The sequence below is a fragment of the Acaricomes phytoseiuli DSM 14247 genome, assembly GCF_000376245.1.
GTDB lineage: Bacteria > Actinomycetota > Actinomycetes > Actinomycetales > Micrococcaceae > Renibacterium > Renibacterium phytoseiuli.
In genome coordinates this window covers 1-56,016 of the sequence record NZ_AQXM01000051.1, presented here as the reverse complement: position 1 = coordinate 56,016, position 56,016 = coordinate 1, and the positions used below count along the sequence as shown (strand labels likewise).

The window sequence follows — 56,016 nt, the reverse complement described above, 5'->3', positions numbered from 1 at the left end:
CGATGAGCGCCCTGGCGATCGACATCCGATGCGAAATCGCCACGTCGCCGCTGCGCACCGTGTCCTGGAGCTCCTCGCGGCTAAACCATCGGGCAGCAGCCATCTCCGCTCCGTCCGGGCGCAGCTCGGTGTCCTTGGTGGTGGCAGTGAAGCCGAGCATGAGCGAGGCCGGGAACGGCCAGGGCTGCGAGCCCAGGTACTGAACCTCCTCGATCCGGACCCCGACTTCTTCGAAGACTTCGCGGGCCACGGCCTGTTCCAGCGACTCCCCCGGTTCGACGAAGCCGGCCAGCGTGGAGAATCGGTGCGGTTCCCAGGAGGCTCCGTTGCCGAGCAGCAGCCGGCCATCCGCTCCGGTGACGGTGACAATGATCGCGGGGTCCATCCGCGGGAAGTGCTCGGTCCCGTCCTGCGGGCAGCGCCGCGTCCAGCCCGCGGACTCCGGGATGGTCGCCGCCCCGCACCTCGGGCAATGCGTATAGACGCTGTGCCAGTTGAGGATGCCGAGCGCTTCGATCATCAACTGGGTATCCGTAGCGTTGAGTTGCCCGGCGAGCTGGCGGAAAGTCTGCCAGCCTGCTGGAGCGTAGCTGGTGCTGTCTGCTGAGACTGTTTCTGAGGGGTGCTCGCTCACGAGCACCGCGCCGAGGGCTGCGGCCTGCGTCTCACAGAGAGATACTGCGACCACTTCCGATTCCGCCGGGATCACCCCCGCGGAGTGCGCTGCCACCGGAAGCTGGTGGCCCAGATAGACCGCGGGGGCAGGTTGCCCCGGCTCTACTGCCTCCAAGAGCGCCTGCGCATCGATCCCGGCTGCGCTGAGCGCATCGGCCCGGATGTAGCGCAAGGCGCCGTCCGCAAACCAAGCCTGGCCTTTCCATAACGGCAGGAAGAGCAGCTGCGGATGCCCGGCTAGCTGACCGAGGAACTCCGGTGCGGACCGGCGCTCGCTGCCCCGGTCTGTCAGGGCACGCTGCCAGGGCAGCGCAGCGGAATGGATCATGCCTTCTACGGTACTGCGTAGGGAGGACAACAGACGATCCGGTATCGCTGGAAGTGGACGCCCGCCATTTTTCCAGCCCGGCTTCCCGCATACCTGGTATATCTCGTATATCCCGGTATATCCCGCATATCCGTCACCGTCTACGCAGGTATCCACAATATTTACCAAACCATTGCTTTTCTTTCTCAAAAAACGTAAGTTGAGATCAGACATTTAATCCATAAGAGGCATAAATGAGCAACCTTCGTATTCAAACCGCAGACTTCACCTCGGCCGGTGGCGCGTTCCAGAGCGCTCGGACGCAGGTCCTGATGACGCCCGCTGTGATCGAAGGCGATCAGGGCGGGCAGGCCATGAATAACGCAGCCACCAACCTGAGCATCGCCTGGCGAGATTTCATGGAGCGCTATGCGACTTCCCTCGACTCGCTCATCAACGCCACTGGGCAAGCCCTCGATAGCTTCGAAGCCGCCGATAAAGCGCTTGCCGATCGCCTCAGCGGGGGCTCGTCATGAATCGACCCCGTGATTGGTCCCCGCTCGGCAGCTCGGACCCCTGCCCCGGAGATCCGGAGCGGGTCTGGGTCGCCCGGGGCAGATGGCAGGAGACCGCCAGCATCTTCTACGGAGCTCGCGGAGCCATCGAGTCCGTGCAGCTCAACGGCAGCGGCGAGACCATCCAGGGCTTACGCGATACCCTCAGCCGCTGCTCCCTGGTGCTGGGAAGGCTTCAGGAGCAGGCCATGCAGTTCTGCGAGGTCCAGCTACGCTGACGCAGTGAGCTGGATGAGTTCCAGGAGCGCGCCGATCAGCTGCTGCGACGAGGCCGGGAGATTCAGGACGAGATGCATGCGGCGGGGCAGGTGCTCGTGGTGATCCCGGCACCGGCGGTATTTCCTGGCGTAGAGCTCAGCCCGGGAGTGCTGGAAGATCAGAACTCGCGCCGCAAAGCGGAGCTGCAGCTGGAGATGCTCCGGGATGAATTGATCACTCTGAGGGCCAAGTTCCAGGACTTGGCCGAGGAGTTCCGAGCGGCGGATACCGCAGCAGCAGCACAGTACGTGCTGCAGGACCCGCAGGCCCTCTGGCGGGATGCCGGGCCGATCGGGGAATCATCCGTCCACGCCGTGATGTCGATGTTCCTCGGCGGCTCCCGGGCCAAGGAACTGCAGGACCTTCGCGCTAAAGCCGATGATGCCAATAATCCGAACCGGGCCGCGGATCAGCTAGCGTACCTGCAGGCACTGGGGGCGATGAGCCCAGCGGCCATAGCGCTCTACGCCTCGATTCAGGGCAGCAAGCTGCGAACACCCTTCGACACTGTGAACCCCGCAGCGGTCAAGCAGTGGTGGGCAGGCCTGGGCCAGCCGGCGCAGACCGCACTGGTCGCAATGGTTCCGGGTGTGATCGGCAACCTCAACGGAGTGCCGTACAGCGTCCGGGGCCGGGCGAATAAGAATCTGCTGGACCAAGTGTTCCGGGACCCGGCGACGTCGCAGAAGACGAAGGATGCGCTGCAGAAAGTGTATGAGGCGCTGAAAAAGCCCGACCAACGCGCAAACACACCTCAACGCAGCCTGATCCTGCTGGATCTGAGCTCCCCAGAGAAGCCCCTGGCCGCGGTGGCCCTCGGCGATATGGATACCGCGGGCAATGTCACCTGGAATGTCCCCGGCATGAATACCAACGTGGTTGATGGACTAGGGCCATGGACGCAGTCCACCCAAGATGTTTATGACCTTCAAAAGAACGCTTTAGACATGTTCGGCAGCGAACCTGCTTCGTCTAGGGCTGTCGTTTCCTGGGTGGGTTACGAGACTCCGCAACTGGAGAAGGGCGATGTGCTCTCAGTGTCCAAAGCTAGTATGGGCGGCAGTCAGCTTGCCACGGCTTTGGACGGTTTCCGGGCAACCCGGGGCGAATCAGACCCCGTGCGTGTCAATGTCATCGCACACTCCTATGGCACCACGACGGCGGGATATGGACTCACTAGGACCGCGTACCCCGTGGACTCCGTGACCTTCCTGGGCTCGGCCGGAATCGACCGGATCAGCGTGCCCAACGCCGAAGCGATGAATGTCGTCAAAGACTCCGCAGGCAAGCCAGAGGTCTATGTGACTACTGCCAGCATGGACAGTATCGCCGGTATAGGGACCGCAGGTTCCTGGGGCGCTGCTCTCTTCAACGGTCCTGTTTCTCCGAATGGCGAGCTGACGATTCCCCGTTTCGACCCCGGAGGGTCTTGGTTCGGCGGGAAGAACTTCTCCTCCGAAGGGGGCTACGACCCGGAAACCGGCAAGGCCTACTGGCAGACTACAGGGCATAATACGAGCGGCTCACCGGGGCAGCAGATTCCCAACCTTCTCTCCGCCTCGGAAGGGCACGGATACCTTGATATCAAAACCGAATCAGCTTGGAACACCGCGCTGATCTCTACCGGCCATGGGGACCGAATCACGCCGCTGATTCCACTAGAACGTGAATACATTATTGCTGGGCGCACCGTCGTTGACCTCGGCCCCATTGAAACCGACCGCTCACCCGATGAGCTGCGCGGCAGAGAACCTAGGAGCGCACCATGATCACCCGCAACCGCATCATGCCCTCGACTCTTCTAGGTGTTTTGCTCCTGTTGCTGTCCGGCTGCGCATCAAATCCTGCTAATCCTGATGACCCGGAAGGAACACTCATGGGAACCCGACCCGCCACCGTCGTCTTCGAAGACTTCCTCAACACCCTCGACGACACCGTCACCACCTCAGGCATCACCTTCCCCGACTGGGACCGCAACGACACCGCCGGATACAACGCCCAAGCCTGCGCCCAAGGAACCAACGCCCGGGCCTACCAAACCCAGCTCGAAGGCGATCCCTCATCCAACCCCGCAGCCTCCGCGGACGCGATGCGCCGGGGCTTCGTTGGGCAGGGTTACACCATCGGTAACGTTTTCGATTACAGCACCACCTCACCCGGCCAAGGCGTCATCATCAACGCCGAAACCCCCACCGGCATGACAGTGCAATTCAGCACCACCAAAAACGGCAGCTCCATCAAAGTCATCTCCGACTGCACCGCAGACCCCGCCGCGAAAGAAACCACCACCTAACGGGTGGGAGGAAAACCTCGGAGTCATCATGAGACCACAGATCATCACGACCGGGCTACTGGGAACCTTCCTCCTGCTGCTGTCCGGCTGCGCATTAAATCCTGATGATCCGGAAGGAACACTCATGGGAACCCGACCCGCCACCGTCGTCTTCGAAGACTTCCTCAACACCCTCGACGACACCGTCACCACCTCAGGCATCACCTTCCCAAACTGGGACCGCAACGACACCACCGGATACGTTCCTGAATCTTGCGGTATCCAAAGCCGCGAAGACGGCGACCTCTACCAACGCCAAATCGAAGGCGGCCCCTCATCCAACCCAGCAGCCTCCGCCGACGCCATGCGCCAAGACTTCGAAGCCAAGGGCTACACCATCGGACCAACCCGCACCTACCCCGGAGACACCCAAGGCATCGGGGTGAACGCCGAAACACCAGACGGCCTATTCATCCAGTTCACGACCTCAACCGTCAAAAGCTTCATCAACGTCATCTCGGACTGCACCGCAGACCCTGCCGCGAAAGAAACCACCACCTGAAACCTGAACAAGGCCTGGGTGGTTGGGCGACTCGCCGCCGGGACTGCCCCTGTTTCCGGGAGGGCAGCATACGGTGGAAAGGTGAGAAGAACACCGATGGATCTGGCCGCGATGGCCAGCGCTGCTCTACCCACTCTGGCGCCGACCGCGGTAGGCCCGGAGCCCGATGACGCCGACTTCGATTCGGCGGTGCTCGTCGATGCGGATAAGCGGCGCTGGCGGGTCCGCGCACCCCGGCACCACGAGGCCAGCACCCGGCTGGAAACCGAGCGCCAAGTACTCCGCGCCTTCACCGCCGGAGTCCGCGCCGAGCTGCCCTTCCTGCTGCCCACGGTAGCCGGAACCGCCAGGATCGAGGATCTCACCGTCTTCGTGTACTCGCACCTCGCAGGGCAGAACCAGACCGTCGAAGAGCTCAGCAGCGGCGGCGCGGAAACCGCCCAGCAGATCGGCCAGGCGATGGCCGCGATCCACGACCTACCACCGCAGCTCGTCCAGGAAAGCGACCTCCCGGTGTACACCGCCGACGAATTCCGGCAGCGCAAACTCAACGAACTGGACCAGGCCGCCACTACCGGCAAGATCCCGGCCACCTTATTGCGCCGCTGGGAGCACGCCCTCGAAGACGTCACGCTATGGCGATTCAACCCTTCCGTGGTGCACGGCGACCTGCACGAAGACAATCTGCTGATGCAGGGCCGAAAGCTCATCGCCGTCACCGGGTGGACTGACCTGCGCGTGGGCGACCCCGCAGACGACTTCGCCTGGCTCACCGCGCTGGAAGACCGCGCGTTCGTCGACACCGTCATGGAAAGCTACGCCGCCTCCCGGCAGCACACCCCGGATCCGCATCTGCTGCGCCGGGCCGCGCTCTCCGCGGAGTTCGCCCTGGCCCAATGGCTGGTCCGCGGCATCTTCACCGGTAACGCGCAGATGATCGCCGAAGCCGAAGAGATGCTCGCCACCCTGGAACGGGATATCACCGAACACGGCGGCCAACCCATCAGCCTGGAAGAGCCCATCGTGGCGGCACCGGCTCCAGTCTCAACCACAACAACGGCATCGCCCGCTGATAACGATCAGAGCGATGAAAACAGCCGGGCCCTGGCTTCCACGGAAACCGAGACTGAAACAGCAGCCCCGGAACCGCCGGACGAGCCCGTCGAAGGCTCGGGGCCGGACACGCAGGACTCCGAAGATCAGCCGGAATCTGACGACCCCCAGCAACCTGAACCGCAGAAGCCTCAGGCCTGATAAGCGCGTTCCAAGATCTCGACCAAGCCGGATTCATCGCCAGCCCGGGCAAGATCCTCGGCCAGCTCCTCAAGCCAGACCGTCCGGTCCTGCTGCACGTAGTAGAACGCGGCTGACACATCGCTCACCGGTATACCGCGCAACCTGGCCCAAGCCAGCCGGTAGACCGCGAGCTGCACCGCACGGTGCCGGGCTTCTTCACCCGGATGCGGCACGCGCCCGGTCTTCCAATCCACAACGCACCAGCCACCGCCGTCACGGGGGAAAACCGCGTCGATCCGACCCCTGGCGACGATGCCCCCAATCCGAGTCTCCACGGGCACCTCGACGGTCTCAGGCAATTGCGCGGCCCAGACGGAGTTCCGGAAGGTCTCCTGCAGCCCCGGTAGGTCCAGGCCCGCATCGAGCTCGTCATCAGCCGCCGGGATCTCGTCGAGGTCCAGCTGCCCGGTTTTCGCATAGAACTGCTCGACCCAGCCATGGAACGCCGTACCCACCCGCGCCTGGACCCCCGGCTCGCGCGGCACGGGGCGGCGCAGCTGCGCAATCATCTTCTCCGGCTCAGCACTCAGATCGACCAGGGCGGAAGCCGAAAGGTGCCCCGGCAGCTGCACGTCCAGATGCTCCTCCGGGTTCCGGCGCTCCAGCAGCCGCTGCACCTCCGCACCCCAGCGCGGGCTCTGCGCAACGAGTTCTTCCAATGCCATACCGGCGTTCTGCTGCCCGACCCGGCCGACGCGCTGCGCCGCGGCTTCCAGCGCGCGGCGGCGACCGGGACCGGGCTGTTGCACCTGATCGCCTCGGCTCAGCCGAGGCCCGGCCAGCGGATCATAGGGCCACTCCGCGCGGATCGGCAGGCTGCGTGCGGGGTTCTCCTCCGGAATGTCCCCCTCGGCGCTCCAGTGCCGCACCCGGAATCTGGAAGGCGGCTGCTTCCGCTCTACCAACTCGGTCAGGAACGGCGAGGGTTCCCGCAGCGTCGCCGCGGTGCCGACCCAGGCAGCGCAGCTGAGCATCAGGTACTGCCTGGCCCGGGTAAAGGCGACATACGCCAGACGACGCTCCTCCGTCACCGCGTGCTCCGCCGCGGCTTCCTCGAACTCCGCCAAGGAGGCGAGCCAGGATTTCTGGTCGCTTTCAGGGAGCTGATCCGGCTGCCACTGCGGCAGATCCGCCCGGTCTCCGCGAAGCGGCCACGGCAGCGATGCGGCTCCGGAAGTCCAGCGGGGCACCCGGTCGCTGGGGAAGCTCTGCGCGGCGAGGCCTGGGACATAGACCTCATCCCATTCCAGGCCTTTTGCGGCATGCACGGTGAGCAGCTGCACGGCACCGGGCATCGGCTCGACGGCCAGCGGTTCGAGGCCACCCTCTTCGTCTTCAGCTATCGACAGCCAAGCCAGGAAAGCCGCCAGGTCGACATTCTCCGCGCTGTGCAGAAAAACCGCGGCTACCTCCTGGAAGGCATCGAGGTGCTGCCGGGCCTGGTGGAATTCCCGCCCGGGCCTGGCGGCCAGCTCGATATCCAGGCCGATGGCACGCTCCGCCTCGATGATCGTAGCCAGCAGATCGTCACCGAGGAAGCGGCGCAGTTCGCGCAATTCAGCAGCCAGCGTCAGCAAGCGTTCGCGGCCGGCATCGCTGAGCGGGCGCACCGCGTCGTGCCGCGGCCAGCTGCTTCCTTCCAGGGCATCAAGCGCCTCGACGAGGCTCACCGCATCGGACTGGTCGGCCAATTCCGACTCCGCCGACTCCCCCGGCGCAGTGCGCTGCCTGCGGGCCGAACCGAGGGACTGGGCGAAGTCCGCGAGCGCCATGAGGTCCCTCGGGCCGATCCGCCACCGAGCCCCGCTGAGCAGCCTCATGAGCGCATCGGAGCGGGACGGATCGGAGATCACGCGCAGAGTGGAGACCAGATCGATGACCTCGGGTGTCGCGAGCAGCCCGCCCAGACCAGCTACTTCATAGGGGATGCCTCGTTCCTCCAGGGCCTGCTGTATCGCCGGGATCTGGCTGCGGCGCCGGCACAGCACCGCAACGCTGGTCTGTGCCGAACTGGCCTGTGCCGAACTGGTCTGTGCCGGAGTCGTATCCGCCGGATCCCGGATCTGCTGAACCCGGCCTGCAGCCCGGGCGAGTATCCGCTCTGCGACAGCCTCGGCCTCCTCGGCCTCGGTAGCGTATCGGGCCAGCTCGACTTCGCCGGCCGCTGCCCACGGATTCGGTTGAAGCGGGGCTAGGGAATTCCGCCAGGTGCCGGCGTCGTCGCGCTGCTGGGCGGCTCGGGTGAGCGGCTCCGACATCGTATTCGCAGCCTCTAGAACGGCCAGGGAATTCCGCCAGGCCACGGTGAGCGCTAGCACCGGAGCTGGTTCCCCGGTGACAGTTCGGAAGGTCTGCGGAAACTGGAACAGCTGCCCAGCTGATGCCCCGCGGAAACCGTAGATGGACTGATGCGGGTCGCCTACGGCGGTCACCGGGTGGCCGTCGGAAAAAAGCGCGGCGAAAAGCGCCAGCTGCGCATAAGAGGTGTCCTGGAATTCGTCCAGCAACACCACCCGGTACTTCTCCCGTTCAGCACGGCCCACCGCGGGAATCTCCTGGGCCAAGCGTGCGGCGAGAGCCACGAGATCCCCGAAATCCAGGAGGTTCCGCTGGGTTTTGGCCCGCTGATAACGGGCGACCAGATCAGCCACCTGAGCCCTTTGCCGCAAGAGGGCATCCAGCTTGACCGCTTTCCCGGGTGCGTCCCTGCCGGGCCCGGTCCGGTGCGGTAAGGCGCCGAACTGATCCGCGAACCGCGTCAGCCAGGCAGAGACTTCCTCCGGGGCGCGCAGGTGCTCTGCGCTCTCCCCCGCCATTGCGATCACCGCACGCACCAGGGTGTCCAGCGAGCCGGAATATCCGCTCAGATCACCGTCGTAGGATTCCACGATGCGGCTGGCCAGCTGCCAGCTCTGAGCCTGCCCCATCACTACGGCATCGCGCTCCACTCCGAGCCGCAGCCCGTATTCGGAGACGAGGGAATTCGCGTAGGAGTGATACGTCGCCACGGTGGGTTCCAGGAGTTCCGCGGGGTCTCCGCCGCGGGCGGCGCTGAGCATGCTCTCCGAGGTTGCCGGTTCTGCCTTTCCTGACAGCCGCAGCTTCTGCCGGATCCGGGACGCCAGCTCTCCCGCGGCTTTGCGTGTGAAGGTGATGCCCAGGACCTCTTCGGCGCGCACCTGCCCGCTCGCTACCAGATGAGCCACCCGATCAGCCATCGTGGTGGTCTTGCCGGAGCCGGCACCGGCGATGACGAGCATCGGCTGCAGAGGCGCTTCGATGACCGCCTGCTGCTCCGGGGTGGGTTGAGGCTTCACTCGGTCACCTGCCGTCCACGGCACAGCGGGCAGACATCGGGCAGCGGGCAGCCTCGACGATCCATTGCGGCCGGATCGTGAACCGCCGCAAACTCGGCGGCGGACATGATCACGGCGGCTTGCGAGATCATCGGGGTCATCCAGTCCTGTGCAGGGTCGAGGACTGGCTGCTGCTGCTCGTCGACGCGTTTCGTCTCGCCGCCGAGTTGCACTAGTGCCGCACCGCCGCTGGCCGCCGGCTGCCCGGACTTCCCCGCATCGGATTCCTCCGCGGTGAGGCTGCTGAAGGCCCCCTGGTTCACCGCGACTTGGTACGCCCCGAGCTGTTCGTGCTGGGCTATTGCCGCCTTGGTGGGTTTGCTCTTACCGGTTTTCAGGTCGATCACTACGAGACGGCCCAGCTCATCGACCTCCAAACGGTCGACCCGGCCGCGCAACCGGGCCAATCGCTGCCCTTGGACTTCGACGTCGAAAGCCGGTTCGACCGCCAGCAGATGTCTTTTCTCCGAGCTCATCACCCGCAGGTACTCCGCGAGTTTACCGAGCATCCGGCGTGCTTTCGCGTAATCGGCCGCGCTGATCCAGGTCTCGGGAAGCCCCAGTTCAGGCCAGCGCCGGTCCAGCTCAGCGAGGTAGTCTTCGTGGCTCGCCTCGGGAAGATCCTGGGCGATGGCGTGGATCAGCGTGCCCATGCTACGGGCCAGGTCTCGGCTGACTTCGGCACCGGCTGCTTGCAGGAACCAGCTCAGCGGTGAGGCCAAGGCGGTCTCGATCCGGGAGGGTGACACCGGTACCGTGGCGTCTTCCGGCAGGATCGGATCGGCGGAGCTCAGCGCGGCCAGCCCCCACCAATGTTCCGGAGCGGCACCGGCGATGTTCCGGGACGCCAGCGCGCTGAGCAGCGCCGCAGCTTCGGAGGCTTCCGGCTCACCCGAGCGAACCGGTGATTGCGCAGCTAGCAGCCCAGTAGCGGGCAGCTCGAGGTAGCGGGATTCCAGCACCTGCCGCAGTTCGGCGACCAAGGAGCGCAGGTTCTTGGGTCTGGCGGTTTCGGTCACCGGCCGCTCCGCCGGCTGCCCCGGTTCTGGTTGGTAAGGGTCCACGATGTCCAGGAAAGATGATGGCTGCTCATCCGCGGCGGAGACACCGGTGCAGATCAGGACCTCACTGGCCCGGGAAAGAGCTGCGGAGAAGCTTCGCAACTCGTCGTAGCGGATTTCCCGCATTCGGTGCGCGGCCGTCATCTGCTGCGCCGCACCTACCCCGTGTTCCAGCACTTCTACGAGGTACTGACTGCCGAGGAGTTCCCCGCGCAGCCGGGTATCCGGCCATCGCCCCTCTTGCAGGCCCGCGATGAGCACCACGGGCCATTGCCTGCCGGCCGCGCTGGCCGGGGTGAGCACGGATACCGCATCCCCGCTCTGACCCCGAGGGGCCAGGGTATCCATGGGCAGTTCCTGGCCCAGCAGATCAGCCAGGAAGGCCGCGGGGCTCGCTGCCGGCGCCCGCTCTGTGAAGCGCTCGGCACTCTCGAAAAGCGCCATCATCGCGTCCAGATCCTGATCCGCCCGATGCCCCAGAGCATCAGCGCGAAGCGCCTCGCCGGCCCACACTGCGCTCAAGCCGGTGGCCTGCCAAAGCGCCCAGAGGACGCTCTGCGGATTGGCTCCAGGGGTTTCCACTGCGGCACGCCCCGCCTGCAGGACTTTCGCGATACGGCTTGCGGCACGACCTTCGGTGCTCAACAGGCTCAGCTGAGCCGGCCGCCAGATGGCCTCTGCTAAGAGCTCATCACTGCTGCGCCTGCCCCCGGAGCTCAGTTCTTCCAGCCGCAGCTGCTGCCGCAGACGCCGCACTTGCAAGGAGTTCATGCCCCCGATGCGCGAGGTCAGCAGTTCGGTGACCGCCTCGGCGTCGAGAGACCCGGTCTCCTCAGACGCCTCTGCCGAGGCGCCGCCGAGATTCAGCACTGCACGATAAGCGTTGAGCAGTGGCCGAACCGCGAGCTCATCGCGCACAGGGGTTTCCGCCACGGGTATCCGAACCGGAATCCCCTGAGAGTTCAAATATCGTTCCACTGCCGCGACCTGCGAGCCAGAGCGGACGATCACTGCCATCTCGGAGAAAGGCCGGCCCTGATCGATATGGAAATGCAGCAGTCGTTCCGCGAGGAACCGGCGTTCCTGGATCTGCGATCCGAGTACTACGGAGGAAGCCTTGCCCGGTGGAGGGTCCGCTTGTGCTGCCTGTACTGGTACTGGTTCCAGCCTGCGCGCCTTGTGCCCGCCGCGACGCTGCGCGATCCGTGCCGCCACTCGGCCCCAGGCTTCGGCGATAGCCGGCGGCATCCGGTGCGAAAGGCTCAACACCGCCTCGGCAGCGTTCAGCTCTTCCCGCAGATCTCCTACGAGATCCGGCCGAGCGCCGCGAAAGCCCTGCACTACGACATCCGGTGCCGCAGTGGCGATGAGGTCTTGGCCCGCACCGAGCAGTCTGAGCAGCGCATGGCCTGCCGGGCCGATCTCCTGCAGATCATCGACCAGAATCAGCCGGTAGCGCGAGCGCTCCTGCTCACGGAAGTCCGGCGCACCGGCGAGCAGATCAGCGGCTTCCCGGACTAGTCCGGCAGGGTCCACGAAGCCTTCGGCGCGCAGTTCTAGAAGGTCGCGGTATTCGGCGAAGAGCTCTGCCGCAGCAGCCCACTCCGGCCGCTCCGCACGAACCGCGAGTTCGCGCAGATCAGCCGGGAGCAATCCGTAATCCACGATCCGGTCGAAAAGCTGGCGGATCTCCTGGCGGAACCCCCGGCTGGCCAATGCCAGTTCGAACCCTTCCGGCCACTGCGGGCCGGGGGCCAGCCCCAAGCGATGCCCTTCAAGCAGCTCCCGGAGGAACAGATCCTGCTCCGGCCCGCTGATCAGCCGGGGAGCGCTGCGAACGGCAGCGAGGTCGCCGGGGGCCGAGCGCTCCGTGTGCTCACGACGCAAGGCATCGAAAGCATAGGCCGCCCAGGAGCGCACTGGTGAGGTACTGAGCGTGCGGTCCAGGCGGGAGGTCAGGGTCTGACGCAGCCGGGATGCAGCGGCCCGGCTCGGCGCCAGGAACAGTACTTCGGCGGGGTCCAGGCCATCGCGCGCCACCCGGTGCGCTGCTGTTTCCAGCAGCAGAGTGGATTTGCCCGTGCCAGGGGCTCCCCAGACCAGAATCGGCCCGTGCCCGGCGGGCGCTTCTGCGACCTCGAGCTGATCGGCATCGAGCTCCGGGGCTGGGGCTGCCGGCTGGGGCGGGATCAGGCGCAAAGCGGTGGCGCTACCGCGCTTCACCCCGCCCGGCTTCTGCCGCTTCTTGACCTTCTCGACCCCGTCCACGGTAACCATTCAATCAGCGAAGACCCACGAAATCAGAACGTCGCCGGCGGCCGGGCTGCCAGCCGCATCAATCACCGGCCGACTCTTCGGCCTCAGTCTTCAACAGCGTCAGTCGCCAGCAGTTCCGCCAGCTCATCGATCCGCGCCCAGTCCTGTTCCGAAGGCTGCCAGCGCGCCCGGGATATTGCCACACGCCATGAAGCATCGATATCGCTGGCCCGGCTGCCCCGCGTGTACCGCAGCGGCGTCTCCTCGATCCGGTACTGGACCAGGGCGCGTTCGTCATGACCTTCCGCAGGCCTGCCATCCGCCCGGGTAACTCGCCACCAAGGCAGGCCATCGCCGAAATGAGACATGACCCGGCCCACCTGCCGCGGACCCCCGAACCCCAGAAGCTCGGCGATATCGCCATACGCCAGCACTCGGCCGGCAGGGATCAGGCCGACGAGGGTCCGCACGGCATCCCGGTAGCGATTCCGGGCTTCACTGGAGTTCATCCTGCCCAGCCTAACCTCGGCGTGACCCCGCCTCGGGCACCGGCGCTGTCGGATGCACTGCGTATGGTGGTGCTATGGGTGGAAGTGACACGACGGGAACGTACGGTGCCGAACAAGGGGGCGCGCAGTCTGGCAACGCAAAGAATGCTGGCGCAGAAAAGGACAGCGCACCGAGTTGGCTGCTGGGGCCACGAGCAGCCTTCGATGTGGAGACCACGGGGAGGGATCCGCATCAGGCTCGTCTTGTGACGGCGTCTGTCGTGTTGCTGGACGCTTCTGGAGAGGTCACCCGCAGCCGGGATTGGCTGGTCGATCCGGGCGTCGAGATCCCGGAGCAGGCCTCGGAGATCCACGGCATCACCACCGAGCAGGCACGTGCCGAGGGGCAGCCCATCGAAGAAGCCGTGCGGCATATCGTCGAGTCCTTGAGCTGGCTCTTCGGCCGGGGGATTCCCGTCGTGGCTTTCAACGCGCCCTATGACTTCACCGTGATGGCAGCTGAATGCGCTCGATTTCAGGTTGCGCCAACGGCTCCGCTCCCGGTGATCGACCCTTTCGTGCTGGATAAGCAGGTGGATCGCTTCCGCCCGGGGAAACGAACACTGAGTGCCACCTGCGCTGAATACCACGTGTCGCTGGAACAAGCGCATACTTCTGCAGCCGATGCTCTCGCCGCTGTCCGACTCGCCGAGGCGCTGGTCGGAAGGTACCCGGAACTCGGGGTACCCGCTGCGGAACTTCACCGGGCGCAGATCGGCTGGGCACGAGAGCAGGCGGAGAGCTTCCAGGCTTATCTGCGCGGCAAAGGCCAGAGCGATGCTGTGATCGACGGCACATGGCCGGTTGCCTAGTGAAACATGGTGGTGACCCGGACGCCAGCGGGCGCTTTCAGGAAACGAAGAATCCTACACCAAGCATCTCGCCAAAATGAGCATTAAATTCGTAGCAACCATTGTTATGACGCAATAAGTTCATTTTTTATTGACTCTTTGGGGCTGTGGCACAATATTCTTCATCAGCCTGCCGGGCACTTCTCGTCGCCGGGCCGCAGGCACCACACGCTCAGGAAGAAGATGCCCCGATGAAGCACGCGCCCCTCGCCTGGATCAAGGCTGCTTCGGTAGCCGCTCTGCTCGCACTGACGCTCAGCGCCTGCGGTTCGGGCCAATCTGCCAGCGACAACTCCACGGCGGCTCTCGCCGGCTCGGACCAGAGCTCAACGGATAAGTACACCACCGCTGAGGTTACGCCCCTGGACCAAATCGATACCGCGGCCCTCGGCCTGGGCAGCGAAGGCGTCATCCGGGTGGGCACGCTTTCCGACGCTCCGCCGAATATCTTCATCAAGGACGGTGTCTTCACCGGCTTCGATAACGAACTGCTCAAGGCGATGGCTGAGAAGCTCGGGCTCCGGGCCGAATTCGTCTCCACCGACTTCGCGGCGCTGCTCTCCCAGGTGCAGAACAAGCAGTTCGATGTCGGTTCCTCCTCGATCTCCACCACGGATCAGCGCCGGCAGAATGTCGGCTTCACCAATGGCTACGACTTCGGTTACATGGCCGTCGTCGCGAAGACCGACTCGCCCATGAAAGGCTTCAGCGATCTCACGAACGATCAGCGGATCGGCGTCGTCCAGGGCACCGTACAAGACGAATGCGCGACCAACACCCTGGGTATTGAGCCGGTGCGGTTCCCCGATTACAACACAGTGTTCGCCAATGTGAAGAACGGCCAGGTGGATGCCTGGGTGGCTCCTTCGCAGCAGGCCAGCGGGCAGGTCAAGCCCGGGGACGGCACCGCGATCGCCGAGAGCATCGTCAATACCCAGAACTTCACCGCCTATGCCGTGAATTCGGAGAACCAGGCACTGATCGATGCCCTGAATTCGGCCCTGGACGCGGTGGTCGCCGATGGCACGTGGAGCAGGCTGGCTCAGGAATGGTACCCGGACCGGCAGACCCCGGAGAACTGGAAGCCGGGCAGCAAAGCCTCCGTCCTGGGCTGATGCCCGCAACGCTCTCGCTCTGCCCAGCAACCCCCTCGACCTAAGCGCCTTCACGACCATCGAAAGGATGCCGTGTGGATTCCTCCTGGGATCAATTCCTCAATCAGTTCTTCAACGGCCAAGCCATGGCCGAGGTGCTGCCGGCACTGCTGACCGTCGGGCTGCCGAACACTGTGATCTTCGCGATCTCCTCCGGGATCCTCGGCACTCTTCTGGGGCTCGTCCTCGCCGCCATGGGCATCTCCCGGTTCTGGCTACCGCGCTGGATCGCCCGGATCTACATCGACGTCTTCCGCGGCCTGCCCGCCATCCTGGTAATTGTCCTCATCGGCATCGGGTTGGGGCCCATCCTCAGCCCAATCCTCGGCCGTAGCCCCTACCCGCTCGGAATCCTGGCGCTCTCGCTCATGGCCGCGGCCTATATCGCCGAGATCTTCCGCTCCGGCATTCAAAGCGTGGAGAAAGGCCAGATGGAAGCCTCCCGGGCGCTGGGCTTCGGCTACGGGCCGGCGATGCGGCTCATCGTGATCCCGCAGGGCATCCGCCGAGTACTGCCGGCACTGATGAATCAGTTCATCATCCTGATCAAAGATTCCTCACTCGTGTTCTTCCTGGGCCTTTTCGCCAGCCAGCGGGAGATCTTCCGGATCGGCAATGACGCATCGGCGAATTCCGGCAACTACTCTCCCGTGGTCGCAGCCGGGTTGCTCTATCTGCTGCTCACCATTCCACTGACGCATCTGGTCAATTACCTGGACCGGCGGATGCGCGCTGGTCGGAAAGAGAAACAGACGTCCCTGCTGCAGGAGGCCAGCGCATGAGTTCACTATCAGCATCGAGCGCCGCACCGGCTTCTTTCACCGGCGGCAGTCTGGAAGGCCGAGGGCTGCATCTGTCCTTCGGTACGAACCATGTCCTCCGGGGCATCGACATTTCGGTGGCCCGCGGCAGTGTGACCTCGGTGATCGGGCCTTCCGGTTCCGGGAAGTCGACCCTGCTCCGGGTGCTCAACCGGCTCATCGAACCGGATTCCGGAGATATTCTGCTCGACGGCCACTCGGTCCTCACAGAGGATCCGGATCTGCTGCGCCGACGCATCGGCATGGTCTTCCAGCAGTTCAATCTCTTCCCGCATAAGACGGTGCTCGACAATGTCGCGCTGGCCCTGCGCAAGATCCGCAAACTGTCCAAGGAGCAAGCCCGGGAGCAGGCCCTGGAGCAGCTCGATCTCGTAGGGCTCAAGCATCGCGCCGGGGCCCGGCCGGGCAATCTCTCCGGAGGGCAGCAGCAACGGGTCGCCATCGCGCGAGCGCTGGCTATGCGCCCGGAGGTGATGTTCTTCGACGAAGCGACCTCCGCGCTGGATCCGGAACTCGTCAAAGGTATTCTGGCACTTATGGCCGAGCTGGCCTCAGGCGGGATGACCATGGTGGTGGTGACCCATGAGATGGGCTTCTGCCGCAGCGTCTCAGACCAGGTGCTGTTCATGGAGTCCGGCGCGGTCGTCGAAACCGGCGATCCGGGGCAGGTCTTCACCGAGCCGCGCACCGAGCGTCTGCGCGGTTTCCTCTCCGATGTGCTCTAACTGAGTGCTCTAGCTGACATCCGCGCCGCAGCGCTAGGCTATGGCCGTGGTCAACGACGCTGCTTTCACCCAGCCCTCCATCGAAATCCACTACTTCAGTCTGCCCACCTTGACCGCGCTGGCAGAAGGCGACCTCGCCGAAGCGGAGGAGCTGAGCGGGCTTACTCTCGGCGAGTACTTCGTCTCACCCACGATGCGCCAGGTCTGGAAGCGCCGCACGGTGCAGGTCACCGCTGACCCCTCTGTGCAGGAGTGGGTAACCGGAGCCGTGATCGCCGATGGAATTCCCGTGGGCCGAGCCGGGTATCACGGCCCGCCCGAAGATGGGCTACTGGAGGCGGGGTACGAGATCGACCCGGCCCACCGACGGCGCGGATACGCCCGGAGTGCGCTGAGCACACTGATCGACCGGGCCCGCCGAGAGCCCGACGTGAGCATCTTGCGGCTATGCATCCGGCCGGATAACGCTGCCTCGCTCGCCGTGATCAGGCCTTTCGATTTCCACCGCAACGGCGAACAGATCGACCCGGACGACGGTCTGGAGCATATCTACGAACTCGACGTCTCCCGTTGAGCTCCGCCCCTTTCCGCTGAGTGGTAGGGTGTGGCGGCTTAAAGCTCCGCTAAGCCGCCACACCCTACCACTCAGCGGAAAGGATCAGGGACGTGCCGCCGCAGCGGCCTTCGCTGCCGCCGGAAGAGCGTCGATGATCCGTTCCATCGCCGCATCATCGTGGGCGGCGGAGAGGAACCAGGCTTCGAAAACCGAGGGCGGCAGGTACACCCCGGATTCCAGCATGCTGTGGAAGAAGGGAGCATAGCGGTAGGCTTCCTGCGACTGCGCCTGCCCGTAGTCACGGACCTCAGCCGTACCGAAAGCCGCCGAGAAGAGATTCCCGGCGCGCTGGATGGAATGCGATACTCCTTCAGCGTTTAAAGCATCGGACAAAGCGGCGGAGAGCTCGGCCGACCGTGCGTCGACCTGCGCGTAGACCTCGTCCGTGACGGCTTCGAGCGTCGCCAGCCCTGCAGCCATCGCCACCGGGTTACCAGAGAGCGTCCCGGCCTGATACACCGGCCCGAGCGGTGCCAGCTGTTCCATCACCTCGGCACGTCCACCGAGAGCCGCGGTCGGCAAACCGCCGCCGATGACCTTGCCGAAAATGAACAGATCCGGCGCCCAGCCGTCGGCGCCATCCTGAGCGTCCGCTTCCAGCCCCCAGTACCCTGAGGGGCCGACTCGGAAGCCGGTCAGCACCTCATCGAAGATCAGCAGGGCCCCGTGTTCGCTCGTGATCTGCCGCAAGCCCGCATTGAATCCGGGATCCGGGGCGACCACGCCCATATTCGCGGGGGCAGCCTCGGTGATCACCGCGGCGATCCAGGAGCTATGCTCGGCGAAAGCCGCGCGAACCGCATCGAGGTCGTTATAGGGCAGCACCAGGGTCTCCGCAGCCGTCGCCTCCGTGACTCCGGCGGAGCCGGGCATCGCCAGAGTCGCCAGGCCCGAGCCCGCCGCAGCGAGCAGCGCATCGACATGGCCGTGATAGCAGCCGGCGAATTTGATCACCAAGGGGCGCCCGGTGACTCCTCGGGCGAGCCGGATCGCCGTCATCGTGGCTTCGGTTCCCGTGGACACCATCCGGATGCGCTCTACGGGCGGCACCCGGCGCTGCACCTCGGCGGCGAGCGCTGCTTCGTCCGGAGTGGACGCTCCGAAGGAGAGCCCGCGGTTCACCGCCCGATGCACCGCTTCCAGCACCTCAGGGTGGGCATGACCGAGCAAGGCGGGCCCCCAGGAGCAGACCAGGTCGACGTACTCCCGGCCGTCGGCATCGGTGAGGTACGGCCCGTGAGCGGAGGTCATGAACCGCGGCGTACCGCCTACCGACCCGAAAGCCCGCACCGGGGAGTTCACACCCCCGGGAAGCAGGTTCTGTGCGCGCTCGAAAAGTTCCTGATTGCTCATTCTTCCCCTCTGATACCCTCTGAATTTCCCCGCTACCAGCTTCTCAGTCCCGCAACCAGGTGGCCAGCTCCGCGGCCCAATAGGTCAGGATGCTCTCCGCTCCAGCCCGCTTGATGCTCAGCACCGACTCCTCGATCGCCGAGCGCCGGTCGATCCAGCCGTTGGCCGCCGCGGCTTCGATCATCGAATACTCTCCGGAGATCTGATAAGCGGCTACCGGGACCGGGGACATCGCGGCGATATCGGCCACGATGTCCAAATAGCCCAGGGCCGGTTTGACCATGACCATATCGGCGCCCTCCGCGAGGTCCAGCTCAACCTCCCGGATGGCTTCCCGCCGATTGGCGGCATCCATCTGATAGCTGCGCCGGTCGCCCGTGAGCTGCGAATCCACCGCCTCCCGGAACGGCCCGTAGAACGCGGAAGCGTATTTGGCCGCATACGCCAACACCCCAACCTCGTTGAACCCAGCGGCGTCGAGGGCCTGCCGGATCACCGCTACCTGGCCGTCCATCATGCCGGACGGGCCGAGTATCTGCGCCCCGGCCTGCGCCTGGGCCACGGCCATCTGGGCGTAGAGGTCGAGGGTGGCGTCATTGTCCACGTGCCCGGATTCGTCCAGAACCCCGCAATGTCCGTGATCGGTGAACTCATCCAGGCAGAGATCGCTCATCACCACGATCTGCTCACCGACCTCAGCCCGTACCTCGCGCAGTGAGCGGTTAAGGATTCCGTCTTCCGCAAGGCCCGCGCTGCCGGTGGCATCGCGCTGCTGCGGCACGCCGAAGAGCATGACACCGCCCAGCCCCAGTTCAGCGGCCTGCGCGACGGCGCGCAGCAGGCTCTCGGAACTGTGCTGAACCACCCCTGGCATGGAGCTGATGGGCTGCGGTTGGCTGAGCCCTTCTCTGACGAAAAGCGGCAGGATGAGGTCTGCCGGATGCACCCGGTGCTCCCTGGCCAGACGGCGCAGCGCCGGGGTGCGGCGTAGCCGGCGCGGGCGATGCATCGGGAACTGCTTCGGGAACTGCTTCGGGAACATATTAGAAGGGACAGCAGAAGGATCCGGGGAATGAGTCATGATCGTCCTTATCCGGGCGGGCAGAGTGCGGTTTGGGTGGCGGTGACGGCTTTTAGCGCAGCGACGATACCGGCCGGGGTGGGTTCCACGGCGACTGCGGCGACGTCCAGACCCCGTGCGGCTGCCGCACGGCTCGTCGGGCCGCCGATGGCGATGAAGCGAGTCGTCTGGGTACTGCCGTCCGGGCTAACAGCCTGAAGCGGGGCGAGCTGGTCCGCGATCCGTTCTGCGGCACTCGGCGAAGCCGCGATCACCGCGGACAGCGCCCCCTGGGCGATGAGCTCCCTGGCTTGTTCCGCGCTCAGCATCGCAGCGGGCGGCTCAGCGGCGGCCGTCGAGACCGCTAGCGGCTCCTCCAGCCGGTGCTGCGCCGGGTAATCCACGGTGCGGTAGACGATCGTCGTGGTGAGCTGGGCACCGGCTTCTTCCAGTTTCCGGGCCAGCAGGGAGCCGGCCAGGTCCGATTGTGGGAGCCAGACCCGCTGCTCATCGAGCCGTGGCAGCACCGAGGCGAGGCCCGCGGCCGACTGCTCGCCTTCCGGAGCCAGGGCCACCGGGACACCTTCGGCCTCAAGCGCAGCCCGTGATGACGGGCCGATCGTCGCCACTTTGGTCTGAGCGGGAATCGCTTCGGCCAGGCCAGGATGCCCCGCGGCCCGGGCTGCTGCCTTGAGCGCCCTGATCGTGGTGATCGAGGAGACCACGAGCCAGTCGTACAGACCCTCGGCCAGATCAGCGCAGGAGAAATCCACCGCTTCGAAATCGATCAGGGGCAGGAGCAACGGCTCCGCACCGGCCTCACGCAAGGCGTGCACCAGCGCACCGGCCCGGTCCGGGCTGCGCGTCACGATGACTTTCTGCCCGGTGAGCGGCGCTGCCGCTGCGACCACTGGTGGGCTGGGATTCACAGCAGCTCCGCGGCCCCATCGGCCAGCATCGCCTCGGCCAGCTCGATCCCCAGCAGGGTGGCACCGACCTCGGTCAGACCGTCCGTGGCCCGGGCCATCCGGATCGAGGTGCTGCCATCGACAGAGACCACGCAGGCTTCTAAACGGAGCGTGCTCCCCTGCCTGCACCCTAGGGCGCCTACCGGGGCGGAGCAGCCGGCTTCGAGCCGCGCCAGCAGAGCCCGTTCCGCGGTCACGGCGAGCCGGGTATCGGTGTCGTCAAGGGCCATCAGCGCCGACTGCAGATCGGCCGGAACACCGGGTTCCTGGCTGATTTCTACAGCGAGCGCGCCCTGCCCGGGGGCCGGGAGCATGGTGTCCGGTTCGAAGAACTCGGTGACCGCTTCGGTGCGGCCGATGCGCTCGAGCCCGGCGGCAGCGAGCACCACGGCGTCAAGTGGCTTTTCCGCCTCCGGGGAGAGCCGGCCCAGCCTGGTGTCGATGTTCCCGCGGATATCCACGATCTCGAGGTCCGGTCGGAGCGCGCCCAGCTGCGCGGCTCGCCGAGGCGAGCCGGTGCCCACGGTGGCCCCTTCCGGCAGCTCGGCCAGCCCGCTCGGAGTCGTTCCGTCCGGCCCGGGGGCGCAGCACAGTGCGTCACGGGAGTCCGCACGGGGCGGAATCGCCGCGATCTGCAGGCCGGGTGCGGCAGCCGTCGGCAGATCCTTGAGCGAGTGCACCGCAAGGTCTACCTCCCCGCTGCTGAGCGCATCGCGCAGCGCGGTCACGAAGACCCCGGTGCTGTGCTCTCTGGCCAGCTGGGACAGCGGGCCGGTCAGGATATCCCCGTCGGTGCGGATCGTCACCAGGCCCACCGGAAAGCCGCCGATGGCGCTGAGCTGTTCAGCGACCTGCCCAGACTGGGTCCGGGCCAGGGCAGAGCCTCGTGTGCCCAGCCGGTATCCGGGCTGCGCTGAATCTTCCACACTCACCTCAGCTTTCGCCACCTTCTGCGCCGGAGGCATCAGCAGAGACCGTGCCCACCGTCGTGTCCGCACCGGAAATCGTCGGCTTCTCGCCGCGGAAGTTGGTGCAGCAATCTGGCCGGCAGACGTCGTACCAAGGCCCTAGCCCGGTCACCGCCGGCCGGTCCAGGATGGTCTGCGGCTGCGGGCTGCCATCCGCTGCCGCCGCGAAGATGGTTCGCTCGCTGATCAGATCCACCAGGCCCTTCACAAAGAGGTGGTGAGTCCCCGGAGTCGGCACCCGGATGAACGCCAGCCCGAGATCTTCGGCAGTGTCCTTGGCCTCGGTATCGAGATCCCAGGCGACTTCCATATGATCGCTGACGAAACCGAGCGGAACCACGACGACACCGCGTACTCCGTTGCCGGCCAGTTCGGTCAGGGCGTCGTTGATATCCGGTTCCAACCACGGCACATGCGGAGCCCCGGAGCGGGACTGGTACACGAGCGACCAGTCGGCCTCCGGGTCCACCTGCTGCATGATCGCTTCTGCGGTCGCTAGGTGCTGGGCCACATAGGCTGAATCCTGCTCGAATTCCCGCGGTTCATCCGGTGAGTTTCCGGAGGCCTCGGAATCCCGGGTCGGGATGGAGTGCGTCGCGAAGACGACGTGGGTCTTGGCGGCTGCGGTGTCTTCAGTGCTGTCCGCCAGCTCGGCACGGATCTTCGCGAGACCCTCGGCGGCGCCTTCGATGAAAGGCTCGACGAAGCCCGGGTGGTCGAAATACTGGCGGACCTTGTCGACTTCCAGCTTGCCGTCCAGGCCGGTCTCGGTCAGGGCTATACCGAAATCTTCCCGGTACTGCCGGCAGGAGGAGTAGCAGGAGTACGCGCTGGTCGTCAGCACCAGGATGCGCCGGTGTCCAGCAGCGTAGGCTTCCTGCAGCACTTCCGGGATGTAAGGGGCCCAGTTGCGGTTTCCCCAGAGCACCGGCAAGTCGATGCCGCGGGTTGCCAGCTCGGCTTCGAGGGAGGCTTTGAGCGCACGATTCTGATCGTTGATAGGGCTGATTCCGCCGAATGCGCGGTAGTGATGGGAGACCTCTTCGAGCCGCTCATCCGGAATTCCCCGGCCACGGGTGACATTGCGGAGGAAGGGGATCACGTCCTCCTGCCCTTCCGGGCCGCCGAAGGACGCCAGCAAGACCGCGTCATAAGGCTTAGGGGCCATCCGCCCGCGTTCGGTCACCAGGTTCTTCGCGGTGCTGATCATGGCGCTCATACCGTGCGGAGCATTCATCGCAGTACCTCGGCGATCCCAGCGGCGTCGACGCGCCTGCCGGTGTAGAAGGGGACTTCTTCACGGACGTGCATCCGGGCATCGGTGGCGCGCAGGTGGCGCATAAGATCCACGAGGTCGGTGAGCTCATCGGCTTCCAGCCCGAGCAGCCACTCCCAGTCGCCGAGTGCGAAGGAGGAGACGGTATTGGCCATCACCGTGGGGAACTCCCTGCCGAGCATTCCGTGCTGGCGGAGCATCTGGCCGCGTTCTTCAGCAGGCAGGATGTACCACTCGTAGGAGCGCACGAAGGGGTAGACGCAGAGCCACTGCTTGGCGTCGAATCCGGGGCGCATGAAGGTGGGAATGTGGTCTTTGGCGAATTCCGCTTCCCGGTGCACGCCCATGGCGGACCAGGTGATCTCGGTGTTGCTGAAGAGCTCACTGCGGCGGATCTCGCGGATCGCCTGCTGCAGCCCCTCGGCGTCTGGGCCGACCAGCCAGAGCATGATGTCCGCGCCCTCCCGCATGGCCGAGACGTCGTAGGCGCCGCGCAGGGTGACGTCCCGGCTGGCGAGCTCTGCGGCTAAGTTTTCGAAGGACGCTACCTGATCGGCTCCCACCGGGGGTCTGCCGGTACGCCGGAATACTGTCCACAGCGTGTAAGGGGTCTGCGCCGGGTCTGCGCCGCGGGGGAAGTCAGCACCTTCTCCCGAGCTTCTGCTGACGGTTTCGTTCGACGTGTCATTCATGATGAACTGCCTGCCCTCACTTACAAGAAATCCGATAACATCTGCATTCTACAACTCGTAGAAATCTTCTGGATGCCGGCTCATACCAGCTTTCGCGCTTGCCCCTGAGCATCGGCGATCACCGCCGCCAGGCCGTTGCCGGCGAGCCAGGCGCCCGTAACCGCCAGGCGGCCCGGGTGCGAAGCCGATACCGCCGCTCGGAGCTCGGCGAGCTTCGCCCGCTGCCCGAGCAGCGCCGGCGAGACCGCAGAGGCCCAGGTCAGCTGATCCGCATCGACGACGTCCTGCTCCGTGATCTCGAGTCCGAGCACAGTGCTGGCGTCTGCGAGCGCTTGGGGCACGGATGCCGCATCGCGCTCGGGGTATGACAGCCTGAGCACATGGGTTCCCGGCCCCTCCTCCTCGGCCAACCAGGACCATTTCACGGTCGAATGAGTCAGCGCCTTCGCCCGGATCGTGGCTTCCTGCGCCGCGATGAGCACACCGGTGCCCCGCGGAGCGGCATCGAGCTCTGGCATATCGACCAGTAGCGTCACCAGGGTCAGTTCCCGGCGCTGCTCTGCGATATCGGCGAACTCTTCGGCTTCCGCGAGGTGCGGGGTGAGCAGCTGCACCGCGGAAACCGCATCCGCGGCGATGACCAGCCGTTCCGCGGGAAGCTGCGCCAGCGCAGTGCTAACCCTCCAGGTCTCTGCCGCGCCGCGACCCACTGGATTGTTTTTAGTGTCTTTACCGCCTGCGTGGCCTGCCTGCTGTTCCTGAGGTTCCAGGTGCACTCCTTCCACAGGGGTGTCCAGGAGAATCTCGACGCCCAGATCCTCCAGCTCGGTACGCAGCGCCCGGGCGATCTGGAAGACGCCTCCTCGTACACCGCCCACGGCGGAGCCAGGCCGCACACCAGGGCCGCGCATAGCCCTGATCGCCGCCGAAAGCGAACCGTGCTCCCGAATCGAGGCACGGATTCCGGGAATGACGGCCTCCGGGTCCAGCTCTTCGGGGCTCACGGAGTACACGCCTCCGGCGATCGGGGCCACAAGGCGGTCCAACACGGTCTGACCCATCCGGGCGCGGACCAGATCCGCCAGGGAAGCCGCTTTGGCGCCGACGCCCTTGGGCAGATTCATATCGAGCTTCGCACGGAGCAGCCCCGGGCCGCCGAGAACCTCCCGGAGCGAAGGCTCGTCCAGGTCTCCAGGGATGCCCAGCAGCGCCTGCTTCGGCAGGGGTACGGCATGGTCCGGGTTCTTGATCTCCGGGTGATACAACCATGCCCCGGCGGGGTTGGGCTCCGTGAGCTGCTCGCCCAGACCCAGGGCCTCTGCCAGCTCGGCGAAAACCGGGCTCCGGGTGGCGTAGCTCTCCGCTCCGGCGTCCAGCACCAGGCCGCCGACTTCATGCGCCGCAACCGCTCCGCCGACTTGGCCGCTCGCTTCGATCACGGTGACTGCCATTCCGGCATGCGCGAGCTCCCGGGCCGCTACCAGCCCGGCGATACCCGCACCGATCACCACGGCTCGAGTGCCGGGGACTGACGCTGAACGGGAGTCAGCGGGCAGAGGGTCTTCGAAACCAGACTCATTCGACATACTAGGCCTCCTGCTGTGGCGAGGAACCGGGGTCGATGCTGTGCACCAGCTCCACGATGCGGCTCAGCACTGCCGGGTCCGTTTCTGGGGGCACGCCGTGCCCCAAGTTGAGCACATGACCGGGCGCAACGGAACCCCGCCGCAGCACGTCGCGAACGTGAGCTTCCAGGACTGGCCAGGGAGCGAAGAGCAGCGCAGGATCGATATTGCCTTGAAGCGGCGTGGTTCCGCCCAGGCGACGAGAGGCTTCGTCGAGGGGCAAGCGATAGTCCACGCCCACCACATCGGCGCCGACATCGCGCATCACGGTAAGTAGTTCCGAGGTGCCCGTGCCGAAGTGCACGAGGGGCACCCCCAGTTCGCGCACATAGCCGAGGGTCCGCTGCGATGCCGGAGCCGCATGCGCGGTGTAATCGGCCAGCCCCAGCGAGCCGGCCCAGGAGTCGAAGAGCTGCCCGGCGCTCGCGCCCGCTTCGAGCTGAGCGCGCAGGAAGCTGCCCGAGACATCTGCAGCCCACTGCACGAGCTCCTGCCAAGTCTGCGGATCGGCGTGCATCATCGAACGCGGCCCGAGGTGATCCCGGGAGGGCCGGCCTTCCACCATATAAGCGGCCAGGGTGAAGGGGGCACCGGCGAAGCCGATGAGCGGAGTCTTGCCGAGTTCGGCGACCGTCAGCCCTACTGCCTCACGGATCGGGGCCAGAGCCTCTGACTCGAGCCGGGGAAGCGCCCGGACGTCTTCGAGGCTCCGGATCGGTTTCTCCAGCACCGGGCCGATACCGGGGACGATATCGACGCTGACCCCAGCCAGCTTGAGCGGGATGACAATATCGGAGAAGAAGATAGCAGCGTCGACATCGTGCCGGCGCACCGGCTGCAGGGTGATCTCGCTGGCCAGTTCCGGATGTAGGCAGGAGTCGAGCATCGAGGTGCCCTCCCGGGCAGCACGGTATTCAGGCAGGGAGCGGCCCGCCTGCCGCATGAACCACACCGGGCGGCGGCCAGGCTGCTGACCGGCATAAGCGGCGATCAGCGCAGAATCCGCGGTTCGCCCATCCCGCAGCGGGTGCTCAGCACTGAGCCCTTCCGAACGCTGCTGGTCGAGGTGCTGCGGGTCGCGATCTGAGCGTTGAAAAACTGCTGTCATACCTACGATTCTCCCCGTCAAAGCCGGTTTTGGATAACGACACTCTGTCAATTTTCAGGTGAGGCAAGCCTTGCTGTTCTACAAAGGATCGAAATCGTAGGATGAGATCGTTGTGGACCTCCATGCTCTCGTCGCCACTCATGCCGACCAAGATCTCGAGACCGTCGCCCGTCTGAGCGCCGGCTCCACTAGCGTTGCTGGAAATGGCATCGTCCTGGCCACCTGCAACCGTTTCGAAATCTACGCATTAGCAGACCAGCCGGAAACGCATCGGCACGAACTGATCACCAAGATTTCCCAGGCCTCTGGCCTCTCCGAGGATTTCATCAGCAGAAGTCTGCGCCCCCTGAACTCCAGTGAGGCCGGGGAGCACCTCTTCTCGGTAGCCGCCGGCCTGGACTCTGCGGTCGTCGGCGAGCGCGAGATCGCCGGCCAAGTACGGCGAGCCCTCAGTGAAGCCCAGGCCGCGTACGCCGCTGAAGGCTCCGCCGTGCCCGGCCCTCTGGTCCGGCTTTTCCAGACCGCTTCCAAAACAGCTAAGCGCGTCGGCTCAGAGACTGCGCTGGGCAGCCAGGGGCGCTCCATCGTCTCGGTCGCCCTCGACCTGGCAGCAGAATCCTTCCCCGGCGAGAACCAGGCAGCAAGAACCGCGCAGACGCAGACAGAAACAGAGTCAGCCTGGCAGCGGCTCAATGCGGTGATCTTCGGCACCGGGGCTTATGCGGGGGTCACGATGGCTCTGCTCCGGGAACGAGGCGTACAGAACATCGCCGTCTACTCTTCTTCCGGCCGGGCCTCGGAATTCGTCAGCCGTCGTGGCGGTACGGCCGTGGAATCCCTGGAAGAAGCCCTCGGCCATGCCGATCTGATTATCGGCTGCAGCGGTTCGGAGCGGCGCATCGCAGCATCGACGCTGGCAGCCATCCGCCAGGAATCAGGCCATAGCAATACTCCCCTCACCGTGATCGACCTGGCGCTGAGCCACGATTTTGACCCAGCGGTCACCGAACTGCCCGGAGTCGAGCTGCTCAGCCTTGAATCAGTGCGCCTGGCGGCTCCTGCCGAACAGGAAAGTGCCCTGCTCGAAGCCAGGGGCATCGTGGCCGCTGCCGCGCAGGATTTCCGGGCCGGAGACGTCGGCCGCAAGATGAACCCCGCCATCATCGCACTGCGCAATCACACGCTCAGTGCTCTGGACCATGAGATGGAGCGAGTACGGGCGCAGCACGGCTGCACGGCGGCAGCTGAAGAAGTCGAATTCGCACTGCGGAGGATGGTACGCCAATTGCTACATATCCCCACCATGCGAGCCAGAGAGCTGGCCGCCGAAGGCCGGCACGACGAATACCTGGCGGCGCTGGAGACTCTTTACGGAATCGCGCCCGAGCCCATGGCGAAGAGCGTTGAAGCAACGCACCACGCAGAGGCTGTTGAAGCGCCGCACTGCCCGGCCGATGCCACGGTCACGACCCAGCCCAGGATCTCCCGCACCGCCTGAGTGCCGCCGGCGAGAACTCAAGGGATTGTGCTTCAGCGGCTTTCTTCTCCGACAGATCTTTCGGCTACAGAGCTTTCATCTACAGCGAACTCACCTAAAGAGCTCAGTGCACGGATGCCTCCCGCGACGCTGAACGATTCCGGGAACCCCGCGGAACGCAATGCCAAAGCCGCAGCCGCAGACCTGAAACCGGTATCGCAGACAAGCACCAACCGAACATTTCGGGGCAGCTCAGCTGCTTCGTACTCCCCCACATCGATCAACTCTTTGGGCAACCGAATAGCTTCGGAAACCGGCTGAGCATCGGCATCCTGAGCGGGGCGGATGTCCACGAACCGATAACTGCCCCTGGGCAGTTCCCGCAGCTGCGCTGCGTCCATCATCACCGTCGATACCGTCGACCTCTTGGGCGCACCGGACGCCTCGCCCAGAGCTCGCACCGGCGAACGCTGCGGGTCCGGGTTCAGACGTATGGTCTGCCAGCTTCCATCAAGACCGTGATAAACCTGCACCCGCCCCAGAAGAGGCTCACCGGCTCCCGTGATCAGTTTGACCGACTCCGCGGCCATCACCGACCCGATCACTCCGCAGAGGGCCCCGAAAACCCCTGCTTCAGCGCACGAAGGCACCGTATCCGGATCCGGCGCTTCCGGGAAAAGATCTCGATAGGTCGGGCCATGTCCCGCCCAAAACACCGATACCTGGCCATCGAATCTGAGGAGCGAGCCCCAGACCAAGGGCTTCGCCAGAATCTCGCAGGCGTCAGAAACCAGGTACCTCGTGGCGAAATTATCGCTGCCATCGATCACCAGATCAGCGTCACCCGCTAATTCCAGAGCATTGTGCTCGCAGAACCGCTGCCGCAGCGCCACCACCTCGACCAGAGGGTTGAGGGCGGCTACCGCGGACGCGGCGGAACCGACCTTGCCCTGATCCAGCGAAGTTGTCGCGTGAATCACCTGACGCTGCAGGTTGCTCAGCTCCACCACATCGTCATCGATCACGGTGAGTCGGCCTACGCCCGAAGCCGCAAGATACGAGATCACCGGCGCGCCGAGACCACCTGCTCCGATGACAAGCACTTTCGCGCGCTTCAGACGGCGCTGACCTGCGACTCCGATCCCCGGAAGCAACAGGTGCCGCGCATAACGGCGCTGTTCCTCTGCCGTCAGCTCAGCGCCCGGCGGGACCAGTGGGCCCGGAAGTCCCGGCAACTGCTGGATCTGGTCGGGGGCGCTCTGCGCGACCGGTTCTGCTGGCATATCACCAACTTACGCCACACCCCCCCGGTTGAGACAGAGACCGTCAGTCACCGGGGATCTAAGATGTACACAGTCACGCTGTCTAAGGGAAGCGAAGTGAAGGTAAGCATGGTGCAGGAGACTCGCAGCCGCTCGGCGCGAATGCCGCGCGATGAGCGACGAGCCCAGCTCTTAGCAGCAGCCCGGCAGGTTTTTGTAGCCCACGGCTATTACGGTGCCTCGATGGATGAGATCGCCGAAAAAGCCCAGGTCTCCAAGCCTGTGCTCTATCAGCATTTCCCTTCGAAGCGGGATCTGTATCTGGCGCTGCTGGATCAGCAGGTCACCGAGCTGACGGAGCGGATGCTGAAGGCGCTCTCCTCCACCAATGACAATAAATACCGGGTCGAGGCCACGATCCGCGCCTATTTCGACTTCATCGCCCAAGACGACCAGGCGCATCGGTTGATCTTCGAGAACGATCTACTCAATGATCCCGAAGTCGCAGCGCGGATCGAAGAATTCAACGCGGAGTACGCCTCGGCCATCGCGGAGATCATCAAGCACGACACCGCCCTGAGCACTGCGGAAGCCACCCTGCTGGGACGGGCGCTAGCCGGAATGTCCCATGTCAGTGCGCGCTACTGGCTGGAAACCGATCAGGAGCTGGAACTGGGTGTCGCCTCCGATCTGATCTACCGTTTAGCTTGGCGCGGAATCAGTCACTTTCCTAAGGACACTCTCAAGCGGGAAGAATAGACTCGTGACCGAGCTGATGATCTAATCATCGCAACGCCAGCAAGCACAGCAGAAACAGCAGTGAAAAGCAGCAAAGGGAGCCCCATGGAGATCAAGATCGGGATTCAGAATATCGGCCGGGAAGTGGTCCTCGAATCAGATCAGGAGCCCGCAGAAGTGGAGAAGCTGGTCGCGGATGCGCTCAGCGAGGGCGGCCAGTTGAAGCTCGCCGATGCGAAGGGCCGCGCTGTGGTCGTTCCGGTGCAGGCTATCGGTTATGTGGAAATCGGTGCCGAGGAACCGCGCCGCGTAGGATTCGGAACCCTGTGATGACCGCGGGCATCGTCGAGATCGTCGTGATCGCGCTGATCTCCATCGGGATCGGCATGGTCGTCTGGGCGGCAGATCGCGAGCATATCCGTTACGGGGCGACCCTGCCCGCGGGCATCGCGGTGGTCACCGCGATGCTGACCTGGGTGGTCGCCCAGGCGATGGGCCTGGACTACCGACCCGGCTGGACCTGGGTGCCCTGGATCGCTCCCTTAGTGCTCGCACTGGCCGCGTCGATGACCTTCTCGCTTCTGTTGAGCCGCAAGCGCAGTGAGGCCGACGCCGCCCAGCTCACGACCGTGCTGAAGCAGTTCTGACTGCCAGCAGTCTGACTCACAGGTCAGCCCGGCCGGCGAAGGGCGAGGAGGCCTGAGCGTGACGCCGCGCCGGGATGCGCCCGGCCCGGGCAGCCAGACTCCCTGCCATGACCGCATGCCGGAATGCTTCAGCCATGCGCACAGGGTGCTGGGCCCGGGTCACTCCGGTGGCCAGGAGCACCGCATCGCAGCCAAGTTCCATCGCAAGAGCTGCATCCGATGCGGTGCCGATCCCGGCGTCCAGCACCACGGGCACGGAGGCCCGGGAGACGATGAGCTCGATATTGTGCGGGTTGAGGATGCCCAGCCCAGTGCCGATCGGAGCGCCCAGCGGCATCACCGCAGCAGCGCCCAAGTGCTCCAGGCGTAAGGCCAGGGCTGGGTCGTCATTGGTGTAGGCGAAAACCGTGAACCCCCGGCCCACGAGAGCCTCCGTGGCCTCCAGCAGTCCCGCCGCATCCGGGAGGAGCGTATCCTCATCCGTGATCACTTCCAGTTTGATCCAATGTGTCTCCAGGGCTTCGCGGGCCAGTTCCGCGGTGCGCACGGCTTCGCGGGCGGTGAAGCACCCCGCGGTATTGGGCAGGATCCGTAGAGAGAGCTCAGCGAACAGATCGAAAAGAGTCTCTCCTGGAGCCGTTCCCGGTTGCGGGGCGTAGCGGCGCATGGCGACTGTGGCCAGCTCAGTACCGGAAGCCACCAGGGCCTTCCCCAGGCCGCTCAGGCTCGGTGCCCCACCGGTGCCCATGATGAGGCGGGAACCAAGGGCGGCGCCATCGATCATGAGCGGATCCGAATGTTCAGTCATCTGCCTAACCTCCCTGTACTGCGGTGACGATATCCAGGCGGTCGCCATCGGCCAACCGGGTGCTCGCCCAGCTGGCACGCGGCACGACCTCGCCGTTCCGGGCGACGGCGAGGCCCAGTCGGCTGCCGTCCGCGGCACTACCATCCGGCCTCAGCTCACGGCCCGTATGCTGTGCGACCAGACGATGCACCGTCACCTCATCCGGCGTCTGGCACTGCACTATTTGATCATTGACGAAAACTCGCACGTCTCTCGCTCTTCTCTGGTTCTTGTTTGTTCTCAGCCCTGCTCAACCCGGCTCAGCCGGCTGCCGGGATAGCGTCTGGAATCTTTCGGGGTGGAAGTCAGCCACTCGATCCTCTGCGCCGGCTTCGCCGTTGAGGAGCCGCCAGCAGAGTTCCGCGACAACCGGCGCCAGCAGCACACCATGGCGGAAGAGCCCGGTGGCGAGGAGCGGCCCCGCCTCACTCCACCCGATGAGCGGGGCGTTGTCCGGGGTCGCGGGCCGCGCCCGGGCCATCACTTCCAGGATCGTCAGCTCTTCGACCAGGGGGACCAGCGCCTGGGCGTCCCGGAGCAGCTGCAGAACTCCCCCGGCAAGCGGTTCCGCCCTGCCATCCTCGCGCTGAGTGGCGCCGAGGACCACGCTGCCATCGGATCGCGGCACGAGGTAAACCGGCCTGCCCCGGACCAAACCCCGGAGCGTGCCCTTCAGCCGGGGCTGGTCGACAGCAGTAGCGCCAGCAGCCAGACGCAGAATGTCCCCGAAGACCGGCCGGAGTCGGAGCCTGGGGAGCGGGGTATCCCCCAGGCTCTTGAGATCCGCAGCGCCGAGCCCATTGGCCAGGATCACCGCGCCTGCGCAGAGGCGGCTGTTGTCTTCCAGCAGCACTTCCTGCCGCCCTGCTGCGATGACTCTGACGGGCAGCACCGGGAGCACGCCGAGTAGCGCAGTCGTGAGCCTGCGCGGGTCCACTTGATGATCGCTCCGGGCCCGGAAGCCGTAACCACCTGCCGCCAGCAGCGGCTCGGCAGCGGCTAGGCCAGCCGGGTCCAAGCGTTCGGCAGGCAGACCGTGCTGCTGCTGGGCCGCCATCAGATCGCCGAGCATCCTCCGGTCCGCAGCGTCAAAACCCGCTAAGAGGGTTCCTTCGCTGAGATAACCGGGATCCTCGCCGGTAGTCTGCGTGACCGCTCGGGCGAATTCCGGCCAGAGCCCGGCCGCCTGAAGCATCAAACGCTGCAGGGCGTCCTCACGGTAGTGGAATTCGCTGACGGGAGCGAGCATTCCGGCTGCCGCGTAACTGGCTCCCGTCGCGGGAGCCGGGTCCAGCAAGAGCACGCGCAGGCCCTTGCCGCGCAGGTACCAGCCGATGGTGAGCCCGATGACTCCCCCACCGATGATCAGGACATCGGGCTTCTCGTACTGGTACGGCGCATTGACGAAGGGCATGTCCCCTCCCTACGCCGGCATGATCCGGATCAGGTCGTACGGTCGAGACGCCCGTATGCGTCTCCTCTCAGCCTTGGTGGTGAATTCGTCGGCAAGGCTCCCGTGGTGCTCTCAGTCTAACCGGGCCCGGGGAAGCCGCAGAAAGCTAAGCTGTTAAGCGATGGATGCTCCTGACCGCTCACAGCTAGACCGTGCCCGGCTCTATGTATGCACGGATGCCCGGAAAGCTCAAGGTGACCTGTCGGTTTTCCTAGACCGGATCTACCGCGGCGGGGCGGATATAGTCCAGCTCCGCGATAAGAACCTGGAGGCGGCTGAGGAGCTGGAGCTGCTCGACGTGCTCCGTGAGACGGCGGAGCGGCACGGCAAGCTCTGGGCGGTCAACGACCGGGCTGATCTCGCTCAGCTCAGCGGCGCTCCCGTCCTGCACCTCGGGCAGGCCGATCTGCCGATTCCGCAGATGCGCAGGATCCTGCCCACTGTTCTGGCGGGACTCTCCACGCATTCCCCCGATCAGGTGGACGCCGCCCTGGACTCGGCAGCGGACTATTTCTGCGTTGGGCCGCTCTGGGCCACCCCGACCAAACCGGGCCGCCCCGCAACCGGTCTGCCTCTAGTCCGTTACGCAGCCGATGTCACCGAGCCGGGCTCAGACGGTGGTGACGCAGCCAAGCCCTGGTTCGCGATCGGCGGCGTTAACCAGCAGAACCTCGATGACGTGCTCGCCTCGGGAGCACGTCGGGTGGTGATGGTCCGGGCCATCACGGACTCCCCGGATCCGGAATCCGACGCCCGGCAGATCCGCAGCCTTCTGTAGGGGCCCGTGAAAGCTTCCCCGGAAGCGGCTCAGCCCGGAGGGTTAGGCTAGTCGGGTGCCTTTCTCGCAACTCACCATCCAGGACAGTGATCCGGAACTGCGCCAGGCGCTGAGCGCGCTCCGGGAGGAATTCGACTTGCCCGAGTCTTTCAGCCCCGAGGTACTGGCTGAAGCCGAACAAGCCGTTTGCGATGCCCGGCTCCCGGGCCTCGGCGCCCCGGGCCGGGATGCTCGCGAGCTCCCTCTGGTGACCATCGACCCGCCCGATTCGATGGATCTCGACCAGGCGATGGCCCTGAGCCGAACCGAAGACGGGTATTTGGTCCGCTATGCCATTGCCGATGTTCCGGTCTTCGTGCACCCCGGCGGGGCCATCGATGCGGAGACTCGGCGGCGCGGCCAGACTCTCTATCTGCCGGATGGCAGGATTCCGCTGCACCCGCCCCGGCTGAGTGAGGACGCGGGGAGTCTGTTGCCCGGTCAGGGGCGCCCGGCCTATCTGTGGGAGATCGTCTTGGACGCCGATGGCCGCCAGCTCTCCGCTACCGTGGCCAGAGCGGCCGTCCGCTCCATCGCTAAGCTCAGCTATGCGCAGGCGCAGCAAGACATCGAATCCGAAACTGCCTCGGAGTACCTGGAGACCTTGCTGCTACTCCGGGAGATCGGGCTCAAGCGCATCGAGCTGGAACGCGAGCGCGGCGGCGCCAGTCTCAATACCCCGCAGCAGCATATCGAGCGCACGGAGCGCGGTTACCGCCTAGTGGCTCACCCCAATCTGCCCATCGAGGACTGGAACGCGCAGATCTCGCTACTGACCGGAATGGCTGCGGCTCAGATCATGCTGGCTGGCGGCATCGGCATCCTGCGCACCATGCCGGAGCCGGATACCGCCGTGGTGAAGCAGTTCCGCCTGCAGGCCCGGGCACTCGGGGCACCGTGGCCGGCGGGGCTCGCCTACGGTGAGTTCCTGCGTACCCTGAACCCGGAGAATCCGCAGCATCTGGCGCTGCTGCATGCCGCGACATCACTCTTCCGCGGTGCCGGCTACACCCCTTTCGACGGAGCTGCACCGGAGCAGCCGGAACAAGCCGCGGTCGCCGCTCCGTATACGCACACCACGGCTCCACTGCGGCGGCTCGTAGACCGTTTCGTCCTGGTGATCTGTGCTGCGCTGTGCGCGGGGGAAGAGGTGCCGGCCTGGGTGCGCGAAGCGCTGCCGGAGCTGCCGGAACTGATGGCGATGAGCGGTCAGCTCGCGGGGAAAGTGAACCGGGCTGGGCTGGACCTCATGGAGGCCGCGGTCCTGGCCGATCTGGTGGGCCAGGAGTTCGAGGCGGTGCTCGTCTCGGTGACACCCGATCGGGGGTCTTCTTCGCAGACAGATTCAACGCGGCGCGGAACGGTTCAGTTGCTGAGCCCCGCGGTCACCGCGCCCTGCGAGCTTCCGACTGCTGCCCCAGGGGTCGAGGAGATCGCCCCGGGATCGACGGGGCGGGTGGAACTGCTCTGCGCGGATATCGACCAGCGCGCGGTCCGGTTCCGCTGGATCGCTGATAACAGCAAGGACTCAGCGACAACCCAAGAGACTGTCCGATAGCGCAGGATAAGATGCCCCTATGGGTTTCATGCGTGATTTCTTCGCCTGGGTCGGGTCGATAGGTACGTCGATCTCCGAGGCGGTGGGCGGAGTCCTGGATACAGTGAACTCCGTGGTCGGCATGGTCGGCGACTGGACCAGCACGGTCTCCTCCTGGTTCGCTTCGATTCCCGGCCTGGGCTGAATCATTCACTGAGCTGGCTTCTACACTGGGCTGATTCCTGGCATCGGCGGGCCCCGCCCCTGAGCTGTGCATCCCCGGTTCCCGAAAGTCAGCGGCGTCGTCCGATAGACTGGGTCAGTACTGGATGCCCGGTCGTCCGAGAAAGCCTCGTTCCACCGACCACTCCGGCTCTGATCTGACGTTCAGCATTTGGCCGGTAGCCGCCAACCCGGCGGCGCTTAGCACACGATCGGCTTCCGCGGCCCGTTTCCGCACGGTTCCGTCTACCGCTCCCGCGGCCGGCGTCGAGCCTCGGAAACCTTTCAGGAAGACGAAGACTTCGTGACTATCGATCAGAATAATCATTTGCATGCCGAGGACGCCGCCGAGGAGATCACCGTCGACGCCTCGATCACGGCCGAAGGCGATCCGCGTGAGGAGTCCCCGGAGACCTTCGCGGATTTCGCGGTTCACCCGGATATCGTCGCATCCTTGAGCGACGCCGGGATCCTGCACCCCTTCCCCATCCAGGCCATGACGCTGCCCGTCGCGCTCTCCGGCCACGACATCATCGGACAGGCCAAAACCGGCACCGGCAAGACCCTCGGCTTCGGTATCCCGGTGCTGCAGCGAGTCGTCGCCCCAGGCGATGAAAAATTCTCGGCACTGCCCACCCCCGGCGCACCGCAGGCCTTGATCATCGTGCCGACCCGAGAGCTCGCGGTGCAGGTCGCCAACGATGTTCAGACCGCAGCCCGCCAACGGGGAGCCCGGGTCACCACGATCTACGGCGGCCGCGCCTTCGAGCCCCAGATCGAATCGCTCACCAAAGGCACCGAGGTAGTGGTCGGCACGCCCGGGCGGCTCATCGACCTCTACCGGCAGCGCCATCTGAACCTCAAGAACGTACGGATCGTCGTTCTCGACGAAGCCGATGAAATGCTGGACCTCGGCTTCCTCCCGGACGTCGAGACCCTGCTGGCAGCCACCCCGGAAGTTCGCCAGACCATGCTCTTCTCCGCGACGATGCCTGGCCCCGTAGTGGCTATGGCCCGTCGTTACATGACCCAGCCCACCCATATCCGCGCGGCCGATCCGGACGATGAGGGCGTCACGAAGAAAGACATCCGCCAGCTGGTCTACCGCGCGCACAATATGGACAAGGACGAATTGGTGGCCCGAGTGCTGCAGGCTGAGGGCCGCGGCCGGAGCATCATCTTCACCAAGACCAAGCGCACCGCAGCCCGACTCTCCGATGAGCTGACCGCCCGTGGTTTCGCAGCGGGCGCCATCCACGGCGACCTCGGCCAGGGCGCCCGGGAACAAGCTCTGCGAGCTTTCCGGAACAATAAAGTGGACATTCTGGTGGCCACCGATGTCGCAGCCCGCGGTATCGATGTCGAAGACGTCACTCACGTCATCAACTTCCAGTGCCCGGAGGATGAGAAAACTTATCTGCACCGGATCGGCCGCACCGGCCGAGCCGGGCAGAAAGGCACCGCGGTAACGCTCGTGGACTGGGACGATGTGCCCCGCTGGTCGCTGATCGACAAAGCCATCGGGCTGGGTGTGCCCAACCCCGAGGAGACCTACTCCTCCTCTGCGCACCTCTTCGCGGACCTGAACATTCCCGAAGGCACCAAAGGTCGCCTGCCCAAGAACAAGCGCACTCATGCCGGCCTAGCTGCGGAAGCCATTGAAGATCTCGGTGAAACCGGTAAACGCCAGCAGCCGCAGCGCGGTGGTCGGGACCGCCAGTCCGATGGCCCAGCGCGTTCAGATCGTCCCGAGGCTAAATCCGGTGGCTCCCGGAACCGCAGGCGGCGCGGTGGACGCCCTGATGGCGGCGACCAGGCAGCGGGCAGAGCCTCGGAGCAGAAGCAGGAAGCCTCCGGGCAGGGCACAGAGCGGGAGGAGAAGGCCTCGCGTCCTTCTCGGAACCGCAGGCGGACCCGTCGCCGCAACGGCCAGGTAGTGAAGCAGGAGAGCTCAGCTCAGGCCGCTCCGGCGCAGCCAGCTGAATCCTGAACCGCGAGTGACTGAGACCAGCTGGCACCCAGAGGGGCCGAATCTGGTGGTGGAAGCCGAGAATCTCACGTTCCTGGAACCACTGCCAGATGGCTCTTTCACTGTGATCTACATAGACCCGCCCTTCAACACCGGGCGGGCTCAGACCCGGCAGAACGTCACAGTGACCCGCAGTACGGAGGCCAGTACCGGCAGCCGGAACGGGTTCGGCGGTCATAGCTACACCAGCGTTAAAGGCCAGCTGCACCGCTACGATGACGCCTTCACCGATTACTGGGAGTTCCTGGAACCTCGTCTATTGCAGGCCTGGCGGCTGCTGAATGAACGGGGCACGCTGTACCTGCACCTGGATTACCGGGAGGCGCATTACGCCAAGGTGATGCTGGATGCGATCTTCGGCCGGGAGTGCTTCCTCAACGAGATCATCTGGGCTTATGATTTTGGTGCCCGCTCCCGAAGACGCTGGCCGACGAAGCACGACACCATCCTGGTCTATGTCAAAGACCCGGCGCAGTATCACTTCGACAGCACCGAGGTGGATCGGGAGCCGTATATGGCACCGGGTCTGGTCACACCGGAGAAAGCTGCCCTGGGCAAGCTGCCTACCGATGTCTGGTGGCATACCATCGTCTCCCCCACTGGCAAGGAGAAGACCGGCTACCCCACGCAGAAACCGGAGGGCCTGCTGCGCCGGGTGGTGGCAGCTTCTTCGCAACCGGGCGACTGGGTCATGGACTTCTTCGCCGGTTCGGGCACTCTCGGCTCCGTCGCCGCCGCGCTGGACCGGCGTTTCGTCTGTGTGGACCAGAACTCTGCCGCGGTGCAGATCATGAGCGGACGCCTTAGCGCCAGCGCTGAAATCATCCGTGCCGGGGCATCAGATTGAGCTCGGGCAACTAGCGGACCACATCCGTGCCGCTGGCTAGATCCTCGATCCGGGCGAGGGCCTGCGGGCTCGTGGTATTCTCACCCAAGCGGTTGCGCTTACCTGCCCCGTGATAGTCAGAGGAGCCGGTCACGATGAGGTCGTGCTCAGCGGCGAGACGATAGAGGAATTCTTTGCCCGCAGCCGGGTTGTCCCGGTGCTCGATCTCCAGCCCGGCCAGGCCGGCATCGATCATCTGCCGGTACACCTCATCGCCCACCACGCGGCCCCGCTCCACCGCTACCGGATGCGCGAATACTGGAACGCCCCCTGCGCTGCGGATCAGCGCCACCGCAACGGCTGGTTCAGGGGCGTAGTGGGAGACCCAGTACTTCCCCCGGGCAGAGAGAATGGATTCGAACGCCTCGTCCCGGGTGCGCACCACTGACGCGACCACCAAGGCATCGGCGATATGCGGCCGGCCTACGGTGGCGCCAGGGGCGACCCGCGCCGAAACGTCCTCCCAGCTGATCGGATAGTCCTCAGCGATCAGCGTCGCCATCTGCTCCGCCCGGCCCAGGCGCGCCTGACGCGACTTCTGCACCTCCGCCAGCAGGCCCGGATGCTCCGGGTTGTGCAGGTAGCTGAGCACGTGCACGGTGATCCCCTCCGGGGTCTGGGATGAGACTTCCATGCCCGGCACTAGTGCGATGCCCTCGGCCCTGGCGGCGGTTGCGGCCTCCTGCCAGCCGGCTGTCGAATCATGATCTGTCAGCGCCACAACGTCCAGTCCTGCGGCCCGCGCGGAGCGGATCAATTCGCTGGGCGCTTCGGTGCCATCGGAGACTGTGGAGTGAGTGTGGAGGTCAATGCGCATTCTCTCAGCCTAGAACGCATCCGCCTCCGCCGCTTCCGTGGCAGGATGGTGGTGTGTCAGAAATCCCCCAGAACCAGACCGAAGCAAGCAACGACGGCAGCGCAGATGCACACGGGCAGCCGCTTGAGGAGCGTGTGAACAACCGTTCCTTGCGACCGGACTCAGACGCCTTCCGGAATTTCATGAGCTCCCGCTGGGCGCCGGCCAACCAGGAGCTGCCTGCGCAGGACCCTGTCGCCGAGCATGCCGCGCAGCGCCGCCGGGCGATCAGCGAAAAGTTCCCCGGGGAGCGACTGGTGATACCGGCCGGCCCGCTCAAAGTGCGTTCCAATGACACCGATTACATGTTCCGCCCGCATTCGGGCTTCGCCCATCTGACCGGCCTGGGCGTGGACCACGAGCCGGATGCGGTCTTGATCTTGGAACCGGTTGATGCCGGCGCCGGAGACGGCGGCGGCCACCACCAGGCGACCCTGTACTTCCGACCGCTTGCGGGTCGGGACACCGAGCAGTTCTACGCGGATGCCCGCTCGGGCGAGTTCTGGATCGGCAAGCGGCCCAGCCTGGCCCAACTGCGTGCCCAGCTGGGCCTGCCCACCGCCGATCTCACTGAGCTCGAGGTAGCCCTGACCAAGAACATCGGGGAGCCGAGCGTCGGCGGCAACCGGGTGCGACTGCTGCGGGATGCGGACCCTCAGGTCGACGCCCTGATCGATACCGCTCGGATCAACACCGCACCGAATCCGGATACCGTTGATCTCTCCGCGGCCGATGCCAGTGACGCCGCCTTGACCGAAGCACTCTCCTCGCTCCGGCTGGTCAAAGACTCCTGGGAAGTCGCCCAGCTCCAAGAAGCCGTTGACGCGACCATCGATGGCTTCACGGAGGTAGTGCGGGCATTGCCCCGAGCGATGACCCACCACCGGGGCGAGCGCGTCGTGGAGGGAGCTTTCGCCGCTAAGGCGCGTGAAGAGGGCAACGGCCTGGGCTACGAGACCATCGCGGCCTCAGGCGACCACGCGACGACTCTGCACTGGATCACCAATAACGGGAAGGTCGCCTCCGGTGATCTGCTACTCCTCGATGCCGGGGTCGAGGCTGATTCGCTGTACACCGCTGATATCACCCGCACGCTGCCGGTCAATGGCAGCTTCACCGATGTGCAGCGGAAGGTCTATCTGGCCGTGCTCGATGCCGCCGATGCCGCTTTCGAGGTGGCGCGGCCCGGTACGAAATTCAGGGACATCCACGGGGCCGCTATGCGGGTACTCGCCGAACGGCTCGTGGAATGGGGGCTGCTCGATGTGCCGGTGGAAGAAGCGCTGTCCCCGGAGGGCCAGCAGCACCGGCGCTGGATGCCGCACGGCACCAGCCACCACCTGGGCCTGGACGTGCACGACTGCGCTCAGGCTAAAGCCGAGCTGTATCTCGACGGAGTGCTGGAGCCGGGTATGGTCTTCACCATCGAACCGGGGCTGTACTTCAAAGCCGATGATCTCGCCGTACCCGAAGAATACCGGGGCATCGGGGTGCGCATCGAGGACGATGTGCTCATCACCACGGACGGTAACGTGAACCTCTCCGCGGCACTGCCCCGTCACCCCGATGATGTCGAAGCCTGGATGGCCGGCATCTACGAGGCGGATCAGCACTGATCGGGCGGCCTCGGCTCAGCGCTGCTCGCGATCAGCGCCTTCGCCGGCCTGGCCAGTAGTCCGCTGGTCTGAGCTGGCCTGATCCGCACTGGCCTGCAGTGAGTTTGTCTGCTCTTCCGGGCTGACGCGCACGCCGTACTGGGGCCTGCCATCGGGCAGGTCCGGGTAGCTTCCGCGCCTCGGGGTACCGTGCTCGGGGTTTTCAGAGCTGCCCGGAGACTGCTGAACTGCTTGCTGCTGGGCGGTATCGCCTACCCCGCTCTGTGCATTCGGAGTCGTCTTCGGAGCCGGCTGCTGAGGCTGGGCGGGGCGCTGTGGCTGAGCGCCGTAGGGATTCCCCCAGCTTTCCGGGCGGGATGGCACCTGAGATGGCTGGCTGTCAGAAGAGCCCTGCGAAGAGCCGCCGTTGCCCTGCGGCGGGGCGGTATCCCCTGCTCGCGAAGCAGACCCAGACCGCGACGGTGCACCCCACTGCTGCTGCGCCGTGGAATGATTCATCGGCAGATTCTGGAGCAGCCTGCGAGCCTCCGCGGAGGCCTCCCGGGCGACGATCACATCGTAACTGCCGGCAACCACCTGAGACGTCGAGGTGAAATCCCGCTTGCCCCGCTGGGCGGCGTAACTGATGATGCCGAAGAGCATCCAGAAGCCGGCGCCGATCAGCATCGCGAAAGGCACCATACCGAAACCGCTGGGCGTAGGGCTGAAGAAGGAGAGCAGCAAGCCGACGAAGAGCCCGAACCAGATGCCCTGCAGCGCCCCGGTCAGCGCCACCCGGGGGTAGCTGAGCCGGCCGGTGACCCGCTCGATCATCTTTACATCGTTGCCCACGATAGAGACCAGCTGGACCCGGAACTGCTGATCCGCCAGGTAGTCCACGGCCTTCTGGGCATCCAGATAAGAGGTGTAGCTGCCGACGGTGTCCCCTTCCGGCACACTGCGCGAATCATCGAGTCTACGGGCGGGGCCGAAAAGGTTTGACATAAGAGCATTCTCGCGCACTTCAGGGCTCCGTGCAGCTGTGAATACGCCAGTATCGCTTCGGGTGAACCTGGTGAATTCCTATGGCCGGCTCCGGGACCAGCCGGGGCGCGGTGAGGCTCTTTTAGCAGCTGGGCGGAAACTGACAGTAGCCTGGAGAGGTGAGCACTCCGAATTCACTCAGGCGCATCTTCGTGGCCAGGCTGATCGGCTTGGATGTCTTTGACCCGGTAGGCGACCGGCTCGGACGACTGCGCGATGTCGTCGTGCATTCGCGCGGACATCGTTCGCCGCATGCGATAGGCATCGTGGTGGAAGTCACCGGCAAGCGCCGGGTTTTCGTCCCCATGACCAGGCTGACCTCGATGGACCAGACCCAGATCATCACCACCGGGCTCGTGAATCTGCGCCGGTTTGAGCAGCGCGGCACCGAGCAGCTCGTGGTCGGCGAGCTCTTCGACCGCAAGATCTCTCTTGCCGATGGTTCCGGGCAGGCGATTATCGAGGACATCGCCCTCGATCGGAGCCGCAATGGCGACTGGCTTGTCTCGAAACTCTTCGTGCGACGCGGCAGCTCCGCCTCCCGGCTGCGCGGCTTGCGGCGCGGGGAAACCGTGCTGATCAACTGGGATGATGCGATTCAGGACACCGCTGATGATGAGCCGCAGGCGGCCACCCAGCTCGTGGCCAATTACGAAGATCTCAAACCTGCGGACTTCGCGGACGCGCTTCAGGAGATGAGCGATAAGCGGCGTATCGAAGTCGCCTCCGAACTGCAGGACGAACGGCTGGCGGATGTGCTCCAGGAACTGCCGGAAGAAGATCAGGTCCAGCTGCTCTCCGCCCTCGATAACGAACGCGCCGCAGATATTCTGGAAGAGATGGACCCGGACGATGCAGCGGATCTGCTCTCTGACCTTCCCAGCGCCAAGGCTGAGGAACTGCTGCTCCTGATGGAACCCGAGGAAGCCGACGATGTGCGCCGGCTGCTTCAGTACGACGAGGACAGCGCGGGTGCGCTAATGACTCCGGTACCGGTGATCATGGCACCTGAGGACACCGTTGCCGAGGCCCTGGCAATGGTCCGCAGCGAAGAGCTCACCCCTGCCCTAGCGGCCGCGGTCTTCATCTGCCGCCCCCCGTTGGAGACACCCACCGGGCGTTTCCTGGGCGTCGTGCATATTCAGCAGCTGCTGCGCAGCGCCCCTCCCGAGCAGATCGGCACTCTGGTCGATAAGAACCTGGAACCTATTTCGGATCTGGCACCCGTTGCCGACGTCTCGCACGCCATGGCCTCCTACAATCTAGTGTCTCTGCCAGTGGTCAACAGTGCCGGGCGTCTCGTCGGTGCCATCAGCGTCGATGACCTTCTAGATCATCTCCTCCCGGATGACTGGCGCATTCACGAAGACGGAGCCCCCATCAAGAAGCTAGGAGGCCAATTTGGCTAAGCAGCCGAAAAAACCCGCCGAGAAGCGCCCAAGCACCGGCCTGGACACCCCGCTGGAGCTGCGTTCCCGGCTGTTCCCCAGGCTCTCCCCGGACCCGGACGTCTTCGGGAAGTGGACCGAGGGCTTCGCCCGCTTCATGGGAACCCCGCAGTTCCTGCTCTACATGACGCTCTTCTGCCTCATCTGGCTGGGCTGGAACACCCTGGCACCGGAAGAGCTGCAATTCGACCCCCGGGCGCTGAATTACACGCTGCTCACCTTAATGCTCTCGCTGCAGGCTTCTTACGCAGCTCCGCTACTGCTGCTCGCGCAGAACCGTCAGGACGACCGGGACCGGGTCGCAATCGAACAGGACCGGCAGACCGCGGCCCGGAACCTTGCCGATACCGAATACCTCACTCGGGAGCTAGCCGCGTTGCGCATCGCTCTGCGGGAGGTGGCAACGCGTGATTTCGTTCGCTCTGAGCTGCGCGGCCTGCTCGACGGCCTCACCTCGGACACCGAGGAACAGGGCAAACAGGCCGGCACGAAGACTCATGCCCTGCCCAAGGTCAAAGAGCCGCAGGACGACAACGCACAAGAAAACCAAGAGAGCACAGCACAGGAAACCACTCCCCCAGAGAGCGCGGAATCCGAGGAGTCGTGACCGAAGAACCGACGTCATCCCAGCTCTACGAGGCCCTGGCCACGGTGATCGACCCGGAACTCCGGAAGCCGATCACCGAGCTCGGCATGGTCGAAACCGTCTCCTGTGATCCAACCGGACACGTGACGGCCAAAGTCCTGCTCACCATCGCGGGCTGCCCGATGCGCGAGACTATCGCCGCGGATGCTTCCACTGCGCTGAGCCGGGTCCCGGGGGTATCGGCGGTGACCGTGGAACTCGGAGTGATGACTCCGGAGCAGCGTGGTGCGCTGCGCGATCAGCTGCGCCCGGAACGCGGGCAGATTCCGTTCAGCCGCACTGACTCGCTGACCCGGATCTACGCGGTGGCCAGCGGCAAGGGCGGTGTCGGCAAATCGAGTGTGACCGTGAATCTCGCCTGTGCGCTGGCTGCCAGAGGCCTCAAAGTGGGTATTGTGGACGCCGATATCTACGGCTTCTCGGTCCCCGGCCTGATGGGGCTAGTCAGTACCGGCCCGGAGGGGCAGCAGACCATCCAGAAGCCGACCAGGGTGGACGAGATGATCCTGCCGCCAGTAGCCTATGACGTCAAAGTGATCTCCATCGGCATGTTCCTCTCCGGGAACCAGCCCGTGGCCTGGCGCGGGCCGATGCTGCACCGCGCCCTGGAGCAGTTCCTCGGCGATGTCTACTTCGGCGATCTGGATGTGCTGCTCTTGGACCTGCCGCCCGGTACAGGAGACGTCGCCATTTCCGTGAGCCAGCTGCTGCCCGGTTCCGAGCTGCTGGTCGTCACGACACCTCAGCCCGCCGCCGCTGAGGTCGCGGAGCGAGCAGGGTCGATCGCTGCGCAGACCGGGCAGCGAGTGGCCGGGGTCATCGAGAACATGTCCTGGCTGGAGCAGCCGGATGGCAGCCGGGTGAAGCTCTTCGGATCAGGCGGAGGCGCCGCTCTGGCTCAGCGGCTCGGTGTCGCGCTCGGCTACCAGACTCCGCTGCTCGGCCAGATCCCCCTGGATGTCTCCCTGCGGGAGCACGGGGATTCCGGCACACCACTGGTCCAGGAGGATCCTGAGTCGCCAGCGGCGCAGGCATTGCAACACATCGCGGAGCAGCTTTTCACCCGGCCTCAGAGCTTAGCCGGCAGGTCTTTGAACATTCAGCCCCGAGCGGGAAGCTGAAGGGGTGAATCCCTGAGCCTCAGCTCAGGTGGCTTCGTTGTCCCAGGGCGCTTTCTCCCCGGTGGCCAGGCGCTCCACGGAGACGGTGAGCATCTGCGGTTCCGAGGCCGCAGCGGGCTCTACACTGGCCGCGCCAGGGGTTGGCCTGTCGTCATCGAGCAGCGCTTCTCGGATGATCCGGCGCGGATCGTACTGCCGGGGGTCGAGCTTCTGCCACTCGATACTGCTGAGATCGACGCCGGCTTCTTCTTTGATCTGTTCCCGAGCGCCACTGGCCATCCGCCGGGCTTCACGGACGAAATTCCGGAACTTCTGCGCGTATTCAGGCAGGCGCTGAGGGCCGATGACCAGCACTGCAACAATGCCGATGATCAGGAATTCGTAGCCGTTAATGTTGAACATATCGAAAAAAGCCTACCGGAAACCATTGCCTGTTTGCCGCATCCGGGCAATGCATGCAGCGGTCACAGAACTCCTGCAATACGCGGCAACTTGAGTTTGGGTAGTTTGACCGCAGTGGTTCTGGTTTTGGCCTTCACCTGCTCCGGGCGCCGCGGATCGCGATGGGCCAGGGTCTGGCGTAGCATCGCCCGGCCGCGATGTATCCGGGAGCGGACCGTGCCGAGCTTGACCCCCAGGGCAGCGGCTACCTCATCGTAGGACAGCCCTTCCAAATCGCAGAGCACTACAGCGGCGCGGAAATCCGGCGGCAGCGCGTCTAAAGCGGCCTGAACATCCACATCGAGGTTGTTGAACTCGAAGCTACGCTCCGGCCCCGGATCCCTACCAGGCAGGCGTGATTCGGCGTCCTCGGCGAGGGCGTCGAAACGGATTCTCGATCTGCGCCGAGCCTGATCAAGGAAAAGATTCGTGGTGATCCGGTGCAACCAGCCGTCCAAGGTGCCGGGCGTGAAATTCGCTAAAGAGCGGAAAACCCGGACGAATACCTCCTGGGTCAGATCCTCGGCATCGTAGCGATTGCCCGTGAGTCGGTAAGCGAGTCGCAGGACTTTAGCCGAATGCTCCTGAACAACTTCTTCCCATGTAGGCATCACCCAGTCAGCATGACTTGCTGCTGTGGTCTCTACTGTCACCAAGCCCACCCCTCAATGATCCTCGCGACGGATATCACAGATAGCTAGATCCAACAAGACTGATGAAAATTAATTATGGCAGATCCGGCTGAAAGTTTGCTGTGCTGGCGGCAGGTTCACCGAGGGCATAGCAGCAGCTCAGCCCAAGGTGCAGGTGGCATGCGCCGACCTTCTGGCGCAGTATTCTTGAAGGTATGAGCGCTGACAAAACGGCCATCTGGTCATATATCGAAGGACTTCCGATAGACGACGAGATCCTGATCCGGGCCAGGGAGCGCTCCAGCAACCTCGGCGCACACACGGTTTCCGCCGCCACCGGATCGCTGCTGAGCGTCCTCGCCGCGACCTCGAAGGCGCAGACGGTCGTGGAAATCGGCGCCGGAGCCGGTGTCTCCGGGATCTACCTGCTCCGCGGCCTGCCCCGGGCTGCAGTGCTGACCAGCATCGACGCTGATATCGAGCACTTACGAGCCGCCAAAGAGGCTTTTGCCGAAGCCGGCTTCCCGGCCAATCGCACCCGGACCATCAGCGGACGCGCGGCAGAGGTGCTGCCCCGGCTCACGGACCAGGCCTATGATCTGGTCTTCATCAACGGCGGCAAAAAGAACTATCCAGGCTATGTGGAGCAGGGCATCCGGTTGCTGAAGAGCGGCGGCCTCATGGTACTCAACGATGCACTCGATGGCGGCAAGGTCGCAGAGCCCGCGATCCGTGAGCAGAGCACGGTAGCGCTGCGCCAGATCGGCAAAGCCCTCCGTGAGGATGAGCGCTTGGTCTCTTCGCTGCTGCCGACCGGCGAAGGCGTACTCCTCGCCGTGAAGCTCTGATCAACCGATAACTAACACTGCTGCTTACTCGGTGACTCCGAGCAGGCACTCCTTGAGCCGCTGAGCTTCATCTGAGTTGAGCTCGACCACGAGGCGTCCACCGCCTTCCAAAGGCACCCGCATGATGAGGCTGCGCCCCTCCTTCGTGACCTCCATAGGACCGTCACCGGTTCTGGGCTTCATGGCCGCCATCAGATAAATCCCTTCGTGCTCTCTATGAATCAGCAAAGACCGCTGTGAGCATTATCTCGTAATTTCGGGCCGCTAGCCAACCTTAGGCGGCTGCCATCGGACTTCTGACAACGCTTAGGGCGGGTAATCACCGCCACCGGGCAGTGGCTCCCAAGCCCATAACCAGACCACCCAGACGATCTGCAGCAGAACGAAGAAGACGAGCACGGCGCCTCGGTACGCTCGGGACCTGGAGATGAAAGCAGCCGCCAGAGCCAAGGGGAAAAGCGGCAGCAGCAACCGAAAAGTGCTCGTCTGCGGATGTAGCACCGCGAAGAGATAGAGCGCATAGCTCAGGCACCACAGCCGCAGATCAAGGCCGATCCGGCGCACCGCTGCTGAGTTGAGATAGAGCAGGAACCCCACCACGAGACCGAGCACCGCCAGTGGGGCCAGCAGCGGTCCAAAAAGCATCGTCGCGGTACTGAACCAGGATTCGAAGAGGATGAGTGGGCCGCCGCGCCAGGCGGTCTCCGTCTGCGTATACGCGGTGCTCTCCCCCGTGACCAACCAGGCGATGACCGGCCAAGCGAGGGCACCGACGAGCGCCGTGAAGCCCAGGCACAGCGCACCCCAGCGCTGCCGCACCGTGATCTGCTGCCAGCCCGCAGCAATCCGACGCCGGAGCTGCGGGCGAGTGCCCGCCTCTTCGTGCACGAATAGGCGACTGAGCAGGTGCAGCAGCACGAAGAAGGCGAAAGCACTGCCGATCGGCCGGGAAAGATCGCTCAGCAGTACCAGCGGGACTGCGAGGAAATAACGGTGCCGGCATACCGCGTAGAGCGCTGCCGCGAGGAATGCCAGATTGAGCGATTCGGCGTACGGAACCTGGAGAATCGGGGAGATCGGGAAGAAAAGCACGAAAGCGGTGCCCCAGGTCGCCGTCACCGTGCTGGCATACAGCCGGAACAGCCGGTAGATCATCAAGCTCGCGGCCAGACCGGCGATGGTCGCTACAAGCGGTGCTAGGATCAGCCACTCACCCCCGGTCAACGCTGCTAGCCCCCGGATCAACAAAGGGAACAGCGGGTAGAACGCCCAGGCGTTCTCCTGGACCGTGCCGTTGTCTTGCCGGGGTAGGACGTCCGGGTAACCGTCGGCGAAGATCCGGCGGTACCACTCGCTGTCCCAGATGCCGATGAAATCCAGGTACCCCGGAGCAGTGCCGACCCACGGGTTGGGGCCCTGCTGACGGGCCGCAGCGACGAAGATCAGCAGCGATACGAGCCTGCTAAACAGATAGATAACACCGATCCGCAGCCACCAGGGGCTTCGGATCAGGGGGCGCAGTACTCGAAGCAGCCCCTGCCATAAAACGTCATTGACCCCGGGATCCCGGGGGCTCGCCCGTCTCGGGCCGCCGCTGTCACCGCCCTGGCGGGGGTCTGCCGCTCGGGGGTCTGCCGCTCGGGGGTCTAGGTGGTCGGTGAGGGCAGAGGTGATTGCAGGGCCGGATGCGCCCCGGTCCGGTGCCTCAGATGGCATCGCGCACCCAGCAGCCTGCTTCATGATCATTGACCAGACCGATGGCCTGCATCATGGCATAAGCCGTCGTGGAGCCGACAAAACGGAATCCCCGGACTTTGAGCTCTTTCGCCAGGGCAGCGGATTCCGGAGTCTTCGCGGGAATCGGTGCGCCTTCCGGCCGCGGGTCCGGCTGGAAACGGCGGAGCAGCGCGCCCAGAGGCTCGCCTGCTGGGAGCGCCAACAGCGCCCTGGCATTGGCGATGGTCGCTTCAATCTTGGCCCGGTTTCGGATGATTCCGGAATCGGCCAGAAGCCGCTGCACATCGTGCTCTCCGAAAGCAGCCACGCGCTCAGGGTCGAAATCAGCGAATGCCGCTCGGAAGGCATCGCGCTTCCGCAGAATCGTCAGCCAGCTCAGCCCGGACTGAAAAGCCTCGAGGCTGAGTCGCTCAAAAAGAGCTGCTTCCCCCGTCACCGGGCGCCCCCATTCCTCATCGTGATATCGCAGATACAACTCGCTGCCGACCAACCCGGGCCACGCGCAGCGCGGCTGACCATCCGGGCCAGTGGCCAGGGACGCTCCGTCGTCAGCCATCATGACCTCGCATCGCGCCCCCCGGAGTGCCCGGAGCATCAACCGCTTTTGCCGCCAGTTCAGCCTCGAGCTGCTCGATGCGCTCGCCACGGAGCTCGAGCTCCGTGGCGAGCGCATCGAGCACCTGATCCACCTGATCCATCCGGTACCCGCGCAGGCCCAGGGAGAAACGCACCTTGGCGACGTCTTTGGGCCCGGGCCGCTCGGGAAGCAGCACCGGCGGAAGGTTGGGCAACGGCGGGGCCAGCTCCTCATCGAGGAACGGATGATCCATGACACGGCGCCGTGAAGAGGGCGCCTGCGCTGCCGGAAGTTCTGCGCCGGGTGCCTGTCCGAGCTCTTGTAGAAGTTCTTGTTCGGCCAGATCTTGCTCAGCCAGCCGTTCCCGACGGCGCAGGCCCAGCAAGAAAATCACCAGAACGCCAATCAGGACCAGCGCAACGAAGACCAGCAGGTAGTTCAGGCTCATGTCCCGCCCGTCGCTGCATCAGCATCACGGTGGGCAGCAGTGCGCGCGCGCTCCTTCTGAGTCTGTTCTTTGTGTGCTTGCGCCTTCTTCGCCTCTGATTCGGCGATCGCCCCGACCACAGCGGCCACGGCTTCCTCGGCGGTCTCCACCACGGAGATGATGTCCAGATCGCCTGGTGACACGAGCCCTTCGGCCACGAGCGTGTCCCGGAGCCAGTCGACCATCGGGCCCCAGAACTGGCTTCCGATCAGCACGATCGGAAAGCTAGTGACTTTATGCGTCTGCACCAGGACCATCGCCTCGAAAAGCTCATCCAGGGTTCCCAGGCCGCCGGGCAGCACGATGAAGCCCTGCGCGTACTTGACGAACATGGTCTTCCGCGCGAAGAAGTAGCGGAAGTTGACGCCTAGGTCCACCCACTGGTTCATGCCCTGTTCGAAGGGCAGCTCGATACCCAGGCCTACGGAGAGTCCGTCGCCATAGACCGCTCCTTTATTCGCGGCCTCCATCGAGCCGGGCCCTCCCCCGGTAATCACCGCGAGTCCAGCCTCAGCAAGAAGTTCGCCGACTTTCACACCGGTCTCGTAGAAGGCGCTGCCAGGCCGAGTGCGCGCGGAGCCGAAAACGCTCACCGCCGGGCCGATATCGGCGAGTGCGCCGAAGCCTTCCACGAACTCGGATTGGATCCGCAGCACCCGCCAGGGGTCGGTGCTCGTGAAATCGCCTGATGAGTGATGATCCAGCAGATACTGGTCTTCGGTCGGAGCAGGCCTGTCCTGCTGCTTGTTCCCGCCGATTAACCCTCGCCGTTTGGCGGGCATGACCCGGGAAAAACCCGATTCCGTCTGGATTTTCTGCGGACCAGCGTCCGCTCCGATAGGAGAACTCATAAGCCCAGGCTATGCTACTACTTTAAACAGAGACACTTGTCACGGTCTATCACGTTTCTGTGTCGATGCAGATCGGCTGCTGTCATGTGATGAATCTGACACGAACATTGGAGTAGGGTCTTCGCATGACGAATGAGCACGTATCACTGGCTGATGCCCGCAGTGGCGCCGCAGCAGGCGCCGCCACTGCTACGCCCCTCGTGGAGGTCAACGCGGTCAATAAGCACTACGGTGCTCTGCACGTGCTCCAGGACATCAATCTGCGGGTTGCCAAGGGCGAAGTCGTGGTGGTCATCGGGCCTTCCGGCTCGGGGAAGTCAACGCTATGCCGGACCATCAACCGGCTGGAAACCATCGACGACGGCGATATCCGCATCGACGGCAAAGCACTGCCCGCGGAAGGCAAGGCACTGGCCACACTGCGTGCGGAGGTGGGAATGGTGTTCCAGTCCTTCAATCTCTTCGCGCATATGACCATCCTGGAGAACGTCACGCTGGGGCCGGTCAAGGTCAAAGGCACACCGAAGGCGCAAGCCGAGAAGGAAGCGATGGCTCTTCTGGAGCGCGTCGGCGTGGGCCAGCAGGCGGCTAAGCTGCCGGCGCAGCTCTCCGGCGGCCAGCAGCAGCGCGTGGCGATCGCCAGAGCACTCGCCATGAATCCCAAAGTTATGCTCTTCGATGAACCCACCTCCGCACTGGATCCGGAGATGATCAACGAAGTCCTGGACGTCATGGTGGGCCTGGCCAAAGAGGGCATGACCATGATCGTGGTGACGCACGAGATGGGCTTCGCCCGGAAAGCCGCGGATCGGGTGGTTTTCATGGCGGACGGCCAGATCGTCGAAGACGCCGAGCCGGAGACCTTCTTCACCGCACCGCGTAGTAACCGGGCGAAGGATTTCCTGTCCAAGATCCTGACCCACTGAGCTTCTGCTCACCAATACGCACTGAACCTCGTATCACTCGCATGATTGAAAGGCAGACATGAAATTCACCAAAAAAGCCAGCCTCCTCGGTGCCGGTGTCGTCACCATGGCGCTGGCCCTGACCGGCTGCAATTCGGGTACCCCGGGTGGCTCGGACGCGGCCAGTGGCGAGAAGCCCTACACTGTGGCGGAGAACGTCTCGCTGAACGGCAGCCCGACCTACGACAAGATCACATCCGAAGGGACCATCACCATCGGGGTCAAAGAAGACCAACCGGGAATGGGTTACAAATCTCTGACCACCAACGAGTACTCCGGATTCGACATCGAGATCGCCCGCTGGATGGCCGCGAGCCTGGGCGTTTCCGAGGACAAGATCCAGTTCATGCCGATCGCCTCCTCCAACCGGGAGCAGGCACTCGCTAATGGCCAAGTGGATATGTACGTGGGCACGTATTCGATCACGGATAACCGCAAGCAGATGATCGACTTCGCGGGGCCGTACTTCGTGACGGGCCAAGGCTTACTCGTCCGGAAAGACGATAATTCCATCAACTCCGAGCAGGATCTTGCGGGTAAGAAGGTATGCTCGGCCACCGGTTCTACCCCCATCCAGAACATCCGGGAGAACTTCCAGCAGGCCATCCCCCAGGAATTCGACGTCTACTCCAAGTGCGTCGACGCGCTGAAGAACGGAACAGTCGATGCCGTGACGACGGACCAGGCGATCCTGCTCGGCTATGCAGCACAGGATTCGGAGAATCTGAAGGTAGTCGGTGAGCCCTTCACCACTGAGCGCTACGGAATCGGCCTCAAAAAGGGCGAGACCGCTCTCAAGGATTACCTCAACCAGACCCTGACCAACGGCCAGGAGATCTGGACCAAGATCTATGACAGTACCCTGGGCCAGGCCGGCAGCGATGTTCAAGCCACCCAGCCCGCTGTCGATAACTGAGACAACTCGCTCAATTACTTCTTAGCGATGCCGGGCCCGGGGGCCACGACAACGTACCCCCTGGGCTCGGTACCGCATGATCAGAAGCGGATCACTGCTGTGAACACACTGCTCGACAATCTTGACCTCTTCATTGAGGGGTTTAAGAACACCCTGATACTCTTCGCCTTCTCCGCGGTTTTCGCGCTTCTGCTGGGCCTTGTCGTCGCTGCGCTGCGGGTCTCACCGGTGACCCCGATGCGCAGCTTGGGCACGTTCTACGTCAACATCATCCGGAATACCCCGCTCACCCTGGTCTTCCTGTTTTTCGTCTTCGGCTATCCGCGGCTGGGGTTCCCCAATCCGGGCTACATCACCCTGGCGATCATCGCACTCTCCCTGTACACGGCAACCTATGTTGCCGAAGCCATCCGCTCCGGAATCAACACCGTGCCCATCGGGCAGGCCGAGGCCGCCCGGGCCATCGGCCTGCCCTTTGCGCAGACCATGCGACTGATCGTCCTCCCGCAGGCATTCCGAGCCGTGGTGCCGCCGCTCATGAGTGTCTTCATCGCCCTGCTGAAAAACACCACCGTGGCCGCAGGCTTCTCCGTGCTGGAAGCCGGCGCCATTAGGTCCAACCTCTCCGAACGCGGCTATCCGGCCCTCCAAGGTCTGCTCTGGGTGGCGCTCGGCTTCGTTCTTCTGGTCTTTATTCTCAGCTTCGTGCAGAACAGGCTCGAAGCCCGCTGGAAGGTGGCTTCCTGATGAGTTCCGTCCTCTTCGACACCCCAGGGCCTAAAGCCCTCCGGCGCAATCGCCTACTAGGCATCATTACCATCCTCGTCATCGCGGGGCTGCTGGCCTTTGTTGTTTACCGCTTCGCGGAAACCGGCCAGTTCTCCGCGAAGAAATGGTCTATTTTCAGCTACACAGTGGTCTGGGAGAATCTACTCAAAGGCCTCTGGGCTACCCTGAGCGCCTTCGCTTTCGCAGCGGTCGGCTCGATCGCGCTGGGCATGCTGCTAGCAGTCGGCAGACTTTCCGACCGGCCCTGGATTTCCCGGCCGGTGGGCTGGTTCACAGAACTTTTCCGAGCGATCCCCTTGCTGATTCTGATGGCCCTGATGTTCTACGGTCTCCCCTCGATCGGCGTGCAAGGGATCACCCCGTTCACCGCTGTAGTGACCGGTCTGATCCTCTATAACGGCTCAGTGCTCGCAGAGATCTTCCGGGCAGGTATTCTTGCGCTGCCCAAGGGGCAGAGCGAAGCCGCCTATGCTATCGGGCTGCGGAAAACCCAGGTGATGGGCATGATCCTGCTTCCACAGGCGGTGCGCACTATGCTGCCCGCGATCATCGCGCAGCTCGTGGTCGCGCTGAAGGACACCGCTCTCGGCTTCATCATCACCTACCAGGAGCTGCTGTACCAGATCAATAATCTGGGCAAAGCCGGCGAATTCGAGTTCCCGATCATCCCGGCGGCGATCGTTGGCGGAGCCATTTATGTTGGCTGCTGTCTGCTTCTAGCAGGGCTTGCGAAGTTCACCGAAAGCTGGATGAGCAAAAGCCCTAAGGTCTCGGGCTGAGTCAGGAGTTCGCCGCTAAGCGAGGCAGCTCACGGGTGGCACAGTGAATTCCGCCGCCACCCGAGGCGATGACGTCGATGCCCAAGGGCACGATCTTCCTATCACTGAAGTGCTCCTGGAGGATCGACCGGGCATTTTTATCGGCTTTTCTATCCCCGAACTCGGGGACGAAAACAGCTCCGTTGGCTATATAGAAGTTCGTGTAGGAGGCCAGGAAGTCCTCTTCGCTGCCACGGACCCGTCGATAGTCCGGCTGCGGCAACTCAATGATCTCGAAGGACTGGCCGCGGGCATCAGCGCTGGCATGCAGCAGCCCTTTGGCCTGTGCCGATGATGCCGCCCAGACATCGTAGGGTGCGCCCAAGCCTGGAACATCGAGTAGCACCACTCCGGGGGCTGCGAAACGAGCCAGGGAGTCCACATGCGCATCGGTGATGTCCTCGCCGTAGACGCCATCGAACCAGATCACCGTGGTGACGCCGAGGGTTTCTTTGAGCCTGGAATCCAGTTCCTCCAGGGTGAGGCCAGGATTCCGGTTGCTGTTGAGCAGCGAACTTTTGGTGACCATAAGCGTTCCCTGGCCATCCGTTTCCAAGGAGCCGCCTTCGCCGATAATAGAGGCCTGGGACCGCTGGATTCCGAGAGCGGAAATGAGCTTCTGCGCGACGAATGCATCGTGGTCATGCTGCTGCTTGCGCCCCCAGCCGTTGAAGCCGAAGTCGACCCCTTGTAGCTGCCCTGTGCTGTTATCTCGGACGAAAACCGGGACGGTGTCTCGGGCCCAGAGATCATTCACCTCAAGAGGCAGCACCTGCACGGCCGAGCCGCAGCGTCGCTGTGCTTCGTCAACCTGATCCGGGCCGGCTAGCATCACCACAGGCTCAAAATCACTGATGGTCTTAGCGAGTCTGGCGATGTCTTTCCGGACGTACCTTACATCCACATCCCAGATCTCACGATTCGGCCAGGACATGAAGGTCTGTGCATGCGGTTCCCATTCGGCCTCGAAGGTCGCATCCTGATGTGTCACTGAGATTTTCCTGTTCCTTCTGAGATGGTTGCTAGGACCCGTCTCCAGGGCAAAGCAGTCATGCCAGAATAGACCGCATGAGCACCCCGGAAGGTCGTACGCGCCCGGCGATAGTGGCGAATATCGCCTTGGCGGTCCAAGCGCTGCGACTCTGGACCAGTAAGCAGATCCTGGCAGCGGCAGTGGCTGCGATAGTCGTAGCTGTGTTTATCGGCGTTGCCACGGCGCTGATTTCGAGCCCTTTCTTCACTCGTGATATTGCTGCGGAGTGGTGGAACTACCCGGTATGGCTGCTGACCTCCGTGCTCTCCGGAATGCTAGTAGCGACGTATCTGCGACCACCACTGAGCGATGGCGCTAAAACTAGCGCTGAGACAGGTTCCGCAGAAGCCGGCGTCACTGAAGTTGCCAAGGCCGCTGAAGCGGCAGAGCGGCGCAGTAGCCGGATGGGCCTGGCCGGTGGTTTCCTGGCCTGGTTCGCCGTAGGCTGTCCGGTCTGCAATAAACTCGCACTGCTGGCGCTGGGCTCCTCCGGGGCGATCTCTTGGTTCGCGCCGGTGCAACCCTTCCTGGCCGTAGCTGCTTTAGCTCTGACCGCCGTGGCTCTCGTCTGGCGACTGCGCGGGCAAGTAGCCTGCCCGCTGCCATAGGCCAACATGAATGGGGTCTGCTGCACGGATAGGTGACATCTGATCTGCGTCGATGTGTCGGCGCTGGAAGGATGTGCACTATGCCGAAAGCGTTCCCCAAGGAGTTCCGCGAGGATGTGCTCAGGGTCTACAGGGACTCGGGTGCTTCCGTTGCCCAGGTCGCGAAGGACTTCGGCGTCTCGCCGTCGTGCCTGAAGCGGTGGCTTGTGATCGATGACCGCGGGTCCGCGAGTCCTTCCCCGGCTGCCCGTGCGGCGAATGAGTCGGATGCGCTGCGGGAGGCGAACAAGCGGATCAAGCTCCTCG

At 64.4% G+C, this 56,016-nt stretch carries 57 protein-coding genes and 1 riboswitch (1 of these 58 only partly in view); of the genes, 31 read left to right on the top strand and 26 right to left on the bottom strand.

Features of this window, described 5'->3' with window-relative positions; genetic code table 11:
• Positions 1-1,003 carry the 5' portion of an NAD(+) diphosphatase gene (nudC, locus tag C501_RS14565; RefSeq protein WP_018134477.1) on the bottom strand. Its footprint begins 44 nt before the window's first position, so the window shows 1,003 of its 1,047 coding nt (coding positions 1-1,003); the start codon lies at positions 1,001-1,003; the stop codon falls past the left edge of the window.
• A 233-nt stretch (positions 1,004-1,236) separates the two neighbouring features.
• Between nudC and C501_RS0104680 the strand changes: the two genes are divergently transcribed.
• From C501_RS0104680 to C501_RS12540, 6 genes are all read left to right on the top strand, one after another.
• Positions 1,237-1,518: a hypothetical protein gene (locus tag C501_RS0104680; protein ID WP_018134476.1), complete on the top strand. Its 282-nt coding sequence runs from the start codon at positions 1,237-1,239 to the stop codon at positions 1,516-1,518.
• Positions 1,515-1,775: a hypothetical protein gene (locus tag C501_RS0104675; RefSeq protein ID WP_018134475.1), complete on the top strand. Its 261-nt coding sequence runs from the start codon at positions 1,515-1,517 to the stop codon at positions 1,773-1,775. The genes C501_RS0104680 and C501_RS0104675 overlap by 4 nt, the downstream gene beginning before the upstream one ends.
• 72 nt (positions 1,776-1,847) lie before the next feature.
• Positions 1,848-3,584, top strand: a complete 1,737-nt coding sequence (locus C501_RS0104665) for an alpha/beta hydrolase (RefSeq protein WP_018134474.1) — start codon at positions 1,848-1,850, stop codon at positions 3,582-3,584.
• Positions 3,581-4,108 carry a hypothetical protein gene (locus tag C501_RS14815; protein WP_018134473.1) on the top strand — a complete coding sequence of 176 codons (528 nt, stop codon included), beginning with the start codon at positions 3,581-3,583 and terminating at the stop codon, positions 4,106-4,108. Before C501_RS0104665 ends, C501_RS14815 begins: the two co-directional genes overlap by 4 nt.
• 28 nt (positions 4,109-4,136) lie before the next feature.
• Positions 4,137-4,649 carry a hypothetical protein gene (locus tag C501_RS0104655; RefSeq protein WP_018134472.1) on the top strand — a complete coding sequence of 171 codons (513 nt, stop codon included), beginning with the start codon at positions 4,137-4,139 and terminating at the stop codon, positions 4,647-4,649.
• Positions 4,650-4,745: 96 nt separating this feature from the next.
• Positions 4,746-5,903, top strand: a complete 1,158-nt coding sequence (locus tag C501_RS12540; RefSeq protein ID WP_018134471.1) for a macrolide 2'-phosphotransferase — start codon at positions 4,746-4,748, stop codon at positions 5,901-5,903.
• On the opposite strand, the gene C501_RS12535 is transcribed toward C501_RS12540, so the two are convergent.
• The 3 genes from C501_RS12535 to C501_RS0104635 all read right to left on the bottom strand — a co-directional run bounded on the left by C501_RS12535 (position 5,894) and on the right by C501_RS0104635 (position 13,127).
• Complete coding sequence (locus tag C501_RS12535; protein WP_018134470.1) at positions 5,894-9,262, bottom strand: ATP-dependent helicase; 3,369 nt, start codon at positions 9,260-9,262, stop codon at positions 5,894-5,896. The genes C501_RS12540 and C501_RS12535 overlap by 10 nt on opposite strands.
• Entirely contained in the window at positions 9,259-12,639 is a 3,381-nt protein-coding gene (locus C501_RS0104640) for an ATP-dependent helicase (RefSeq protein WP_018134469.1), read from the bottom strand. The genes C501_RS12535 and C501_RS0104640 overlap by 4 nt, the downstream gene beginning before the upstream one ends.
• Before the next feature lie 83 nt (positions 12,640-12,722).
• Complete coding sequence (locus C501_RS0104635; protein WP_018134468.1) at positions 12,723-13,127, bottom strand: MGMT family protein; 405 nt, start codon at positions 13,125-13,127, stop codon at positions 12,723-12,725.
• A 74-nt stretch (positions 13,128-13,201) separates the two neighbouring features.
• Here C501_RS0104635 and C501_RS0104630 point away from each other — a divergent pair, with 74 nt between their 5' ends.
• From C501_RS0104630 to C501_RS0104610, 5 genes are all read left to right on the top strand, one after another.
• Positions 13,202-13,978, top strand: a complete 777-nt coding sequence (locus tag C501_RS0104630) for a 3'-5' exonuclease (RefSeq protein WP_083906543.1) — start codon at positions 13,202-13,204, stop codon at positions 13,976-13,978.
• A 230-nt stretch (positions 13,979-14,208) separates the two neighbouring features.
• Positions 14,209-15,132, top strand: a complete 924-nt coding sequence (locus C501_RS0104625) for an ABC transporter substrate-binding protein (RefSeq protein ID WP_018134466.1) — start codon at positions 14,209-14,211, stop codon at positions 15,130-15,132.
• Positions 15,133-15,257: 125 nt separating this feature from the next.
• Positions 15,258-15,953, top strand: coding sequence for an amino acid ABC transporter permease (locus C501_RS0104620; protein ID WP_051064472.1), 696 nt, complete (start codon positions 15,258-15,260; stop codon positions 15,951-15,953).
• Positions 15,950-16,717 carry an amino acid ABC transporter ATP-binding protein gene (locus tag C501_RS0104615; RefSeq protein ID WP_018134464.1) on the top strand — a complete coding sequence of 256 codons (768 nt, stop codon included), beginning with the start codon at positions 15,950-15,952 and terminating at the stop codon, positions 16,715-16,717. The genes C501_RS0104620 and C501_RS0104615 overlap by 4 nt, the downstream gene beginning before the upstream one ends.
• A gap of 46 nt (positions 16,718-16,763) precedes the next feature.
• Positions 16,764-17,291 carry a GNAT family N-acetyltransferase gene (locus C501_RS0104610; RefSeq protein ID WP_245532409.1) on the top strand — a complete coding sequence of 176 codons (528 nt, stop codon included), beginning with the start codon at positions 16,764-16,766 and terminating at the stop codon, positions 17,289-17,291.
• Positions 17,292-17,375: 84 nt separating this feature from the next.
• Here C501_RS0104610 and hemL read toward each other — a convergent pair whose 3' ends face one another.
• The 8 genes from hemL to hemE all read right to left on the bottom strand — a co-directional run bounded on the left by hemL (position 17,376) and on the right by hemE (position 26,383).
• Positions 17,376-18,686: a glutamate-1-semialdehyde 2,1-aminomutase gene (gene hemL, locus C501_RS0104605; protein ID WP_018134462.1), complete on the bottom strand. Its 1,311-nt coding sequence runs from the start codon at positions 18,684-18,686 to the stop codon at positions 17,376-17,378.
• Positions 18,687-18,729: 43 nt separating this feature from the next.
• Entirely contained in the window at positions 18,730-19,728 is a 999-nt protein-coding gene (hemB, locus tag C501_RS0104600; protein WP_018134461.1) for a porphobilinogen synthase, read from the bottom strand.
• Between the two features lie 47 nt (positions 19,729-19,775).
• A complete protein-coding gene (locus C501_RS12530; protein WP_245532408.1) occupies positions 19,776-20,675 on the bottom strand; it encodes a uroporphyrinogen-III synthase in 900 nt (299 codons plus the stop codon).
• Positions 20,672-21,661: a hydroxymethylbilane synthase gene (hemC, locus tag C501_RS0104590; RefSeq protein ID WP_018134459.1), complete on the bottom strand. Its 990-nt coding sequence runs from the start codon at positions 21,659-21,661 to the stop codon at positions 20,672-20,674. Before hemC ends, C501_RS12530 begins: the two co-directional genes overlap by 4 nt.
• Positions 21,648-22,901 carry a ferrochelatase gene (locus C501_RS0104585; protein ID WP_018134458.1) on the bottom strand — a complete coding sequence of 418 codons (1,254 nt, stop codon included), beginning with the start codon at positions 22,899-22,901 and terminating at the stop codon, positions 21,648-21,650. Before C501_RS0104585 ends, hemC begins: the two co-directional genes overlap by 14 nt.
• A 14-nt stretch (positions 22,902-22,915) precedes the next feature.
• Positions 22,916-23,650, bottom strand: a complete 735-nt coding sequence (gene hemQ, locus C501_RS0104580) for a hydrogen peroxide-dependent heme synthase (protein ID WP_026174608.1) — start codon at positions 23,648-23,650, stop codon at positions 22,916-22,918.
• Positions 23,651-23,730: 80 nt separating this feature from the next.
• Entirely contained in the window at positions 23,731-25,236 is a 1,506-nt protein-coding gene (locus tag C501_RS0104575) for a protoporphyrinogen/coproporphyrinogen oxidase (RefSeq protein ID WP_018134456.1), read from the bottom strand.
• A 1-nt stretch (position 25,237) separates the two neighbouring features.
• Positions 25,238-26,383 carry a uroporphyrinogen decarboxylase gene (gene hemE, locus C501_RS0104570; protein WP_018134455.1) on the bottom strand — a complete coding sequence of 382 codons (1,146 nt, stop codon included), beginning with the start codon at positions 26,381-26,383 and terminating at the stop codon, positions 25,238-25,240.
• Positions 26,384-26,495: 112 nt separating this feature from the next.
• On the opposite strand from hemE, the gene C501_RS0104565 reads away from it, so the two are divergent.
• Positions 26,496-27,881: a glutamyl-tRNA reductase gene (locus C501_RS0104565; RefSeq protein WP_018134454.1), complete on the top strand. Its 1,386-nt coding sequence runs from the start codon at positions 26,496-26,498 to the stop codon at positions 27,879-27,881.
• Between the two features lie 32 nt (positions 27,882-27,913).
• Here the strand turns inward: C501_RS0104565 and moeB are convergent, their stop codons facing one another.
• Positions 27,914-29,143, bottom strand: coding sequence for a molybdopterin-synthase adenylyltransferase MoeB (gene moeB / locus C501_RS0104560; protein WP_018134453.1), 1,230 nt, complete (start codon positions 29,141-29,143; stop codon positions 27,914-27,916).
• 108 nt (positions 29,144-29,251) lie between these two features.
• On the opposite strand from moeB, the gene C501_RS0104555 reads away from it, so the two are divergent.
• The 3 genes from C501_RS0104555 to C501_RS0104545 all read left to right on the top strand — a co-directional run bounded on the left by C501_RS0104555 (position 29,252) and on the right by C501_RS0104545 (position 30,507).
• Positions 29,252-29,881: a TetR/AcrR family transcriptional regulator gene (locus tag C501_RS0104555; protein WP_051064470.1), complete on the top strand. Its 630-nt coding sequence runs from the start codon at positions 29,252-29,254 to the stop codon at positions 29,879-29,881.
• Between the two features lie 84 nt (positions 29,882-29,965).
• Positions 29,966-30,190 (top strand): DUF3107 domain-containing protein, encoded by a 225-nt coding sequence (locus C501_RS0104550; RefSeq protein WP_018134451.1) that lies wholly within the window; start codon positions 29,966-29,968, stop codon positions 30,188-30,190.
• Positions 30,190-30,507, top strand: coding sequence for a hypothetical protein (locus C501_RS0104545; RefSeq protein WP_018134450.1), 318 nt, complete (start codon positions 30,190-30,192; stop codon positions 30,505-30,507). Before C501_RS0104550 ends, C501_RS0104545 begins: the two co-directional genes overlap by 1 nt.
• A 16-nt stretch (positions 30,508-30,523) precedes the next feature.
• Here C501_RS0104545 and C501_RS0104540 read toward each other — a convergent pair whose 3' ends face one another.
• The 3 genes from C501_RS0104540 to thiO all read right to left on the bottom strand — a co-directional run bounded on the left by C501_RS0104540 (position 30,524) and on the right by thiO (position 32,768).
• Positions 30,524-31,315, bottom strand: coding sequence for a thiazole synthase (locus C501_RS0104540; protein WP_018134449.1), 792 nt, complete (start codon positions 31,313-31,315; stop codon positions 30,524-30,526).
• 4 nt (positions 31,316-31,319) lie between these two features.
• A complete protein-coding gene (gene thiS, locus C501_RS0104535) occupies positions 31,320-31,562 on the bottom strand; it encodes a sulfur carrier protein ThiS (RefSeq protein WP_018134448.1) in 243 nt (80 codons plus the stop codon).
• Positions 31,563-31,604: 42 nt separating this feature from the next.
• Positions 31,605-32,768 (bottom strand): glycine oxidase ThiO, encoded by a 1,164-nt coding sequence (gene thiO, locus C501_RS12525; RefSeq protein WP_018134447.1) that lies wholly within the window; start codon positions 32,766-32,768, stop codon positions 31,605-31,607.
• Positions 32,758-32,882, bottom strand: a riboswitch (TPP riboswitch). Its footprint overlaps the gene before it by 11 nt.
• Before the next feature lie 46 nt (positions 32,883-32,928).
• Here thiO and thiE point away from each other — a divergent pair.
• The 5 genes from thiE to C501_RS0104500 all read left to right on the top strand — a co-directional run bounded on the left by thiE (position 32,929) and on the right by C501_RS0104500 (position 38,259).
• Positions 32,929-33,585 carry a thiamine phosphate synthase gene (thiE, locus tag C501_RS0104525; protein WP_018134446.1) on the top strand — a complete coding sequence of 219 codons (657 nt, stop codon included), beginning with the start codon at positions 32,929-32,931 and terminating at the stop codon, positions 33,583-33,585.
• Between the two features lie 55 nt (positions 33,586-33,640).
• Positions 33,641-35,182, top strand: a complete 1,542-nt coding sequence (locus C501_RS0104520) for an RNB domain-containing ribonuclease (protein ID WP_018134445.1) — start codon at positions 33,641-33,643, stop codon at positions 35,180-35,182.
• Between the two features lie 19 nt (positions 35,183-35,201).
• Positions 35,202-35,366, top strand: a complete 165-nt coding sequence (locus C501_RS14250; RefSeq protein ID WP_018134444.1) for a hypothetical protein — start codon at positions 35,202-35,204, stop codon at positions 35,364-35,366.
• Positions 35,367-35,687: 321 nt separating this feature from the next.
• Complete coding sequence (locus C501_RS0104505; protein WP_051064469.1) at positions 35,688-37,373, top strand: DEAD/DEAH box helicase; 1,686 nt, start codon at positions 35,688-35,690, stop codon at positions 37,371-37,373.
• A 7-nt stretch (positions 37,374-37,380) separates the two neighbouring features.
• Positions 37,381-38,259: a DNA-methyltransferase gene (locus C501_RS0104500; protein ID WP_018134441.1), complete on the top strand. Its 879-nt coding sequence runs from the start codon at positions 37,381-37,383 to the stop codon at positions 38,257-38,259.
• Between the two features lie 10 nt (positions 38,260-38,269).
• Here the strand turns inward: C501_RS0104500 and C501_RS0104495 are convergent, their stop codons facing one another.
• Positions 38,270-39,115: a PHP domain-containing protein gene (locus C501_RS0104495; RefSeq protein WP_018134440.1), complete on the bottom strand. Its 846-nt coding sequence runs from the start codon at positions 39,113-39,115 to the stop codon at positions 38,270-38,272.
• A gap of 62 nt (positions 39,116-39,177) precedes the next feature.
• Between C501_RS0104495 and C501_RS0104490 the strand changes: the two genes are divergently transcribed.
• Positions 39,178-40,770: an aminopeptidase P family protein gene (locus C501_RS0104490; protein WP_245532411.1), complete on the top strand. Its 1,593-nt coding sequence runs from the start codon at positions 39,178-39,180 to the stop codon at positions 40,768-40,770.
• Positions 40,771-40,785: 15 nt separating this feature from the next.
• Here C501_RS0104490 and C501_RS12520 read toward each other — a convergent pair whose 3' ends face one another.
• Positions 40,786-41,754 (bottom strand): YflT domain-containing protein, encoded by a 969-nt coding sequence (locus C501_RS12520; protein ID WP_018134438.1) that lies wholly within the window; start codon positions 41,752-41,754, stop codon positions 40,786-40,788.
• Between the two features lie 158 nt (positions 41,755-41,912).
• On the opposite strand from C501_RS12520, the gene C501_RS0104480 reads away from it, so the two are divergent.
• From C501_RS0104480 to C501_RS0104470, 3 genes are read left to right on the top strand one after another with little or no spacing between them, the layout of a single operon-like run.
• The gene (locus tag C501_RS0104480) at positions 41,913-43,202 is read left to right on the top strand and encodes a magnesium transporter MgtE N-terminal domain-containing protein (protein WP_018134437.1); all 1,290 of its coding nucleotides are present in this window, start codon (positions 41,913-41,915) and stop codon (positions 43,200-43,202) included.
• Positions 43,195-43,848 carry a DUF1003 domain-containing protein gene (locus tag C501_RS0104475; RefSeq protein ID WP_018134436.1) on the top strand — a complete coding sequence of 218 codons (654 nt, stop codon included), beginning with the start codon at positions 43,195-43,197 and terminating at the stop codon, positions 43,846-43,848. The genes C501_RS0104480 and C501_RS0104475 overlap by 8 nt, the downstream gene beginning before the upstream one ends.
• Complete coding sequence (locus C501_RS0104470) at positions 43,845-45,008, top strand: Mrp/NBP35 family ATP-binding protein (protein ID WP_018134435.1); 1,164 nt, start codon at positions 43,845-43,847, stop codon at positions 45,006-45,008. Before C501_RS0104475 ends, C501_RS0104470 begins: the two co-directional genes overlap by 4 nt.
• 24 nt (positions 45,009-45,032) lie before the next feature.
• On the opposite strand, the gene C501_RS0104465 is transcribed toward C501_RS0104470, so the two are convergent.
• Together C501_RS0104465 and sigE are read right to left on the bottom strand one after the other, a co-directional pair.
• Positions 45,033-45,410, bottom strand: a complete 378-nt coding sequence (locus tag C501_RS0104465) for a twin-arginine translocase TatA/TatE family subunit (protein WP_018134434.1) — start codon at positions 45,408-45,410, stop codon at positions 45,033-45,035.
• A gap of 62 nt (positions 45,411-45,472) precedes the next feature.
• A complete protein-coding gene (gene sigE, locus C501_RS0104460; RefSeq protein WP_083906540.1) occupies positions 45,473-46,111 on the bottom strand; it encodes an RNA polymerase sigma factor SigE in 639 nt (212 codons plus the stop codon).
• A gap of 185 nt (positions 46,112-46,296) precedes the next feature.
• Between sigE and C501_RS0104455 the strand changes: the two genes are divergently transcribed.
• Positions 46,297-46,929, top strand: coding sequence for an O-methyltransferase (locus C501_RS0104455; RefSeq protein WP_018134432.1), 633 nt, complete (start codon positions 46,297-46,299; stop codon positions 46,927-46,929).
• 24 nt (positions 46,930-46,953) lie between these two features.
• Here the strand turns inward: C501_RS0104455 and C501_RS13935 are convergent, their stop codons facing one another.
• The 5 genes from C501_RS13935 to C501_RS12510 all read right to left on the bottom strand — a co-directional run bounded on the left by C501_RS13935 (position 46,954) and on the right by C501_RS12510 (position 50,512).
• Positions 46,954-47,121, bottom strand: coding sequence for a DUF3117 domain-containing protein (locus C501_RS13935; RefSeq protein ID WP_018134431.1), 168 nt, complete (start codon positions 47,119-47,121; stop codon positions 46,954-46,956).
• Between the two features lie 114 nt (positions 47,122-47,235).
• On the bottom strand, positions 47,236-48,645 hold the full coding sequence (locus C501_RS0104445; RefSeq protein ID WP_018134430.1) for a hypothetical protein: 1,410 nt from the start codon (positions 48,643-48,645) through the stop codon (positions 47,236-47,238).
• Entirely contained in the window at positions 48,635-49,222 is a 588-nt protein-coding gene (locus tag C501_RS0104440; RefSeq protein ID WP_018134429.1) for a DNA-3-methyladenine glycosylase I, read from the bottom strand. Before C501_RS0104440 ends, C501_RS0104445 begins: the two co-directional genes overlap by 11 nt.
• Positions 49,215-49,691, bottom strand: a complete 477-nt coding sequence (locus C501_RS14715; RefSeq protein ID WP_018134428.1) for a DivIVA domain-containing protein — start codon at positions 49,689-49,691, stop codon at positions 49,215-49,217. Before C501_RS14715 ends, C501_RS0104440 begins: the two co-directional genes overlap by 8 nt.
• Positions 49,688-50,512, bottom strand: a complete 825-nt coding sequence (locus tag C501_RS12510; protein WP_018134427.1) for an LOG family protein — start codon at positions 50,510-50,512, stop codon at positions 49,688-49,690. The genes C501_RS14715 and C501_RS12510 overlap by 4 nt, the downstream gene beginning before the upstream one ends.
• A 194-nt stretch (positions 50,513-50,706) precedes the next feature.
• On the opposite strand from C501_RS12510, the gene C501_RS0104425 reads away from it, so the two are divergent.
• The 4 genes from C501_RS0104425 to C501_RS12505 all read left to right on the top strand — a co-directional run bounded on the left by C501_RS0104425 (position 50,707) and on the right by C501_RS12505 (position 54,030).
• Positions 50,707-51,507, top strand: coding sequence for an amino acid ABC transporter ATP-binding protein (locus C501_RS0104425; protein WP_018134426.1), 801 nt, complete (start codon positions 50,707-50,709; stop codon positions 51,505-51,507).
• 58 nt (positions 51,508-51,565) lie between these two features.
• Entirely contained in the window at positions 51,566-52,462 is an 897-nt protein-coding gene (locus tag C501_RS0104420) for a glutamate ABC transporter substrate-binding protein (protein WP_018134425.1), read from the top strand.
• A gap of 99 nt (positions 52,463-52,561) precedes the next feature.
• Positions 52,562-53,209: an amino acid ABC transporter permease gene (locus tag C501_RS0104415; RefSeq protein WP_026174603.1), complete on the top strand. Its 648-nt coding sequence runs from the start codon at positions 52,562-52,564 to the stop codon at positions 53,207-53,209.
• Complete coding sequence (locus C501_RS12505; RefSeq protein WP_018134423.1) at positions 53,209-54,030, top strand: amino acid ABC transporter permease; 822 nt, start codon at positions 53,209-53,211, stop codon at positions 54,028-54,030. Before C501_RS0104415 ends, C501_RS12505 begins: the two co-directional genes overlap by 1 nt.
• Before the next feature lies 1 nt (position 54,031).
• On the opposite strand, the gene C501_RS12500 is transcribed toward C501_RS12505, so the two are convergent.
• Positions 54,032-55,060 (bottom strand): agmatine deiminase family protein, encoded by a 1,029-nt coding sequence (locus tag C501_RS12500; protein ID WP_018134422.1) that lies wholly within the window; start codon positions 55,058-55,060, stop codon positions 54,032-54,034.
• Positions 55,061-55,137: 77 nt separating this feature from the next.
• On the opposite strand from C501_RS12500, the gene C501_RS0104400 reads away from it, so the two are divergent.
• Together C501_RS0104400 and C501_RS0104395 are read left to right on the top strand one after the other, a co-directional pair.
• Complete coding sequence (locus tag C501_RS0104400) at positions 55,138-55,710, top strand: hypothetical protein (protein ID WP_018134421.1); 573 nt, start codon at positions 55,138-55,140, stop codon at positions 55,708-55,710.
• 80 nt (positions 55,711-55,790) lie between these two features.
• Positions 55,791-56,016: transposase (locus C501_RS0104395; RefSeq protein WP_018134420.1), on the top strand; the 226-nt coding region annotated here is incomplete at its 3' end.

Excerpts from the sequence above, each read along its gene's own strand:
- C501_RS0104545 (WP_018134450.1), top strand. The coding sequence starts at position 30,190 with ATGACCGCGGGCATCGTCGAGATCGTCGTGATCGCGCTGATCTCCATC.
- hemL (WP_018134462.1), bottom strand. The coding sequence starts at position 18,686 with ATGAGCAATCAGGAACTTTTCGAGCGCGCACAGAACCTGCTTCCCGGG.
- C501_RS0104440 (WP_018134429.1), bottom strand. The coding sequence starts at position 49,222 with ATGGCTGACGACGGAGCGTCCCTGGCCACTGGCCCGGATGGTCAGCCG.
- C501_RS0104400 (WP_018134421.1), top strand. The coding sequence starts at position 55,138 with ATGAGCACCCCGGAAGGTCGTACGCGCCCGGCGATAGTGGCGAATATC.
- C501_RS0104635 (WP_018134468.1), bottom strand. The coding sequence starts at position 13,127 with ATGAACTCCAGTGAAGCCCGGAATCGCTACCGGGATGCCGTGCGGACC.
- C501_RS0104420 (WP_018134425.1), top strand. The coding sequence starts at position 51,566 with ATGAAATTCACCAAAAAAGCCAGCCTCCTCGGTGCCGGTGTCGTCACC.
- C501_RS0104585 (WP_018134458.1), bottom strand. The coding sequence starts at position 22,901 with ATGAGCGCCATGATCAGCACCGCGAAGAACCTGGTGACCGAACGCGGG.
- C501_RS13935 (WP_018134431.1), bottom strand. The coding sequence starts at position 47,121 with ATGGCGGCCATGAAGCCCAGAACCGGTGACGGTCCTATGGAGGTCACG.
- C501_RS12540 (WP_018134471.1), top strand. The coding sequence starts at position 4,746 with ATGGATCTGGCCGCGATGGCCAGCGCTGCTCTACCCACTCTGGCGCCG.
- moeB (WP_018134453.1), bottom strand. The coding sequence starts at position 29,143 with ATGCCAGCAGAACCGGTCGCGCAGAGCGCCCCCGACCAGATCCAGCAG.
- C501_RS0104640 (WP_018134469.1), bottom strand. The coding sequence starts at position 12,639 with ATGGTTACCGTGGACGGGGTCGAGAAGGTCAAGAAGCGGCAGAAGCCG.
- C501_RS0104550 (WP_018134451.1), top strand. The coding sequence starts at position 29,966 with ATGGAGATCAAGATCGGGATTCAGAATATCGGCCGGGAAGTGGTCCTC.
- C501_RS0104555 (WP_051064470.1), top strand. The coding sequence starts at position 29,252 with ATGGTGCAGGAGACTCGCAGCCGCTCGGCGCGAATGCCGCGCGATGAG.
- C501_RS14250 (WP_018134444.1), top strand. The coding sequence starts at position 35,202 with ATGGGTTTCATGCGTGATTTCTTCGCCTGGGTCGGGTCGATAGGTACG.
- C501_RS0104625 (WP_018134466.1), top strand. The coding sequence starts at position 14,209 with ATGAAGCACGCGCCCCTCGCCTGGATCAAGGCTGCTTCGGTAGCCGCT.
- C501_RS0104680 (WP_018134476.1), top strand. The coding sequence starts at position 1,237 with ATGAGCAACCTTCGTATTCAAACCGCAGACTTCACCTCGGCCGGTGGC.
- C501_RS14715 (WP_018134428.1), bottom strand. The coding sequence starts at position 49,691 with ATGAGCCTGAACTACCTGCTGGTCTTCGTTGCGCTGGTCCTGATTGGC.
- C501_RS0104655 (WP_018134472.1), top strand. The coding sequence starts at position 4,137 with ATGAGACCACAGATCATCACGACCGGGCTACTGGGAACCTTCCTCCTG.
- C501_RS0104445 (WP_018134430.1), bottom strand. The coding sequence starts at position 48,645 with ATGCCATCTGAGGCACCGGACCGGGGCGCATCCGGCCCTGCAATCACC.
- thiE (WP_018134446.1), top strand. The coding sequence starts at position 32,929 with ATGGATGCTCCTGACCGCTCACAGCTAGACCGTGCCCGGCTCTATGTA.
- C501_RS0104665 (WP_018134474.1), top strand. The coding sequence starts at position 1,848 with ATGCATGCGGCGGGGCAGGTGCTCGTGGTGATCCCGGCACCGGCGGTA.
- C501_RS0104455 (WP_018134432.1), top strand. The coding sequence starts at position 46,297 with ATGAGCGCTGACAAAACGGCCATCTGGTCATATATCGAAGGACTTCCG.
- C501_RS0104630 (WP_083906543.1), top strand. The coding sequence starts at position 13,202 with ATGGGTGGAAGTGACACGACGGGAACGTACGGTGCCGAACAAGGGGGC.
- C501_RS14815 (WP_018134473.1), top strand. The coding sequence starts at position 3,581 with ATGATCACCCGCAACCGCATCATGCCCTCGACTCTTCTAGGTGTTTTG.
- thiO (WP_018134447.1), bottom strand. The coding sequence starts at position 32,768 with ATGCCCTTCGTCAATGCGCCGTACCAGTACGAGAAGCCCGATGTCCTG.
- C501_RS0104615 (WP_018134464.1), top strand. The coding sequence starts at position 15,950 with ATGAGTTCACTATCAGCATCGAGCGCCGCACCGGCTTCTTTCACCGGC.
- C501_RS12520 (WP_018134438.1), bottom strand. The coding sequence starts at position 41,754 with ATGTCAAACCTTTTCGGCCCCGCCCGTAGACTCGATGATTCGCGCAGT.
- C501_RS0104465 (WP_018134434.1), bottom strand. The coding sequence starts at position 45,410 with ATGTTCAACATTAACGGCTACGAATTCCTGATCATCGGCATTGTTGCA.
- C501_RS0104620 (WP_051064472.1), top strand. The coding sequence starts at position 15,258 with ATGGCCGAGGTGCTGCCGGCACTGCTGACCGTCGGGCTGCCGAACACT.
- C501_RS0104540 (WP_018134449.1), bottom strand. The coding sequence starts at position 31,315 with ATGACTGAACATTCGGATCCGCTCATGATCGATGGCGCCGCCCTTGGT.
- hemB (WP_018134461.1), bottom strand. The coding sequence starts at position 19,728 with ATGTTCCCGAAGCAGTTCCCGAAGCAGTTCCCGATGCATCGCCCGCGC.
- C501_RS0104675 (WP_018134475.1), top strand. The coding sequence starts at position 1,515 with ATGAATCGACCCCGTGATTGGTCCCCGCTCGGCAGCTCGGACCCCTGC.
- hemE (WP_018134455.1), bottom strand. The coding sequence starts at position 26,383 with ATGACAGCAGTTTTTCAACGCTCAGATCGCGACCCGCAGCACCTCGAC.
- C501_RS0104495 (WP_018134440.1), bottom strand. The coding sequence starts at position 39,115 with ATGCGCATTGACCTCCACACTCACTCCACAGTCTCCGATGGCACCGAA.
- C501_RS0104575 (WP_018134456.1), bottom strand. The coding sequence starts at position 25,236 with ATGTCGAATGAGTCTGGTTTCGAAGACCCTCTGCCCGCTGACTCCCGT.
- hemQ (WP_026174608.1), bottom strand. The coding sequence starts at position 23,650 with ATGAATGACACGTCGAACGAAACCGTCAGCAGAAGCTCGGGAGAAGGT.
- C501_RS12510 (WP_018134427.1), bottom strand. The coding sequence starts at position 50,512 with ATGCCCGCCAAACGGCGAGGGTTAATCGGCGGGAACAAGCAGCAGGAC.
- C501_RS0104425 (WP_018134426.1), top strand. The coding sequence starts at position 50,707 with ATGACGAATGAGCACGTATCACTGGCTGATGCCCGCAGTGGCGCCGCA.
- C501_RS12505 (WP_018134423.1), top strand. The coding sequence starts at position 53,209 with ATGAGTTCCGTCCTCTTCGACACCCCAGGGCCTAAAGCCCTCCGGCGC.